General features: G+C 68.7%; 49 protein-coding genes, 1 tRNA gene and 1 pseudogene (1 of these 51 cut by a window edge). 30 read left to right on the forward strand and 21 right to left on the reverse strand.

Translation table 11 applies throughout. The features are described from left to right. The 3 genes and pseudogenes from tuf to ASD38_RS15940 all read left to right on the forward strand — a co-directional run. Positions 1-136, forward strand: a pseudogene (gene tuf, locus ASD38_RS23440) (elongation factor Tu); the annotation flags it as partial. A gap of 152 nt (positions 137-288) precedes the next feature. Further along, on the forward strand, positions 289-474 hold the full coding sequence (locus ASD38_RS15935; RefSeq protein WP_056461509.1) for a hypothetical protein: 186 nt from the start codon (positions 289-291) through the stop codon (positions 472-474). 195 nt (positions 475-669) lie between these two features. Continuing rightward, positions 670-1,155 (forward strand): hypothetical protein, encoded by a 486-nt coding sequence (locus ASD38_RS15940; RefSeq protein ID WP_056461512.1) that lies wholly within the window; start codon positions 670-672, stop codon positions 1,153-1,155. A gap of 99 nt (positions 1,156-1,254) precedes the next feature. On the opposite strand, the gene ASD38_RS15945 is transcribed toward ASD38_RS15940, so the two are convergent. The 5 genes from ASD38_RS15945 to ASD38_RS15965 all read right to left on the reverse strand — a co-directional run bounded on the left by ASD38_RS15945 (position 1,255) and on the right by ASD38_RS15965 (position 8,044). Beyond that, a complete protein-coding gene (locus ASD38_RS15945; RefSeq protein ID WP_235523861.1) occupies positions 1,255-1,755 on the reverse strand; it encodes a GNAT family N-acetyltransferase in 501 nt (166 codons plus the stop codon). Positions 1,756-1,765: 10 nt separating this feature from the next. Next, positions 1,766-4,888 (reverse strand): efflux RND transporter permease subunit, encoded by a 3,123-nt coding sequence (locus ASD38_RS15950; RefSeq protein WP_056461518.1) that lies wholly within the window; start codon positions 4,886-4,888, stop codon positions 1,766-1,768. Further along, the gene (locus ASD38_RS15955) at positions 4,888-5,967 is read right to left on the reverse strand and encodes an efflux RND transporter periplasmic adaptor subunit (RefSeq protein ID WP_082560771.1); all 1,080 of its coding nucleotides are present in this window, start codon (positions 5,965-5,967) and stop codon (positions 4,888-4,890) included. Before ASD38_RS15955 ends, ASD38_RS15950 begins: the two co-directional genes overlap by 1 nt. After that, positions 5,964-7,469, reverse strand: a complete 1,506-nt coding sequence (locus ASD38_RS15960; protein ID WP_056461524.1) for a TolC family protein — start codon at positions 7,467-7,469, stop codon at positions 5,964-5,966. Before ASD38_RS15960 ends, ASD38_RS15955 begins: the two co-directional genes overlap by 4 nt. A gap of 62 nt (positions 7,470-7,531) precedes the next feature. Further along, positions 7,532-8,044 (reverse strand): MarR family winged helix-turn-helix transcriptional regulator, encoded by a 513-nt coding sequence (locus ASD38_RS15965; protein WP_056461527.1) that lies wholly within the window; start codon positions 8,042-8,044, stop codon positions 7,532-7,534. A gap of 673 nt (positions 8,045-8,717) precedes the next feature. Here ASD38_RS15965 and ASD38_RS15970 point away from each other — a divergent pair. Then, entirely contained in the window at positions 8,718-11,723 is a 3,006-nt protein-coding gene (locus ASD38_RS15970; RefSeq protein WP_056461528.1) for a TonB-dependent receptor, read from the forward strand. A 93-nt stretch (positions 11,724-11,816) separates the two neighbouring features. Here ASD38_RS15970 and ASD38_RS15975 read toward each other — a convergent pair whose 3' ends face one another. Beyond that, a complete protein-coding gene (locus ASD38_RS15975) occupies positions 11,817-13,055 on the reverse strand; it encodes a TetR/AcrR family transcriptional regulator (protein ID WP_056438943.1) in 1,239 nt (412 codons plus the stop codon). Positions 13,056-13,403: 348 nt separating this feature from the next. Between ASD38_RS15975 and ASD38_RS15980 the strand changes: the two genes are divergently transcribed. Next, on the forward strand, positions 13,404-14,630 hold the full coding sequence (locus tag ASD38_RS15980; protein WP_056438945.1) for a serine hydrolase domain-containing protein: 1,227 nt from the start codon (positions 13,404-13,406) through the stop codon (positions 14,628-14,630). On the opposite strand, the gene ASD38_RS15985 is transcribed toward ASD38_RS15980, so the two are convergent. Next, positions 14,627-15,280 carry a hypothetical protein gene (locus tag ASD38_RS15985; protein ID WP_056438948.1) on the reverse strand — a complete coding sequence of 218 codons (654 nt, stop codon included), beginning with the start codon at positions 15,278-15,280 and terminating at the stop codon, positions 14,627-14,629. The genes ASD38_RS15980 and ASD38_RS15985 overlap by 4 nt on opposite strands. A gap of 490 nt (positions 15,281-15,770) precedes the next feature. On the opposite strand from ASD38_RS15985, the gene ASD38_RS15990 reads away from it, so the two are divergent. The 3 genes from ASD38_RS15990 (at position 15,771) to ASD38_RS16000 (ending at position 20,669) form a co-directional block, all read left to right on the forward strand. Beyond that, positions 15,771-17,849, forward strand: a complete 2,079-nt coding sequence (locus tag ASD38_RS15990) for a 3-hydroxyacyl-CoA dehydrogenase NAD-binding domain-containing protein (protein WP_056461531.1) — start codon at positions 15,771-15,773, stop codon at positions 17,847-17,849. A gap of 151 nt (positions 17,850-18,000) precedes the next feature. Then, a complete protein-coding gene (locus ASD38_RS15995) occupies positions 18,001-19,551 on the forward strand; it encodes a class I adenylate-forming enzyme family protein (protein ID WP_056461534.1) in 1,551 nt (516 codons plus the stop codon). Positions 19,552-19,682: 131 nt separating this feature from the next. Then, the gene (locus tag ASD38_RS16000) at positions 19,683-20,669 is read left to right on the forward strand and encodes a DegT/DnrJ/EryC1/StrS family aminotransferase (RefSeq protein ID WP_056438957.1); all 987 of its coding nucleotides are present in this window, start codon (positions 19,683-19,685) and stop codon (positions 20,667-20,669) included. Between the two features lie 144 nt (positions 20,670-20,813). Here ASD38_RS16000 and ASD38_RS16005 read toward each other — a convergent pair whose 3' ends face one another. Further along, on the reverse strand, positions 20,814-21,833 hold the full coding sequence (locus ASD38_RS16005) for an adenosine deaminase (RefSeq protein WP_056438960.1): 1,020 nt from the start codon (positions 21,831-21,833) through the stop codon (positions 20,814-20,816). A 112-nt stretch (positions 21,834-21,945) separates the two neighbouring features. On the opposite strand from ASD38_RS16005, the gene ASD38_RS16010 reads away from it, so the two are divergent. Next, a complete protein-coding gene (locus tag ASD38_RS16010; RefSeq protein ID WP_056461535.1) occupies positions 21,946-22,332 on the forward strand; it encodes a hypothetical protein in 387 nt (128 codons plus the stop codon). Between the two features lie 96 nt (positions 22,333-22,428). Here the strand turns inward: ASD38_RS16010 and ASD38_RS16015 are convergent, their stop codons facing one another. From ASD38_RS16015 to ASD38_RS16035, 5 genes are all read right to left on the reverse strand, one after another. Beyond that, positions 22,429-23,319, reverse strand: coding sequence for a pirin family protein (locus ASD38_RS16015; RefSeq protein ID WP_056461536.1), 891 nt, complete (start codon positions 23,317-23,319; stop codon positions 22,429-22,431). Between the two features lie 92 nt (positions 23,320-23,411). After that, the gene (locus ASD38_RS16020; protein WP_056438969.1) at positions 23,412-23,825 is read right to left on the reverse strand and encodes a GFA family protein; all 414 of its coding nucleotides are present in this window, start codon (positions 23,823-23,825) and stop codon (positions 23,412-23,414) included. Positions 23,826-23,918: 93 nt separating this feature from the next. Continuing rightward, positions 23,919-24,419 (reverse strand): SRPBCC family protein, encoded by a 501-nt coding sequence (locus tag ASD38_RS16025; protein ID WP_056438972.1) that lies wholly within the window; start codon positions 24,417-24,419, stop codon positions 23,919-23,921. Continuing rightward, the gene (locus ASD38_RS16030; RefSeq protein WP_056461537.1) at positions 24,416-24,745 is read right to left on the reverse strand and encodes an ArsR/SmtB family transcription factor; all 330 of its coding nucleotides are present in this window, start codon (positions 24,743-24,745) and stop codon (positions 24,416-24,418) included. Before ASD38_RS16030 ends, ASD38_RS16025 begins: the two co-directional genes overlap by 4 nt. A 252-nt stretch (positions 24,746-24,997) precedes the next feature. Beyond that, positions 24,998-25,495, reverse strand: coding sequence for an Lrp/AsnC family transcriptional regulator (locus ASD38_RS16035; protein ID WP_029914476.1), 498 nt, complete (start codon positions 25,493-25,495; stop codon positions 24,998-25,000). Between the two features lie 142 nt (positions 25,496-25,637). On the opposite strand from ASD38_RS16035, the gene ASD38_RS16040 reads away from it, so the two are divergent. After that, a complete protein-coding gene (locus tag ASD38_RS16040) occupies positions 25,638-29,069 on the forward strand; it encodes an indolepyruvate ferredoxin oxidoreductase family protein (RefSeq protein ID WP_056461540.1) in 3,432 nt (1,143 codons plus the stop codon). A gap of 189 nt (positions 29,070-29,258) precedes the next feature. On the opposite strand, the gene ASD38_RS16045 is transcribed toward ASD38_RS16040, so the two are convergent. Then, entirely contained in the window at positions 29,259-30,374 is a 1,116-nt protein-coding gene (locus ASD38_RS16045; RefSeq protein WP_056461543.1) for a hypothetical protein, read from the reverse strand. 160 nt (positions 30,375-30,534) lie between these two features. Here ASD38_RS16045 and ASD38_RS16050 point away from each other — a divergent pair, with 160 nt between their 5' ends. Genes ASD38_RS16050 through ASD38_RS16060 form a run of 3 tightly spaced genes read left to right on the forward strand, consistent with a single transcriptional unit; the run spans position 30,535 to position 32,400 of the window. Continuing rightward, positions 30,535-30,834 (forward strand): hypothetical protein, encoded by a 300-nt coding sequence (locus ASD38_RS16050; RefSeq protein ID WP_056438983.1) that lies wholly within the window; start codon positions 30,535-30,537, stop codon positions 30,832-30,834. Positions 30,835-30,856: 22 nt separating this feature from the next. Then, entirely contained in the window at positions 30,857-31,972 is a 1,116-nt protein-coding gene (locus tag ASD38_RS16055; RefSeq protein WP_056461546.1) for an NAD(P)/FAD-dependent oxidoreductase, read from the forward strand. Between the two features lie 56 nt (positions 31,973-32,028). After that, entirely contained in the window at positions 32,029-32,400 is a 372-nt protein-coding gene (locus ASD38_RS16060; protein WP_056438991.1) for a hypothetical protein, read from the forward strand. Positions 32,401-32,544: 144 nt separating this feature from the next. On the opposite strand, the gene ASD38_RS16065 is transcribed toward ASD38_RS16060, so the two are convergent. Continuing rightward, positions 32,545-33,762 (reverse strand): PQQ-dependent sugar dehydrogenase, encoded by a 1,218-nt coding sequence (locus tag ASD38_RS16065; RefSeq protein ID WP_056461549.1) that lies wholly within the window; start codon positions 33,760-33,762, stop codon positions 32,545-32,547. Between the two features lie 268 nt (positions 33,763-34,030). On the opposite strand from ASD38_RS16065, the gene ASD38_RS16070 reads away from it, so the two are divergent. The 7 genes from ASD38_RS16070 (at position 34,031) to ASD38_RS16100 (ending at position 38,589) form a co-directional block, all read left to right on the forward strand. Continuing rightward, entirely contained in the window at positions 34,031-35,083 is a 1,053-nt protein-coding gene (locus tag ASD38_RS16070; RefSeq protein WP_056461552.1) for a glycosyltransferase, read from the forward strand. Positions 35,084-35,127: 44 nt separating this feature from the next. After that, a tRNA-Met gene (locus ASD38_RS16075) sits at positions 35,128-35,204 on the forward strand. 129 nt (positions 35,205-35,333) lie between these two features. After that, positions 35,334-35,744 carry a YciI family protein gene (locus tag ASD38_RS16080; protein WP_056439705.1) on the forward strand — a complete coding sequence of 137 codons (411 nt, stop codon included), beginning with the start codon at positions 35,334-35,336 and terminating at the stop codon, positions 35,742-35,744. Then, a complete protein-coding gene (locus ASD38_RS16085; RefSeq protein WP_056461555.1) occupies positions 35,741-37,006 on the forward strand; it encodes an RNA polymerase sigma factor in 1,266 nt (421 codons plus the stop codon). Before ASD38_RS16080 ends, ASD38_RS16085 begins: the two co-directional genes overlap by 4 nt. Before the next feature lie 82 nt (positions 37,007-37,088). Then, positions 37,089-37,523 carry a YybH family protein gene (locus ASD38_RS16090; protein WP_056461558.1) on the forward strand — a complete coding sequence of 145 codons (435 nt, stop codon included), beginning with the start codon at positions 37,089-37,091 and terminating at the stop codon, positions 37,521-37,523. Between the two features lie 28 nt (positions 37,524-37,551). After that, a complete protein-coding gene (locus tag ASD38_RS16095; protein WP_056461560.1) occupies positions 37,552-37,974 on the forward strand; it encodes a VOC family protein in 423 nt (140 codons plus the stop codon). A gap of 87 nt (positions 37,975-38,061) precedes the next feature. Next, positions 38,062-38,589 carry an SRPBCC family protein gene (locus tag ASD38_RS16100; protein WP_056461563.1) on the forward strand — a complete coding sequence of 176 codons (528 nt, stop codon included), beginning with the start codon at positions 38,062-38,064 and terminating at the stop codon, positions 38,587-38,589. A 46-nt stretch (positions 38,590-38,635) separates the two neighbouring features. Here ASD38_RS16100 and ASD38_RS16105 read toward each other — a convergent pair whose 3' ends face one another. Next, positions 38,636-39,628, reverse strand: a complete 993-nt coding sequence (locus ASD38_RS16105; protein ID WP_056461566.1) for a glucokinase — start codon at positions 39,626-39,628, stop codon at positions 38,636-38,638. A gap of 221 nt (positions 39,629-39,849) precedes the next feature. Here ASD38_RS16105 and ASD38_RS16110 point away from each other — a divergent pair, with 221 nt between their 5' ends. Continuing rightward, the gene (locus tag ASD38_RS16110; protein WP_082554671.1) at positions 39,850-40,203 is read left to right on the forward strand and encodes a PilZ domain-containing protein; all 354 of its coding nucleotides are present in this window, start codon (positions 39,850-39,852) and stop codon (positions 40,201-40,203) included. 230 nt (positions 40,204-40,433) lie between these two features. Continuing rightward, the gene (locus ASD38_RS16115; protein ID WP_200941406.1) at positions 40,434-42,752 is read left to right on the forward strand and encodes an alkaline phosphatase family protein; all 2,319 of its coding nucleotides are present in this window, start codon (positions 40,434-40,436) and stop codon (positions 42,750-42,752) included. A gap of 108 nt (positions 42,753-42,860) precedes the next feature. Here the strand turns inward: ASD38_RS16115 and ASD38_RS16120 are convergent, their stop codons facing one another. Together ASD38_RS16120 and ASD38_RS16125 are read right to left on the reverse strand one after the other, a co-directional pair. After that, positions 42,861-43,301 carry a helix-turn-helix domain-containing protein gene (locus ASD38_RS16120; RefSeq protein ID WP_056439019.1) on the reverse strand — a complete coding sequence of 147 codons (441 nt, stop codon included), beginning with the start codon at positions 43,299-43,301 and terminating at the stop codon, positions 42,861-42,863. A 187-nt stretch (positions 43,302-43,488) separates the two neighbouring features. Next, the gene (locus ASD38_RS16125; protein ID WP_056461569.1) at positions 43,489-44,313 is read right to left on the reverse strand and encodes an acyl-homoserine-lactone synthase; all 825 of its coding nucleotides are present in this window, start codon (positions 44,311-44,313) and stop codon (positions 43,489-43,491) included. Positions 44,314-44,453: 140 nt separating this feature from the next. Between ASD38_RS16125 and ASD38_RS16130 the strand changes: the two genes are divergently transcribed. Further along, a complete protein-coding gene (locus tag ASD38_RS16130) occupies positions 44,454-44,783 on the forward strand; it encodes an Mpo1-like protein (RefSeq protein ID WP_056439024.1) in 330 nt (109 codons plus the stop codon). Between the two features lie 107 nt (positions 44,784-44,890). Next, positions 44,891-46,879 (forward strand): protein meaA, encoded by a 1,989-nt coding sequence (locus tag ASD38_RS16135; protein ID WP_056439027.1) that lies wholly within the window; start codon positions 44,891-44,893, stop codon positions 46,877-46,879. A 142-nt stretch (positions 46,880-47,021) separates the two neighbouring features. Here the strand turns inward: ASD38_RS16135 and ASD38_RS16140 are convergent, their stop codons facing one another. Further along, complete coding sequence (locus tag ASD38_RS16140; protein WP_056439029.1) at positions 47,022-48,104, reverse strand: glycoside hydrolase family 88/105 protein; 1,083 nt, start codon at positions 48,102-48,104, stop codon at positions 47,022-47,024. Between the two features lie 31 nt (positions 48,105-48,135). Here ASD38_RS16140 and ASD38_RS16145 point away from each other — a divergent pair, with 31 nt between their 5' ends. Next, entirely contained in the window at positions 48,136-48,426 is a 291-nt protein-coding gene (locus tag ASD38_RS16145) for a nucleotidyltransferase family protein (RefSeq protein ID WP_056439032.1), read from the forward strand. A gap of 178 nt (positions 48,427-48,604) precedes the next feature. Here the strand turns inward: ASD38_RS16145 and ASD38_RS16150 are convergent, their stop codons facing one another. Next, complete coding sequence (locus tag ASD38_RS16150) at positions 48,605-49,981, reverse strand: MFS transporter (protein WP_056461572.1); 1,377 nt, start codon at positions 49,979-49,981, stop codon at positions 48,605-48,607. 93 nt (positions 49,982-50,074) lie between these two features. Between ASD38_RS16150 and ASD38_RS16155 the strand changes: the two genes are divergently transcribed. After that, the gene (locus ASD38_RS16155) at positions 50,075-50,800 is read left to right on the forward strand and encodes an extensin-like domain-containing protein (RefSeq protein ID WP_235523862.1); all 726 of its coding nucleotides are present in this window, start codon (positions 50,075-50,077) and stop codon (positions 50,798-50,800) included. 87 nt (positions 50,801-50,887) lie between these two features. Next, entirely contained in the window at positions 50,888-51,640 is a 753-nt protein-coding gene (locus tag ASD38_RS16160) for an extensin-like domain-containing protein (RefSeq protein WP_056439037.1), read from the forward strand. A gap of 76 nt (positions 51,641-51,716) precedes the next feature. Here the strand turns inward: ASD38_RS16160 and ASD38_RS16165 are convergent, their stop codons facing one another. Then, complete coding sequence (locus ASD38_RS16165; protein WP_156390742.1) at positions 51,717-52,199, reverse strand: SRPBCC family protein; 483 nt, start codon at positions 52,197-52,199, stop codon at positions 51,717-51,719. A gap of 205 nt (positions 52,200-52,404) precedes the next feature. On the opposite strand from ASD38_RS16165, the gene ASD38_RS16170 reads away from it, so the two are divergent. The 3 genes from ASD38_RS16170 to ASD38_RS16180 all read left to right on the forward strand — a co-directional run. Further along, complete coding sequence (locus tag ASD38_RS16170; protein ID WP_082560772.1) at positions 52,405-53,139, forward strand: outer membrane protein; 735 nt, start codon at positions 52,405-52,407, stop codon at positions 53,137-53,139. A gap of 102 nt (positions 53,140-53,241) precedes the next feature. Then, positions 53,242-54,009, forward strand: coding sequence for an SDR family oxidoreductase (locus ASD38_RS16175; RefSeq protein WP_056461928.1), 768 nt, complete (start codon positions 53,242-53,244; stop codon positions 54,007-54,009). A gap of 153 nt (positions 54,010-54,162) precedes the next feature. Further along, positions 54,163-56,626, forward strand: the 5' portion of a protein-coding gene (locus ASD38_RS16180) for a response regulator (protein WP_082554672.1). The gene runs 101 nt beyond the window's last position; 2,464 of the gene's 2,565 nt are visible here — the first part of the coding sequence; it begins with the start codon at positions 54,163-54,165; its stop codon lies off the right edge, out of view.

Genomic DNA, 56,626 nt, shown 5'->3' on the forward strand with positions numbered 1-56,626 from the left:
GATCATGCCGGGCGACAACGCCGAGCTGGACGTCGAGCTGATCACCCCGATCGCCATGGACCAAGGCCTGCGCTTCGCCATCCGCGAAGGCGGCCGCACCGTCGGCGCCGGCGTCGTGGCCAAGATCGTCGAGTAACCTCGGCTTTCTCAGCTCACAGCTGATCCAAGCGAAGGCCCCGGAGGAAACTCCGGGGCCTTTTGCTTTTGGGGGGCTCGATCATCGGACCGGAAGATCCGATAGTGCTTGTCATGGGGTTCGTCCCGATCGAGCCGGGCGGAGGATGTAAGATGACGCGCAACAGATCGCCGATCGACCAGTTCAGGGGCCTGCCCCTGCACAATCTCATCGGAGGTCCTCTGAACGCCACGCCCGCCGCTCAGGAAGCCCTGGCCAGGGCCGAGGCTGAGTTCATGGCCATGATCGCGGCCTCCGAGGCGCCCACCGAGGCCGAGGATCAGGATCCCGACGCCTAGGCTCTGATCGGCCCGGAAAAGCGCACCTGATCTGGATTGTCAGGGGCCCACGGCATGACGACCTGATCTCGCCCGCCTGCACGCGTGGCTCCGCATCCGGTGGGCCGCCCGACCTGCGCCGCGGGCCGGCGAACGGGCGCCGGTTCCCGTTTCCGAGAGGACGCGGTATCCTGACGGTGAAATCGGGGTGATCTCTTGATCCGCACCTACCTTCCTGTCCTGGCGCTCGCGCTCGTCCTGGCCGCCTGCCAGAAGACGCCCGACCCGCCGTCGTCCATCCCCCTGCCGCCGCCTGGCCTGGGCGACCGCGTGCGGGTGCTGAGCGCCGACGCCATGGTGGTCGACGGCCAGCACCTGCGCCTGGCCAACGCCTATGGGCCGCAGGGCGTGCCCGACGCCCGGTGCTGGGCCGAGGCCACGGCGGCCCAGACCACGCTGGCCTGGGTGCGGGCGAAGATGAGAGACGCCCGCGAGATCGCCGTCGAGCCGGCCGCGGGCTTCGACGAATTCCATCGCCGGTTGGCGATCGTGAAACTGGACGGCGTCGACCTGGGCCAGGAGATGTACGAGAACGGCCTGGCGGCGCGGCGCGCCGACGGGCTGAACGGACGCTTCGCCTGGTGCGAGCCGATCAGCGGCAAGGCCGTCGGCGCCCCGGCGGTCAGCTCGCTGCTCGACTAGAGCATTTTCAAGCGAAGTGGATTCCGGTTCGCGTGAAGAAAATGCATCAAAACAAAAGATCTAGAGCCCCGGCCTGATGCAATCAGGTCGGGAAAGGCTCTAGAGCGTCAGACGATAGAAGACGCTGTCCACGGCCATGCGCGGAAAGGCCGGGGGCAGGGCTTCGGGCGCGATGCGGGCGAAGCCGTGCTTCTCGTAGAACCGGTGCGCGGCCAGGAACCGGTCGGTCGTCCCCAGATAGATCTCGGCCACGTCGCGGGCCCGGGCATGACCGATCGCCGTCGCCAGCAGCGGCCCCGCGACGCCCAGGGCGCCGCGCGCCTCCGGGCCGACGAACATCTTGCGCAAGGCCACGGCTGGCCGCCCGTTCGCTTGGGCGCCGATGTCCCTGAGCCCGATCGTGCCGACGACCGCGCCCTCGCGCTCGGCCACCCAGAACTGACCCGCGCCGGTCTGATAGAAGCCGGGCACGTCGGCCAGGTCCGGCTGGTCGTCGGCGGTGACGGCCAGGCCGAACTCGCCGCGCTGGATCGACAGGATCAGCGCCAGCACGGCCGCGGCGTCGCCCGCCGCGAACGGACGGACGACGCCCCCGTTCACAGGTGGACGCTCACAGCCGGTCGACCGGCGACAGGGCCGTCCCATCGGCCTCGCGCGGCGTGGTCATCCGCGAGAGCTTGGGGGTCAGCCAGCGCTCGATGTCGTCGACGATCTCGTAGACCACCGGCACCAGCACCAGGGACAGCACGGTCGAGGTGATCAGTCCGCCGATCACCGCCACGGCCATCGGCTGGCGGAATTCCGAGCCGGTGCCGATGCCCAGGGCCGTGGGCGCCATGCCGGCCATCATCGCCAGGGTGGTCATGATGATCGGTCGGGCCCGCTCGTGGCAGGCGTCGAGGATCGCCTCCCGCTGGCTCATGCCGGACCGCTCCTGCTCGATCGCGTACTCGACCAGCAGGATCGAGTTCTTGGCCGCCAGGCCCATCAGCATCAGGAAGCCGATCAGGGACGGCATCGACAGCGACTGGCCGGTGACCAGCAGGGCCAGGAACGCCCCGCCGATCGCCAGGGGCAGGGCCGACAGGATGGTGATCGGCTTGAAGAAGCTGCGGAACAGCAGCACCAGCACGCCGAACACCAGGCCGACCGCCGAGAGCAGGGCGACGGCGAAGCCGGTGAACAGCTCCACGAACGCTTCCTGGTCGCCGGCCGTGGCCGGTCCGACGCTGGGCGGCAGGTTCTTCATGGTCGGCAGATTGCCGACGTCGCTCATCGCCTGACCCAGCTGGGCGCCGTTGTTGAGGTCGGCCTCGATGGTCACCTGCCGCTTGCGGGCGAAGCGGTCGATCTTGGCCGGGCCGGCCTGAAACGACAGGTCGGCGACGGTGTCGAGCCGGGTCGTGCCGCCGTTGGCCGTTGGAATGCGCAGGGCGCCCAGGGCCTCGAGGTCGGCGCGGGTCTCGGCCGGCAGGCGCACCCGGATCGGAATCCGCCGCTCGCCCTGGGTCATCTTGGCGACATTGGCGTCGATGTCGCCGACCGTGGCCACGCGGGCGATGGCGGCGATGTCGGCGGCGTTGACGCCGAGGCGGGCGGCCTCGTCGGCCTTGGGCCGGATGACGATTTCGGGGCCGCTGGGCGGCGACGACGGACGCGGATCGGCCACCGTGCTCAGCTTTTGCATCTCGCGCTCGATCTGGGCGGCGGTGCGTTCCAGCAGCGGGCCGTCGTCGGAGATCAGGATGGTCTGAACCTCGGACGTGCCCCAGTCGCCCAGCAGGTTGACCCGGGCGTCGGGGATGTCGTGCAGGCCGTCGCGGACCACTTGCTTGATCTCCGTCACGCGCAGGTCGCGCTTGCCGTTCAGCACGATGGTGACCGTGGCGTCGCGGATGTCGGCGGCGCTCTGGCCGCCCCAGCCGCTGCCGATGTTCGAACCGACCTGGGCGAAGACGTGGGCCGTCTCGGGGCGCTTGCGGAACATGGCGGTCACGGCCTGGACGGTGCGCTCCATGTCGGCCGTGGTCGCTCCGGGCGGGCCCTGGACCTTGAGATAGTAGTAATTGGCGTTGCCGGCCGGCTGAAAGGCGGTGGGAATGAACTTCACCAGGGCGAACGAGCCGATCAGGATCACCGTGCCGATGATCAGGCTGAGGATCCGGTGGTCCAGCGACCAGTCCAGCACGCCGCGATAGAAGCCCGTGAAGTCGCGGCGCGGATGCGGGTTCTTGGCCGGCTTCAGGAAGTAGGCCGCCAGCAGCGGGGTCAGCAGGCGGGCCACGACCAGCGAGAACAGCACCGCCATGGCGACGGTCAGGCCGAACTCCTTGAAGAACTGGCCGGGCGTGCCGGGCATGTAGGACACCGGCACGAACACCGCCACGATGGTGAAGGTGGTGGCCACGACGGCCAGGCCGATGGAGTCCGCGCCCTCCATCGCCGCCTGGAACGGCCTCTGCCCGCGCGAGACGCGCTTTTCGATGTTCTCGATCTCGACCACGGCGTCGTCGACCAGGATGCCGATGACCAGGGTCAGGGCCAGCAGGGTCACGACGTTGAGCGAGAAGCCCATGACCGACATGAAGGCGAAGGTGGGGATCAGCGACACCGGCATGGCGATGGCGGTGATCAGGGTGGCCCGCCATTCGCGCAGGAACAGGAACACCACCAGCGAGGCCAGCAGCATGCCTTCCAGCAGGGTGTGTTCGGTCGCCGTGAAGCTGGCGCGGGTCTCGTCGACGGTCGAAAAGATCTTCACGAAGGTGACGCCCGGCTGCTTGGCCTCCAGCTTGTCGACGGCCGCCTTGACGCGGTCCTCGACGGCGACGTCGCTGGAGTCGCGGGTCTTCATCACCTGGAACGCGACCACGGACTTGCCGTCGAGGCGGGCGAAGCCGCGCTCCTCTTCCGAGCCCTGACCGACCTGGGCCACGTCGGTCAGCCGCACATAGCGACCGCCGGCGATCGGGATGGTGATGTTGCGAAGCTGCTCGACCGTGGTGGCCGCGCCCAGCACGCGCAGGGTCTGCTCGCGGCCGCCGATCCTGGCGCGGCCGCCGGGGGCGTCGACGCTGAAGCTGGCCAGGGCCTGGTTCAGCTGGGGCGCGGTGACGCCGAAGCTGGCCATGCGGTCGGGATCGATGATCACGTTGATCTCGCGATCCACGCCGCCGACCCGGGCGACCTGGGCCACGCCCTTTTCGCCCTGCAGGGCGCGGGTGACGGTGTCGTCGATGAACCACGACAGCTCGGTCGCGCTCATGTTCGGGGCCGAGACGGCGTAGGTGATGATCGGGGCGCTGGTGATCTCCAGGCGCTGGACGATCGGCTCGTCGACCTCGCGGGGCAGCAGCGAGCGGGTCTGGTCGACCTTGGAGCGCACCTCGTCGGTGACCTTCTGCAGGTCCTCGCCGAGGTTGAACTCGATCGTGGTGGTCGAGGCGCCCTGGACCACCGACGAGCGGATGGTCTTGACGTTGGAGATGCTGGCCACCGCGTCCTCGATGGGGCGGGTGACCTGGGTCTCCATCTCGCCGGGCGCGGCGCCGCTCTGGGTGACCGTGACGGTCACGGCGGGGAATTCGACGTTGGGGAACTGCTTGATGGGCAGGCCCATGTAGCAGCCGATCCCGGCGATGATCAGGGCGATGAACAGGACCGCGACGGGGATCGGATTCTTGATCGCCCAGGCGGAGATGCGCAGCTCGCCCGTCTTTTGCTCGCCGGCCATCAGCGCACCGCCTGTTGGGTCGTGGTCGCCGGACGGATCACGTCGCCGTCGGCGACGAACGACGCGCCGCCCAGCACCACGCGGGTCCCGGCCGGCGGACCCTGGACCAGCTGAGCCCAGCCCCCGCCCTTCTGGCCGACCTTCACGGCCACCTGGTGGGCGCGGTTATTGCTGTCGACGGTCATGACGAACAGGCCGTCGGCCTCATAGCGGATCGCCGCCTCCGGAATGGCGGTCACCGCCGCGCCCGAGGCGCCGAAGGTGGCGCGGCCGAAGCCGCCGGGGCGCAGGTCGGGACGGACGGGCAGGCGCACGCGCACCTTCCCCAGCCGGGTGGCGCTGTCGACCCGGGGACTGACCAGGCGCACGACGCCCGACACCGACTGGCCGCCTGGCAGGCTGACCTGGGCCGGCTGGCCGGCGCGAACGCCCGCCAGGTCGGCCTCGTTGACCTCGGCGTCCAGCTCGACCAGGCCGTCGCGGGCGATGGTGAACCACGGCGTGGTCCCGCCGCCGGCGATCTGGCCCGGCTGAACGCCGCGCTGCAGGACCAGGCCGCTGACCGGCGCGGTGATGGTCATCCGCGAGACCCGGGTGCGCAGCTCCTTCAAGGCCGCTTCCTGGGCCTTGGCCTGATAGCGGCGGGTCTCGATCTGCTCCTGGCTGATCACGCCCTGGCCGTCCAGGCCGGCGACGCGGCGGGCCTCGGCGTCGGCCTGGGCGGTGACGGCCGCCTGCTGTTCGACCTGGGCCCGCAGCAGGGTGTCGTCCAGCTGGGCCAGGGGCTGGCCGGCCCTCACCCAGTCGCCCTCGTCGGCGTAGAGGCGGGCGACACGGTAGCCGCTGAGCTCCGAGCCGACCGCGGCCTCCTCGCGCGAGACCAGCAGGCCCGAGGCCTCGACCCCGCCGCCCAGCGGCCGGGTCTCGACGGAGCCGACGCTGACGGTGCGGGCCAGGGCGGCGGCCGGGGCCTTGGCGGCGGGTTTGTCCTTCTTCTCGCCGCAGGCGGTCAGGCCCGTCGCGGCGATCAGGATCATGGCGGCGAGCGCGGTGCGGGTCGTCATGGGAGAGGGTCTCATTTCGAGGAAACTTGGGTCGGGGCCGCGCCTTGCGCGACGACGGAGTCTGGCGACCAGCCGCCGCCGAGCGCCTTGTAGGTCTGGACGGCGTGCAGCAGGGCGTCGGTGCGGGCGCTGGTCAGGACGGCGCGCGACAGCCGCCAGGACTGCTCGGCCTGCAGGGTGGTGGTCAGGTCGATCAGGCCCAGGCCGTAGCCCTTGCGGTTGGCCTGGTAGGCGCGTTCGGCCCGGGCGACGCCGGCGGTCAGCAGGGCGACGCGGCGCTGGTCGGCGGCCAGTTGCAGCATGGCGTTCTCGGCCTCGCCATAGGCGGTCTGCACGGCCTTCTCGTAGGCGATGGCCGCCTGCTGGGTGCGGGCGTCCTGGGCGTCGATGTCGGCCAGCAGGGCGGGAATGTTCAGCACCGGGATCGAGACATTGGCGCCGATGGTCCAGGCCGAGCTGGTGGTCGAGGTCTGACCGCCGCCGCCGCCCGCGAACGGGAACGACGGCTGGACGCTCTTGGTCAGGCCGGCGCCGGGCGTGATGTTGAAGGTCGGCAACAGCGCCAGTTCATTGAGCTTCAGATTGCCGGAGGCGGAAGCTAGGCGCGCCTGCGCCTCGCGCACGTCCGGGCGACGGCCCAGCAGCTCGCCGGGGATCGTGGCGGGCGCGGCCGGCGCCAGGTCGAGCTGGGCTTCGACCGGCAGGCTGGCCAGGGGATCGACGCCGCGCCCGACCAGGATCAGCAGGCTGCGGCGCGCCGCGCCCAGCTGGGCTTCCAGGTTGGCGACCCGGGCCTGGGTGTCGGCCAGGTCGGCCTCGGCGCGGTCGGCTTCGGAGGTGGCGATCAGGCCGGCGTCGGCCTTCCTGGTCGCGAAGTCACGCAGCGAGGCGTTGATGCGCTCGGTCTGGCGGGCGTCGTCCAGCTGGACGGCCAGGCCGCGCGCCTCGAAATACGACTGGGCGACATTGGCGGCCAGCGAGGCGCGGGCGCCTTCGTAGGCGAAGCGGGCGGCGGCGAAGTCGTTGTCGACCACGCTCATGCCGGCGCGCTTGCGGCCGAACAGGTCCAGCTCCCACGACACATCGAAATTGGCCGCGTAGTTCTCGCTGTCGCCGCCCTGGGTGAAGCCGGCGGCGCCGCTGCTGTCGAGGATTTCGGTGTGGGTCTTGCTGGCGCTGCCGGTCAGCGGCGTGCCGGGGATCCAGATCTGGCGCACCAGGCCCTTGCGGACGGCCCTGGCCTCTTCCAGCCGCGCGGCGGCGGTGCGGGCGTCGGGCGCCTTATCCAGCGCCGTTTCGATCAGGTCGGTCAGCCGCGGATCGTTGAAGCTGGTCCACCAGTGGTCCAGGTCCGCCTGGGCCGATCCGGCGGGCGCCTCGTAGGCGGCCGGCAGGCGGGTGTCGGGCGTCGGACGCGGGGTGTTCACGCAGCCGGCCAGGGCCAGGCCCGCCAGACCCAGGGCCAGAAGGGAGGCCCCGGATCGGAACGGCCGAGGGCGCCCGCGCTCTCCGGTCATGATTTCACTCATCTATAATCACCTGCAGGCGCGACCGAAGGGGGAGGACGGACGTGGCTATTTCAACAATGGGGTTCGGAGCCCGACGACGGCGGAAGGCCGGCGACCGTGCCGTAGACGTCGACCACCTGATCCAGAAAGCGCTCGATGACTTGGCGTTCGGCCGGGTCCAGGCCGGCGATGACGCCGTCCAGTCCGTCGATCATCGGCGCCAGCCGCTCGAAGGCCCGTTCGACCGAGGCCTCCACGGGCACGACGCAGATCTTGCGCCGGTCGTGGGCCCGCCTCTGGCGCGCGACATGGCCGGCCCGCTCCAGGCGGTCGACGATCTGGGTGGCGGCGGCCGTCGTCACCTTCAGATGCTCGGCCAGCTGGCCGGGCGTCATCGGGCCGTTGTTCAGAAGCTGCTCCAGCGCGGCCATGTCGGTGACGTTCACGCCCAGGCTCTCGCCGATCTTGCGGCCGATCTGGCGCGTCAGCATCGAGATGGTCTTCAGGCGCTGGCCGATCGGATCGCGGGGCGCGTGCGACGCGCGCCATCCCCCCTGCGCTGAACTGGGATCGCTGGTTTCCATGGCGGCGATCGATATCGCTAAGCAACTTAATAGTCAAATTACTTAGCGATATGGTTGAGCGCCTCGGAGCGCTCGCCGCGCGCCTGGCTGACAGCACACTCATCGCCAGAACCCCAAGAGGGCGGCCGCCCGACTAACGCCGCCGATCATCGTTCGTTCAATTGGGGATGAGGACGGCGGGATGAAAGGGCGGGACGGCAACGCTTTTTCTCCTGCCGGCGATTGATGACGCGCGTTGCGTTGCTGGCGCTCGCGCATGGGCCTCGAGGGAATGACGAGCGAAGCTTCGGCTTTGCGACACCGGCGCGGCGATTATTTCGCCGGCGCGGATTCGAAGCGGTGTCGGGCGGCGTTCGAGGCCCCGGCGCGATGCGCGGTTGACGTGGCGTCAAAACATACCGCATCATCGAAACAGATGTTCGACTCCCAAGGTCTGGCATTCGCTCGCGCGGAATGGCGGGCTTCAGTCAAGCGTTTCCAGTACCTGGCCTAGGGGGATCCCACGGTTGTCGGCTCGCGAACACGCATCTTCAGTTTTCGAAACGTGCGCATCGGGCGGCGCGGCGGCTAAGGCCGCCCCGCGGATCGATCCACGAGCGAGGCGCGCCGCCGACTGAGTTTCCCGAAGCCCAAAAGACCTGCGTTCAAAAAAAGCAGCACGGGAGGGAAGACCATGAACAAAGCGATGTTCCTGCGCGGGGCCTCGGTCCTGACGCTCACCTTTTGCGGGGCGGTCGGCGCCGCCCACGCCCAGACGCGGCCACCGGCCGACCAGGGGCCGACCACGGTGGAAGAAGTCATCGTCACCGGATCGTTCATCCGGGGCACGCCCGAGGACGCCTCGCTGCCCGTCGACGTGATCGGCGTCGAGGACCTGCAGAAGCAGGGCTCGCCCTCGACGGTGGAAATGCTCAAGGCCTTGCCGGTCTCGAACGGCGTGCTGGGCGACACCAACCAGTTCGACAGCCGCGCCCAGGGCTCGGAGGGCTCGGGCTCGGTCAACCTGCGCGGCCTCGGCTCGCAGCGCACCCTGGTGCTGATGAACGGCCGGCGCCTGGCGATCAACCCCCTGGCCGCGGCCGGCGCGGGCATCGTCGACACCAACATCATTCCCACCGCCGCCATCGGCCGGATCGAGGTGCTGAAGGACGGCGCGGCGGCGACCTACGGTTCGGACGCCATCGCCGGCGTCGTCAACTTCATCACCAAGAAGAACTTCAACGGCCTGGAGGCCGGGGCCGACTACCGGTTCATCGACGGCTCGAAGGGCGACTACGGCCTGAACGTCACCTACGGCAAGGTCTGGGACAAGGCCAACATCCTGGCCGCCATCGGCTGGCAGCATCGCTCGAAGCTCGGCGTGGCTGACCGTGACTGGGCCAACAAGCCGTATCTCGACAACCCCGAGGCGGGCTGGTCGGCGGCGGGCAATCCCTCGACCTTCATCCCGGCCGCGGCCTCGACCACCGGCTTCCGCGACCCCAGTTGCTCGTCGCTGGGCGGCTTCGCCGGCTTCAGCGGCCTGACCCCGGTCTGCTACTGGCACTACACGCCGTTCGACAACCTGGTCGAGAAGCAGGACGCCATCCAGGCCTATGGCGAGGTCAACGCCGAGCTGTCGGAAAAGACCAAGTTCCACATGGAGGCCCTGTACAGCCACACCGACGTTCCCGACTGGAACACCTCGCCGTCCTACGCCGCCCTGGCGGTGCCGACCGCCGAGGTGGCCGCCGCGCCCAGTCTTACGGGCCGCTACTACGTGCCGGCCAACAACCCGGGCCTGATCGCCTTCATGGCCGCCAACCCGACCATCGTCACCACCAGCCTGGTGACCGGCGCCCAGACCACCGTGCCCTCGGCGATCCTGGCGGGCGGGGCGATCAACGCCGCCAACCGGCCCTATGGCCTGGGCGGCAATCCCGCCTTCGGTTACGGCCCCTCGATCGGCGCGCGCGCCTATGACGCCTACCGGGTGTCGGGCGACCTTTCCGGTGAATTCGACAACGGCGTCGGCTGGGACCTGGCCCTGACCTATTCGCAGGAGGTCGGGATCCGCACCGGCTACGACACCCTGGTCAACCGGTTCGAACTGGCCCTGCGCGGGCTGGGCGGCCCGCGTTGCGACACCGACGCCGCCACCCCGGGCATCCAGGGCGTGCCCGGCGTCAACGGCTGCCTGTTCTACAATCCGTTCGCCAACGCCATCCCCGGCAACGCCACCACCGGCGTGGCCAATGCGGGCTACAACCCGGCCCTGGCCAACAGCGAGGAAGTCACCCGCTGGTTCTTCCAGAAGCTGACCACCAAGCAGGCCTCGCGCCTGTTCGTCGGCGAGGCGATCCTCAACGGCAAGACCAACATCACCCTGCCGGGCGGCGACGTCGCCTGGGCCGCCGGGGTGCAGTACCGCCGCACCTACTTCAAGTCCGACTACAACGACATCTCCAACGCCCTGATCAATCCGTGCGTCAACACGCCCGACTACGGCGTCACCACCTGCACCGGCTCGGTCCGCAACGGCCCGTTCATGTTCCTGGGCGTCAACACCCCGGCCGACAAGCAGAGCGACATCATGGCCGGCTTCGGCGAGCTGTCGGTGCCGATCACCGAGGACCTGCAGATGCAGCTGGCCGCCCGCTACGAGGACTATGGCGGCGCCACCGGCTCGACCTTCAACCCGAAGGTCGCGCTCCGCTGGCAGGCCACCTCGTGGATGGCGCTGCGCGGCTCGGCGGGCTCGACCTTCCGCGGTCCGCCCGACCCGCAGTTGGTCACCTCATCGATCACCTCGCTGCAGAGCATCCTGGGCGTGTTCCGCGCCGTCGATATCTACGGCAATCCCAACCTGCAGCCGGAAGAGGCCAACACCTATAACGCCGGCGTCCTGTTCAGCAGCGGCAACTTCAAGGCCAGCATCGACTACTTCCAGTTCGACTTCGACAAGCCGATCGTCGCCGAACCGGTGGCGGGGATGGTCAACGCCCTCTATCCGAACGGCGCGACCGGGGCCAACAACTGCGGAAACCCGGCCTACGCCGCCCTGCAGGCGCGGTTCACCTACACCACCAGCTGCAGCACGATCTCGTCGCTGGCCCGCCTGAAGACCTATTATGTCAACGGACCGTCGATCAAGAATTCGGGCATCGACTTCTCGGCCGACTACATCTTCGAGGATGTGGGCGGCGGCGACCTGCGGCTGGGCGCCAACGCCACCTACATCTCCGAATACAAGATCGACGCCCAGACCGTCGAAGGCGTGGTGGTCACCCCGGCGTTCGACGCGGTGGGCCTGCTGAACTACCAGACCATCGCCGTGCCGGTCCCGCAGTGGAAGGGCGACGTGTTCGGCGAATGGACCCGGGGACCGCACAACGTCCGCCTGACGGTCCACTATATCGACAGCTACACCGACCAGCGCACCGCGCCGTTCGCGGCCGGGGCCTACAAGGACTCCTCCGGCGCGCCGGTGCAGGTGGCCAACGGCAAGACGATCGACACCCAGATCCTGACCGACCTGGCCTATCGGGTGTTCCTGCCCTGGGACACCACCCTGACGGCGGCGATCACCAACGTCTTCGACCAGGATCCGTCCTACGCCCGTCTGGACCTCGGCTACGATCCGTTCACCGGCGATCCGCTGGGCCGCACCTACAAGCTGGGCGTCCGGAAGAAGTTCTAGGACGAGGACGGGGACACACACTCACGCCACGGGCGGCGTCCAGCTGGATGCAGAACTTGGAATGAGTGTGTGTCCCCAACTCTTGGAGCCGGCCTAGCGCGAAAACAGCCCCGTCAGCAGCGGCCGGGCGAACAGCCGGGCGGCTTCCTCGCGCTCCAGTCCGGGGACCCAGATCCCCAGCGAGGCGGCGGCGTTGAGCATCGAATTGATCATGTGGGCCGCGATCATCGGGTCCACGGCCCGGACCGAGCCCTCGGCCACGCCGTCGGAGATGATCGCCGCGAAGCGTTCGGAGCCTCGGTTGTAGCCCTGGGTCATCTCGGTGCGGATCTCGATCGGCAGGGCGCCCATCGACGAGGCGCGCAGAAGCGGACCGTGCTCCGACAGCTGGTAGGCGACCAGGGCCGCCGTCGCCGACGACAGCTGCTCCCAGCTGTCCTCGGCCAGGTCGCGGGCGTCGACCTGGGCCTTGCGGGTGACGGCGAAGGTGCGCTCGAAGCACTCGACCACCAGGGCGTCCTTGTCCTCGTGGTGGTGATAGAACGAGCCCTTGGTGACGTTCAGTTGGGCCGAGATGTCCTCGACCGAGGCACCGCGATAGCCGCGCTGGTTGATCAGCCGGGTGGCGGCGACCAGGAAGGTCTCGCGCCATTCCTGGCCCTCGGGCGCCTCCGGCGTCGGATCGGGCAGGACCAGCGGCTTCCAGGCGTTGTCTCCCGCGCCTTTCGGCGCCAAGCCGTTGACCAGGATGTCGTACATCTTGTCGCGCACCCGGCCGTAGTCGTCGACGTCGTAGCGCCGCAGCCACGAGCCCGACCAGAACACCTGCTCGAGCAGCAGGTGGGTGCGGGCGTTGCGGTCGCGCTTGTCCAGGTGATCGAACTCGGGGCCTTCGAAGAAGCCGCGCACCCGGCGGAACAGGTCGTTGAACGCGCCCTGCACCGAGCCGCGCAGGGGCTCCTTCAGGGCCCGCATCTCGGTGAAGCTGGTCAGAGGCGCGGCCTCGCCCAGGCGCACCCGGCGGTTCAGGTCGAGATAGAGGTCCAGGAAGGCCAGCAGGCGCGTGGGCGCGTCCGGCGCCTTGGCCGCCTCGCCGACCAGGGCGCCGAAACGCTCCAGGCCGCGCATGAAGCAGGCGGCCGCCAGGTCGTCCTTCTTGCGATAATAGTAGGTGACGCTGGTGGTGATCAGGCCGACCTTGGCGGCGACATCGGCCAGGGTCATGCCCTTGACGCCCTGGCGGTTCAGGATGGCGGTCGCGGCGGCGAGGATCGCTTCCTTCTTCTTCGCGTACCGCTCGGTGGCGGGGCTCGCGATCCGGCCGTCGTCCATGTGTCGCCCCCTCGCTCGCGGCCGAAGCCCGCGTCCCTTGGACCCGTTGGTCCAATTTAGGAAGCCCTGTCTTCACAGCAAGGCGCGCGGCTCGTTTCGCATCGCTTTCGTGAGCCCGGAATCTTGCGGCCGTGTTGCGCGATTGAAGCGGCGGCGTGGTTCGAAGGCCGGGGACGCGCGAACGGCCCGTCGCGCGAGGACTTGCCCATCCCCGCTCCCTAGTTTTCAATCGATATGCGCATGACGGGGCGAGGGCGGGTTTCGACGCGCCGCCTCTTCGATCGCGCCAAGAACAGTAGGCCCGCCCCTGTGATCCTTCAGGCGGCCGGCCGCAGGAGGGATATCGTCTTGAGCACGCCTGAAGCCGTGGGTTTGTCATCGGATCGACTGAAGCGCATCGACGCCTTCATCCAGGAGCGCTACATCGCGCCCGGAAAGCTGCCCTGCGCCTTGGTGCAGGTCTGGCGTCGCGGCCAGTTGGCCCACACGACGATCCTGGGCTCGGCGGACAAGGAGCGCGGGCGGCCGCTGAAGGCCGACAGCCTGTTCCGCATCTATTCGATGACCAAGCCGATCACCTCGATCGCCTTCATGATGCTGGTCGAGGAGGGCAAGGTCGCGCTGGACGATCCGGTGCACCGGTTCATCCCGTCGTGGAAGAAACTCGGCGTGTTCCAGGCCGGGGTGACGGGCGCCTTCATGACCACGCCGGTCGATCAGCCGATGCGGATCATCGACCTGCTGCGCCACACCTCCGGCCTGACCTACGGCTTCCAGCAGCGCTCCAACGTCGACGCCGCCTATCGCAAGCTGAAGCTGGACGGGGTCGACAGCGAGGGCGGTCTCGAAGCGTTCGTCGAGACCCTGGGGAGCGTGCCGCTGGAGTTCTCGCCGGGCGAGGCCTGGAACTATTCGGTGGCCACCGACGTGCTGGGCTACCTGGTCGAGGCGATCTCCGGCCAGCCGTTCGACGCGTTCCTGAAGGAACGGATCTTCGATCCGCTGAAGATGGTCGACACCGGCTTCTTCGTGCCCGACGACCAGCGCGATCGCTTCACCGCCTGCTACACCCTCAACCCCAAGGGCGAGGTGGTGCTGCAGGACGATCCGACCACCAGCCGCTACCTGTCCGAGCCGGCGGTGAAGTCGGGCGGCGGCGGCCTGGTCTCGACAGCCGACGACTACATGCGGTTCTGCCGCATGCTGCTGAACGGCGGCGAGCTGGACGGCGCGCGGATCGTCAGCCCCAAGACCCTCAAGCTGATGACCATGAACCACCTGCCGGGCGGCAAGGAGCTGACCCAGATGTCGCAGTCGCTGTTCAGCGAGGCGGTGTTCGAAGGCCTGGGCTTCGGCCTCGGCTTCGCCATGACCATCGACCAGGCCCGGACCAAGAACCTGGGCTCGCTGGGCGAGTACTTCTGGGGCGGCATGGCCTCGACGGCGTTCTGGATCGATCCGGTCGAGGATCTGGCGGTGGTGTTCATGACCCAGCTGATCCCGTCCTCGGCCTATCCGATCCGCCGCGAATTGCGGACGCTGGTCTATGCGGCGCTGACGGAGAGTAACGCCTAGCCCCTAGGTGGCGGCACGTTGGAAATGATCACAGGCGGCCCGCAGGGCTTGAGATCGGCCAGGGCAGCCCGGCGCGTGGACGCAAACAGCGCATCGACCATCGCCTGCGGTGGGTAGCGCAGTGTTCCCGACCCCAGTTCATGGCCGTCGAGGTCCAGCCGTTTGAGCGCGATGTTCACGCCAGCGGGCAGGGCGGTCAGCCGGTCCGGATGGATAGGATAGCGTGGGCCGCGAGCGATCCGGTGGTCCACGGACCCTCGGATCTTGGCCGGGTCGCCCCAGTCTCGCTGGGGTTCGCCGGAATATTCCGACACGGTCCAAGGGCCGCCATCGAAGCTCCAGGCGATGTTTTCGCGAACCGCCGCCTTGGGGTCGGGCAGCGGCATGTAGGCGGTGAAGAAGAGGCCCACGGGCGATCCGAGGACGTCGCCGACGGGCTCGTAATGGGTCCCGGCGGCGAAGGTCTTGTCAGCGCTGGCGACGTCGAGATGGACATAGGTCACTTGCGGAGGGGCGGCGCCAAACTGCCTGACGGTCACGAACATCTCGGCCGCGCCAGAGGTTATCCGGCCCCCGCCGCACCTGTCTTCGGCCAGCGCGCCTAACGGCAGGCTCAGCGCCGCCAGAACGGCGATCCATCCCAATTTCATGTCATCGGTCCCCCTCGAACGATCGAGGGGTAGCTTAACCGCGGCATATGCAAAATCGAAACGTCGCTCCAGCCACAAGAAAGCGGCGCGGGACGGGGGTCCCGCGCCGAGTGCGCTTCACCTAAGTCGGCACGCCGAAACGGCGCGCCACGTGCGCGCGAGACGGCCGGCTTCGAAGATGTGGGACGTGTGCAAGTCGCGCCCCCGACACCGGCCCCTTACGCGTACGCCCTCGACAGTCGAAGCCCGCATCGGCGTATCCGCGAGGTTCGCGGGCGCTTGGCTCGGCGGCTCCCCCCGCCCCGCACGGATCGGCTCCGGCTGAAATTCTCATTTTCGAATTTCGAGTACGAATGGAGCGGCGTCAATGGCAGGCGCCTAATTTCCCGGCGCCCCTACGGACCTCTGGACTTCGGCGACAGGTCGTGCAGGGTTCGCTTCAAACAACCGTTCAAAAGAACGCAACCACAGACTTGAGGGTGGAAAAGCCATGGCCGCGATCAACAACGTCACGGATCTGACCGTCGAAGGCGACATCGGGGTGGTGACGCTCAACTCGCCGCCGGTCAACGCGCTGTCGGCCGCCGTGCGCGAGGGGCTGTCCAAGGCCTTCGACGCCGCCATCGCCGACCCGGCGGTCAAGGCCATCGTGCTGATCTGCGAGGGCAAGACCTTCATCGCCGGCGCCGACATCACCGAGTTCGGCAAGGCCATGACCGGCCCGTCGCTGCAGGACGTCCAGAACACCATCGAGAACTCGCCCAAGCCCGTGATCGCCGCGATCCATGGCACGGTGCTGGGCGGCGGGCTGGAAGTGGCGCTGGTGGCGCACTATCGCGTCGCCGTGCCCTCGGCCAAGGCCGGCCTGCCGGAAGTGAACATCGGCCTGCTTCCGGGAGCCGGCGGAACCCAGCGCCTGCCGCGCGTCGTGGGCGTCGAGAAGGCGTTGGAGATGGTCACCACCGGCCAGCACGTGCCGGCCAAGGCGGCTCTCGCCATGGGCCTGTTCGACAGCCTGGTCGAGGAGGGCGCCCTGCGCGACGGGGCCATCGCCTTCGCCCGCGTGGTGCTGGCCGAGGACAAGCCGCTGACCCGCATCCGCGACCAGAACGCCAAGGTCGAGGCCGCGCGCGGCAAGCCCGAGATCTTCAGCGAATTTCGCAAGGCCAACGCCCGCAAGTTCCGCGGCTTCATGGCCCCCGAGAACAACATCAAGTGCATCGAGGCGGCGGTGAACCTGCCCTTCGACGAAGGGCTGAAGGAAGAGCGCCGGCTGTTCATGGAGCTGATGACCGGCAGCCAGTCGGCCGCCCAGCGCTATGTGTTCTTCGCCGAACGCCAGGCCGCCAAGATCCCGGACGTGCCGGACGACACCCCGATCATCCCGATCAAGAAGGTGGGCGTGATCGGGGCCGGCACCATGGGCGGCGGCATCTCGATGAACTTCCTCAACGCCGGGATCCCGGTGACGATCATCGAGGCCAAGCAGGAGAACCTCGACCGCGGCGTCGGGGTGATCCGCAAGAACTACGAGAACACCGCCAAGAAGGGCCGCCTGACCCAGGACGACGTCGAAAAGCGCATGGGCCTGCTGACGCCCTCGATGAACCTGGAAGACCTGGCCGACTGCGACCTGATCATCGAGGCCGTGTTCGAGCTGATGGAGATCAAGAAGGAAGTGTTCGGCAAGCTGGACAAGATCGCCAAGCCCGGCGCGATCCTGGCCTCCAACACCTCCTACCTCGACATCGACGTGATCGCCGCTTCGACCTCGCGGCCCGAGAGCGTGATCGGCCTGCACTTCTTCTCGCCGGCCAATGTCATGAAGCTGTTGGAGATCGTGCGCGGGGCCAAGACCGACAAGTCGGTGATCGCCACCTCGATGCAGATCGGCAAGAAGATCGGCAAGGTCGCGGTGCTGGTCGGCAACTGCCACGGCTTCGTGGGCAACCGCATGCTGGCCCAGCGCCAGCGCGAGGCCCAGAAGCTGATCCTGGAAGGCGCCATGCCCTGGGACGTCGATCGCGTGCTCTACGACTTCGGCCTGCCGATGGGGCCGTTCGCGATGAGCGACCTGGCCGGCCTCGACATCGGCTGGGACCCGGCCAAGACCTCGTCGTCCACCGTGCGTGAAGTGCTGTGCGAGATGGACCGTCGCGGCCAGAAGAACGGCAAGGGCTTCTACGACTACGACGAGAACCGCGTCGCCAAGCCCTCGAAGGACGTCGAGCAGGTGATCCTCGACTTCGCCGAGAAGCGCCAGATCCAGCGCCGCGCGATCAGCGACCAGGAGATCCTGGAGCGCTGCCTGTATCCGATGGTCAACGAGGGGGCCAAGATCCTGGAAGAGGGCAAGGCCATCCGGGCGTCCGACATCGATACGGTCTGGATCAACGGCTACGGCTGGCCGGTCTATACCGGCGGCCCGATGTTCTGGGGCGAGCTGACCGGGCTGGATAAGATCCTGGCCAAGATGAAGGAATTCCAGGCCAGCCTCGGCGACGACTTCAAGCCGTCGGCCCTGCTGGAACGGCTGGTCGCCGAGGGCAAGGGGTTCAAGGACGCCTGAACGCGTCCAGAGCTTTTCCCGTTGTCATCCCGGGCGAAGCGCAGCGAAGACCCGGGACCCAGGGGCCGTGCGCACCGCCCCTGGGTCCCGGACAGCCTCTGCGAGGCTTCCGGGATGACAACTGTTTTTGCGTGATGCGGATGTGCTCGCCATGACCTCGATCCAATCCATGATGACCGCCGACTACGGCGTGATGGGCGACATCCTCCGCCTCCGCGCGGCCGAGGCTCCCGACCATCCCGCCGTGATCATGGAGACCGGCGAGACGGTCACCTACGGCCAGCTCGACGCCCTGGCCGACCGGGTCGCCGCCGCCCTGCAGCGCGACGGAATCCGGCAGGGCGAGGCCGTCGCCGTCTGCGCCCTGTCGTCCATTCCGTATGCGGCCTTGTTCCTCGGCGCCCTGCGGGCCGGCGTGGCGGTGGCGCCCCTGGCCCCGTCCTCGACGCCCGAGGCCATCGCCGGCATGGTCGCCGACTGCGGCGCGCGGCTGTTCTTCATGGACGCCGGGGTGGCCGAGGCCCAGAAGGCCGTCCCGATCGCCGTACGCTACATCGCCCTGGACGGTTCGGACTTCGGCGAGGCATTCGACGCCTGGCTGGCGCCCGAGGGCGCGATCCCGACCGCCGTGGCGATCGCGCCGGAGGACCCGTTCAACATCATCTATTCCAGCGGCACGACCGGCGCGCCCAAGGGCATCGTCCAGTCGCACGGCATGCGCTGGAAGCACGTGTTCCGCGGCGACGCGGTGGGCTATGGCCAAGACGCCGTCGCCCTGCTGTCGACCCCGCTTTATTCCAACACCACCCTGGTCTGCTTCTTCCCGGCCCTGGCGGGCGGCGGCACGGTGGTGCTGATGAGGAAGTTCGACGCCGGCCGCTATCTGCAGCTGGCGCAGGCCCATCGCATGACCCACACCATGCTGGTGCCGGTGCAGTATCGCCGCCTGATGGACCGGCCCGACTTCGACGACTTCGACCTGTCGTCGACCCACCTGAAGTTCTGCACCAGCGCGCCGTTCTCGGCCGAGCTGAAGGCCCAGGTGCTGGCCCGCTGGCCCGGCGGGCTGGTCGAGTACTTCGGCATGACCGAGGGCGGGGGCACCTGCATCCTGATGGCCCACGAGCATCCGGACAAGCTGCACACGGTGGGTCGTCCCGCCCCCGGCCACGACATCCGGCTGATCGACGAGGACGGCGTCCAGGTCGGCCCCGGCGTGGTCGGCGAGATCGTCGGCCGCTCGGCCGGCATGATGAACGGCTATCACGGCCAGCCGGGCAAGACCGCCGAGGCGACCTGGGTCTCGCCCGAGGGCTGGAGCTTCATCCGCACCGGCGACGTCGGCCGCTTCGACGAGGACGGCTTCCTGACGCTGATGGACCGCAAGAAGGACATGATCATCAGTGGCGGCTTCAACATCTATCCCAGCGACATCGAGGCCGAGATCGTCAAGCATCCCGACGTGGTCGAGGCGGCGGTGGTCGGCGTGCCGTCCGACGCCTGGGGCGAATCACCGGTGGCTTTCGTGGCCGTTAAGCCGAATGCGCGAATTGACGCGGACGGGTTGAGGACCTGGGTCAATGCTCGCCTCGGCAAGACCCAGCGGCTGGTCGACCTCAAGCTCTTGGAATCCTTGCCCCGCAGCCATATCGGCAAGGTTCTGAAGCGCGAGTTGCGCGACAGCTGGACGTCTCTTGCCTAGGTCGAAGATTCCGGCCACCTTTTTGCCGCGACGGCGCGCCGCATCTGGGCTCGCCGAGTCAGTCGATACGTTTGCTTAACCATAAAGGCGCTGTCGTGTGACAGAGCCGGATTGTTCGGAAGCGACGTCTGATGCAAGCCCAGCCCAAAGCCTCATTGTCGCCGGAAGCCCGCAAGCAGGCCAAGGCCGAAGCGGCGCTCGCGGCGGCCGGCGTTCCCCTGGATTTCGCGGCCGTGGAGAAGGTGCTCCGCCAGGGTCTGACCCCCGGCCTCGACGCCAAGCTGGCCGACCGCTTCGACCGTCCCACCGCCGTCCGCGCCGTCGCCACCCGCGTGGCCGCCCTGACCGCCGCCCTCGTCGCCTCGGGCGTACGTCGCGGCGGCGTCTGCATCGTTCCGGCCCTAGCCTCGGCCGCCACGCTGGAGGCGGTCGCCGCCGCCGGCCTGCGGGCCTGGCTGGTCGACGTGGATCCCTACAGCTGGATGTTCGATCCGGCCCACCTGCGCGAGCGTCTCGGCGAGGCCCCGCCGCCGATCGAGGCCATCGTCCCCACCTGCGCCTTCGGCCGCGCCCCCGACATGACCGCCTGGGCCGCCTTCCAGCGCGAGACCGGCCTGCCGATCGTGGTCGACGCCACCGACGGCTTCGACGTGATCATGGACGCCCCGGTCCCCGTGGTCGTCGGCCTGCCCAGCGGGCGCGGCGTGTTCGTGGCCAGCCAGGACGCCGACTTCATCGCCCGCCTTGACGCGCCGGCCTTCGTCGGCGAGGCCGGGCTCGACAACTGGTCCAGCCAGCGCCTGCGCCTGGCCACCGCCGCCCAACGCCTGCGCATGCTGCTGATGGGCGCCTCGATCGGCTTCCAGCCGGGTTGGGGCATGAGCTGGGTGTCCGACGCCTGGGTCGTCAGCGTCCCCGAAGGCGCGGCTCCGGTCGTGGCCGAGAAGCTGGCCGAGATGGGCTACGCCACCAACCCGGTCGGCCCCGGCATCGTCGTCCGCGACCAGACGCCGGTGGCGGATCGCCTAGCCAAGTCGGTGCTGAGCCTGCCGTTCCATGCGGACCTGGGCATCGCGGAGCTGGACGAGCTGGCCGAGGCGGTTCGTAAGGCGCTCTAGCGGCGAACACCTGCCCCCTACGGATCGCTTCGCGATCGTCTTCCCCCATAGGGGGAAGAGGAGCCTTGCGCGTGTCCTCCGCCCCCTATGGGGGCGGACAGACCGCGAAGCGGTCAGGTGGGGGCAAGTCAGTGAGCCGCTGCCCTACTGCGCCGCCACGTAGGCGTCGATTCCCGCCACTCGCCGCGCCTTCTCCGCCTCATCCAGAAACGACCCCGTGAAGCTGTTCTTGGCCAGGGTCACCAGCTCGTCCCGCGTCAGGCCGACGGCTTCCGCCGTCTGCACGTAGTTCTCCAGCAGGTAGCCGCCGAAATAGGCCGGGTCGTCGGAATTGACCGTGGCCTTCAGGCCCAGCTTCAGCATGCGCTTCAGCGGGTGTTCCTTCAGGTCCGACACCCCGCACAGCTTCAGGTTCGACAGCGGGCAGACGGTCAGGGTCGTGGCGTCCTGCACCAGGCGGGCGGTCAGGCAGTCGTCCTCCAGGGCGCGGTTGCCGTGGTCGATGCGGTCGACGTCGAGGATGTCCACCGCTTCCCAGACGTAGGCCGGCGGGCCTTCCTCGCCGGCGTGGGCCACGACCTTGAGGCCCAGGTCGCGGGCCGCCTGCATCACGCGGGCGAACTTGGCGGGCGGGTGGCCGACCTCCGAGGAGTCCAGGCCCACCCCGGCGATCTTGGAAAGATACGGTTTGGCCTGCTCCAGGGTGGCGAAGGCGGCGGCCTCGTCCAGGTGGCGCAGGAAGCAGAGGATCAGCTTGGAGGTGACGCCCAGGGTTCGCTCGGCCTCTTCCATGCCGGCGGTCAGCCCCTCGATCACCGTGCCGAAGGCCACGCCGCGGTCGGTGTGGGTCTGAGGGTCGAAGAAGATCTCGGCGTGGGTCCCGCCGTCGGCCTTCAGCCGGCGGAAATAGGCCAGGGCCAGGTCCTTGAAGTCGGCTTGCGTCAGCAGCACGCCCGCGCCCTGGTAATAGATGTCCAGGAAGTCCTGCAGGTTGGAGAAGGCGTAGGCGGCGCGGATCTCGTCCACCGTCTTGAACGGCAGGGTCACGCCGTTGCGCTCGGCCAGCTCGAACATCAGCTCGGGCTCGAGGCTGCCCTCGATGTGCATGTGCAGCTCGGCCTTGGGCAGGCCGCGGACGAAGGTTTCGAGGGCGAGATCGGTCATGGGGGAATTATGGGCGCTGAGGGCGGGGCGGTTCAACCGGGATCGTGACGACGCGGGACGGGGACATGCACTTGTGCGTGTCCCCGTCCCGGGCACGGGCTAAAAGGCGCTCGTGACCACGAATTCTTCCCTTCCCGAGCCCGTCGAGGACGCGGGCCCCGACATCGGCTTGGCCGAGGCGGAGGCCGCCGCCCTCTACGGCCGCGACTACCGCAAGACCCTGGCCAGCGACGACGGCTTCCAGCGGTTGGACGCGGTGGAGCGGCTGGCGGGCGCCCGCGCGGCGCTGTCGGCCCAGGAGGTGGCGGTGATGGACATGGCCGCCGGCCGGGGCCACGCTCTGGCCGAGATCGTCCGGCTCACGGGTCGCGAGGCAGCCTTCATCGAGGCCCTGTTCCTGGACGCCTGCGCCAGGCTCGTGGCGCATTACCAGGCCGTGGGCGAGGCCGACGACGAGGTCGGGCCGGGGCCGCCGAGGCTGCCCGGGCCGTTCTTGTAGCGAGCGAACCTCGGGTCATCCCATTCTCAAAATCGCCGCCATCCCGGGCCTTGTGCGCGGGATGACGGTTGAAGGGAATGGCGTGCGCCCCGTCCCCTACGACATCGGCGGCGGGGGCGGCGGCGGTTCGGGCAGGGGGGTGAACTCCTGGTCGTCCAGGTCCGGCAGCTTCATGCGCTGGGCCCGCCAGTCGGCCTTGGCCTGCTCGATCCGCTCCTTGGACGAGGAGACGAAGTTCCACTCGATGAAGCGCGGCCCCACCGGCTCGCCGCCCAGCAGCATGACGGTCGAGGGCTCGATCGCCTCGAAGGTGATCGTCTCGCCCGGCTTGAACACCGCCATCTGGCCGGCGTGCAGCACCTGGCCGGCGGCCTCGACCTTGCCGGTGGCGACATAGGCGGCGCGCTCGGAATATTCGGCCGGCAGACCGGCCTTGGCCCCGGCCGTCATCTCCCAGTGCACGTAGAACAGCGGCGAGAACACCGGCACCTTGGCCTCGGCCCCGAACGCCTTACCGGCCACCAACGCCGCCTTCAGGCCATTGGCCTCGTAGATCGGCATCTCGTCGCGGGCGTGGTGCGAGAAGGCCGGGGCGACCTCCTCCTGGCCGTCGGGCAGGGCCACCCAGGCCTGGATGCCGTGCATCGTCCCGCCGTGTTCGCGCAGTCCCTCGAAGCGCTCGGAATGGGTGATGCCGCTGCCGGCCGTCATCCAGTTGACCTCGCCCGGACGAATGACCAGCTCGGAGCCCAGGCTGTCGCGATGGGTGATCTCGCCTTCGAACAGGTAGGTCAGGGTCGACAAGCCGATGTGCGGGTGGGGCCGCACGTCGACATTGCGCGGGAAGCCGGGCTCGAAGCTGGCCGGGCCCATATGGTCGAAGAAGGTGAAGGGACCCACCATCCGCCGGCTGTGGAACGGCAGCACCCGCCCCACCTCGAAGCCGCCGAGATCCTTGCGTCGCTGGTCGATGACGAGGTCGATCATGGGAGGGCTCCGGGAGGCTGGAGCCCTCACTGTGACGGGTGCGGCAAGGCGATTCTAGAAGAATTTGGCCATGAAGCGGGGCCAGCCGGCGATCAGCCCGTCGGCATCCCCGCGAACGTCCGCTGGCCCGGCGCGACCGGGTCCCAGGCGTGGCCGCGCGCGGTGAACAGCGTCATCGAGGGCGCGTAGCGTTCCGGCGCGTCGAGGCTGGCGGCGTGGACGGTGAACAGGTCGGGCATGGCGGGGAAGGCCAGATAGACCGGCGCCCCGCAGGTCGGGCAGAAGGCGTGCGCCTTCACCGTGCCCAGGTCGCCGACGACCTCCCACCGCCGCGCCTCGCCGCTCAGCGTCACCGCCGCGTCCTTGAAGGTCAGGTACGAGCCGTGGCCCGTGCCGCTGAGGTGCTGGCAGTGGCGGCATTGGCAGTCGGCCATCACCAGCGGCTCGCCGACGATGGAATAGCGCACGGCGCCGCACGCGCAGCCGCCCGTGAAGGGGTCGCTCATCGAAATCTCCTGGTTTTGAAGAGGGAGGTCCAAGAGCGTGACAGCCGAAAGCGGATGCCGGTTTCGGCGTCCGTCACGCTCTAAAGGTTTGAACTAGTGCTGGGTCTCGTCCTGCTCGGCCGTGCAGGTCTCGAGCCGCTGCATGACGGTCTTCCAGCCCTTGCCCATGCCCTCGAAGGCGGTCGCGTTGCGCGGCAGGACGAAGCCGGAATGGACCATGCGCACGCGGGTGCCGGCCTCGCTGGCCGTCAGGGTCCAGGTGACCACCGTTTCCAGCGGCGCGCCGTAGCCGACATTGGCCTCGTGGCCGCCGCTCCAGGCATAGGCGAAGCGCTCGTTCTCGGCCACTTCCAGCACCTGGCAGCGGATCACCCCGTCCCACTGGCCGCCCGGCGTGGTCTGGAAGGTGAAGCGATGGCCCTCGACCGGCGCGAAGTCGGTCGGCGCCATCAGCCAGCGGCCCATCAGGGCGCCGTTGGTCAGGGCCTTCCACACGGTCTGGGGCGCATGCGGGAAGACCTCGTCGACGACGATCTGGCCCCCATCTGATTCGGAGGTGTCGGGCTCGGCGAGCGAGCGGGCCGGGTTGGTCATGGGTCGATCTCCTGAAGAAGGGCGCGCAGGTCGGCGAACCGTTCGCGCCAGAACACGCCGTAATGGGTCATCCAGTCGACCAGCGGCGTCAGGCCGTCGGGCTGGGCGCGGTAATAGACGTTGCGGCCCTCGGGGCGCTCGACCACCAGACCGGCGGTCCTCAGCGACTTCAGGTGCTGGGAGACCGCGCCCTGGCTGACGCCGGCCCCGCGGGTCAGTTCGCCCACGGTGATTTCCTCGGATCGCACGATCCGCTCGTAGACGGCCCGTCGCGTGGGGTCGGCCAGGGCGCGCATGACGGCGTCGATGGGGGCGGCTTCGATCATGGCGGATCAATTAGCAACGGCTAATGCATTAGTCAATGCTAATTCGTTATCCTTCTCCCCTTGCGGGAGAAGGTGGCTCGCGAAGCGAGACGGATGAGGGGTCGCTCAAACGAAAACCGCCGCGACCGGCCTTTCGGCTGATCGCGGCGGAAATGGCTTTCGACCCCTCATCCGTCGGCGGCGTTTATCCTCGGGCCGGCTTTCAGCCGGACCCGGGGGCCGACACCTTCTCCCGCAAGGGGAGAAGGGCGATCAGCTCAGCGGGCTGACGTACGGGCTGACCAGACCCAGCGGCACGGCCGTGGAGTTCTTGACGCCGCGGATGACGATCCGGCTCTCGATATTGCTGACCAGGCCCAGCGACAGCAGCTTGTCGCGCAGGAACTCGTCGAAGGCGCGCATGTCGCGGGTGACGATGCGCAGTTCGTAGTCGGCGGCGCCGGTCACGGTGGCGCACTGCACGACCTCGGCCCACTTGCCCACGGCCTGCTCGAAGACCTCGAGGTTTTCCTTGGTCGGCAGCGACAGCTTGGCGGTGCAATAGACCTCGAAGCCGAGGCCCAGTTTTTCGCGATCGAGGATGGTCACGCGGCGCTGAATGACGCCCGCGTCCTCCAGCCTTTTGATCCGTCGCCAGCACGGGCTGGACGACAGCCCGACTCGCTCCGCGATCTCCGCGACGGACAGTCCGGCGTCGTGTTGGATGAGATCCAGGATCTTGGCATCCACGGCGTCGAGTTGTTCGGACAAGATTTCCTCCCCCCAGAGGGTGATTGGCGCGCTGATCTTGCGCAAAGCGGCCTTGAGTCGGGCACACCTTGGGCAAACAATTTCCCCGTTTCTATAAGATATTGCTGAGCGGGCAGGAAGACCCGGGAGGAATTTTTTTGCTATGCGGCACTCGGAAGTCACGCTCGACGACAAATATCTGCTCGAAGATGGTCGCGCGTTCATCACCGGCGTGCAGGCGCTGATCAGAGTCCTCCTCGACAGAAAGCGCCTGGACACCCGGGCCGGGCTCAATACGGCGGGCTTCCTTTCCGGCTATCGGGGCTCGCCCCTGGGGGGATTGGATCAGCAGGCCGCCCGCCTCTCGAAGCTGCTCACCGCCCACGACGTGGTCTTCAAGGAAGGCCTGAACGAGGATCTGGCCGCCACCGCCGTCTGGGGCAGCCAGCAGGCGAACCTGTTCCCGGGCGCGACTCACGACGGCGTGTTCGGCATGTGGTACGGCAAGGCGCCGGGCGTGGACCGCACCGGCGACGTCTTCAAGCACGCCAATTTCGCCGGCGCCTTCCCGACCGGCGGCGTGCTGGCCGTGGCTGGCGACGACCACGCCTGCAAGAGCTCGACCCTGCCGTCGCAGTCTGAATTCGCGTTCCAGGACTTCGAGATGCCGGTGCTGTCGCCGGCCGACGTGCAGGAGGTGCTCGACTACGGCCTGCTGGGCATTTCGATGTCGCGCTTCTCCGGCCTGTGGACCGGCATGATCGCCCTGGCCGACACCATGGACAGCGGCGTGACCATCGACGTCTCGCTGGACCGCCACAAGCTGGTCGTGCCCGAGAACTTCCCGATGCCGCCGGGCGGCCTGGGCATCCGGCTGAAGGACCAGCCGATGGAGAAGGAGCGCCGCCTCCGTCTTCACAAGATCCCCGCCGCCCTGGCCTTCGCCCGCGCCAACGGGATCGACCGGGTCGTGCTGGGCGCGCATCACGTTCGCGTCGGCAAGGCGCGCCTGGGCATCGTCTGCCAGGGCCAGGCCTACAAGGACGTGCTGGAAGCCTTCACCGCCATGGGCATGAGCCTGGAGGAGGCGTCGGACCTGGGCGTCTCGATCTACAAGGTCGGCATGCCCTGGCCGCTGGAGCCCCTGGGCATTCGCGCCTTCGCCGCCGGCCTCGAGACCCTGATGGTCATCGAGCATAAGCGCGGCCTGATCGAGCCCCAGGCCCGGGCCGCCCTCTACGACCTGCCGGCCCACGCCCGTCCGCGGATCATCGGCAAGCTGGACGAACACGGCCATCCGCTGCTGTCGGAGCTGGGCTCGCTGTCGGTGGCCGAAATCGCCCTGGCGATCTATGACCGCCTGCCGGACGGCCCGCACATGGAGCGGGCCCAGGCCTATCTGAACCGCGTCTCGGCCGCCGGCGTCGCCGCCGTCAGCCTGGCCGCCGACCAGGCCCGCAAGCCGTTCTTCTGCTCGGGCTGCCCGCACAACACCTCGACCAAGCTGCCCGAGGGCAGCAGGGCCCTGGCCGGCATCGGCTGCCACTACATGGCCAGCTTCAACGACCCGTCGACCGACCTGAACACCCACATGGGCGGCGAAGGCCTGACCTGGGTGGGCGCCGCGCCGTTCACCACCGAAAAGCACGTCTTCCAGAACCTGGGCGACGGCACCTACAACCACTCCGGCTCGCTGGCGATCCGCGCCGCGATCGCGGCCGGGGCCAACATCACCTACAAGCTGCTGTTCAACGACGCCGTCGCCATGACCGGCGGCCAGCGCGCCGAAAGCGGCTTCACCCCGGCCCAGATCACCCGCCAGCTGGCCGCCGAAGGCGTGGCCAAGACGGTGATCGTGGTCGACGAGCTGGAGCGCTATCAAAGCGTCAACGACCTGGCCCCCGGCGTCGAGGTCTTCCCGCGCGCCGAACTGATGAGCGTGCAGAAGATGCTGCGCGACACGCCTGGCACAACGGTGCTGCTCTACGACCAGACCTGCGCCACCGAAAAGCGCCGCCGCCGCAAGCGCGGGACCATGGCCAAGGCCACCAAGCGGGTGTTCATCAACCCGCTGGTCTGCGAGGGCTGCGGCGACTGCTCGATCAAGTCCAACTGCGTGTCGGTCGAGCCGCTGAACACCGAGTTCGGCCGCAAGCGCAAGATCAACCAGTCGACCTGCAACCAGGACTACAGCTGCGTCGACGGCTTCTGCCCGTCGTTCATCACCCTGGAAGGGGCCGAGAGCACGAACGCCAAGAAGGTCCCGGCCCTGACCGCCGACTCCACGCCCCTGCCGGTGTTCGACGACTTCCATGGCGTGCGCCGGATCATCTTCACCGGCGTCGGCGGCACCGGTGTGACGACCGTAGCCTCGATCCTGGCCATGGCCGCCCACGTGGACGGCCGCGCCGGCAGCGTGGTCGACATGACCGGCCTGGCCCAGAAGGGCGGCTCGGTGTTCAGCCACGTCAAGATCGGCGAGACCGAGGAGACCGTGGTCGGCGGCCGCGTGCCCGCCGCCAGCGCCGACGTGCTGATCGCCTGCGACATGCTGGTGGCCGCTTCGCCGGAAGGCCTGTCGCTGTACGCCAAGGACCGCACCAGCGCCTTCGGCAACAGCGACTTCGCCCCCACCGCCGACTTCGTCACCAGCCGCGACATCCGCTTCGACAGCGGGGCCATGGCCCGCCGCATCAAGGGCGCGGTGAAGAGCTTCGATTCCTGCCCGGCCCAGCACCTGGCCGAGACCCAGTTCGGCGACGCCATCTTCGCCAACATGATCATAGTCGGCTTCGCCTGGCAGCGCGGGGTGATCCCGCTGTCCAGCCGCGCGGTCTATCGGGCGATCAAGCTGAACGGCGTCGACTACGAGTCCAACCTGGCGGCCTTCGAACTGGGCCGCCGCGTGGCGCACGATCCGGCCTCGATGGGGCCGCGCGACGCCGACGTGCCGACGCCGGAGACCATGCCGCTGGACGCGCTGATCGCCAAGCGGGCCGCCGACCTGACGGCCTACCAGAACGAGGCCTACGCCAAGCGCTACCTGGCTCGGATCGAGAAGGTCGCGGCGGCCGAGGCGGCCAACGGCGGCGGTGAGGCCCTGACCCGCGCGGCGGCCGTCAACCTCTACAAGCTGATGGCCTACAAGGACGAGTACGAGGTCGCCCGGCTCTATACCGACGGTCGCTTCGCGGCCGAGCTGGCCGGGACCTTCAAGGGCGGCAAGGCCAAGGTCTGGCTGGCCCCGCCGATCATCGGCGCCAAGGACAAGGACGGCATGCCGCGCAAGATGGCCTTCGGCGGCTGGATGCTCGACTACGCCTTCCCGATCATGGCGAAGATGAAGGGCCTGCGCGGCGGGCCGCTGGACGTGTTCGGCAAGACCGAGGAGCGCCGCATGGAGCGCGGCCTGATCGCCGACTACGAGGTCACGCTCGACCGCCTCGTCGGCGGCCTGACCCCCGAGCGCCTGCCGCTGGCGGCCCGCATCGCCTCGGTCCCGCAGGACATCCGCGGCTACGGCCACGTCAAGGACGCCTCGGTGGTCAAGGCCAAGGCCGAGGCCAAGACGTTGTGGAGCCAGTGGGAGGGGTAGGCGCGATAGCCCCGCACCTCCCTTTCAACCGTCATCCCGGGCCTTGTGCCCGGGACCCCTCTATCCGCCGCACGTGCTGTAGGGGCGGTTAGCCGGCGAACCGCTTGCACTTCACGTGCGGGCTGAACCAGGGGTCCCGGGCACAAGGCCCGGGATGACGACCGAAAGAGGGGGCGAAATTCGACCCGCCTACTTCTGCGTCGTCCCGTCCGCCCGGTCGGGCTTGGCGCCGCTGGCGCGGATGTTGGTCACCGACTGCAGGGTCCCGAACCAGAACGGCGAGCCCAACGAGACGGCCAGGCCGGTGATCGCCAGGCCCAGCAGGGTCAGGAAGATCTTCACCGTCGCGCTCCAGCCGCTGCGATAGGGCGTCTTGCAGACCGAGGCGGGCCGCTTGCTGGGGGGCAGGGACTTGAGCGGCTGATGGACCAGGGCGCAAAGGTTCTCCTGATTCCAGCCGATCGGCAGGGGCAGGTCCTGGGCCAGGTTGGCGGCGCTCTCGCCGGTGTCGCAGGCGGCCTCGGACGCGGCGCCGTCGACGTCGGCGGCGGCCTGGTCGCCATCCGTCACGGCCGGGCGCGGCCCGGCCAACTGGGCCTGGGCGCCGCGCGCGTCGTCAGCGCCCCTGGCCGTCGTCGAGGCCTGGGCCACCAGGCCGGCCCGGGCCACCGGGTCGCGCCACAGGTTGTCGATCAACTGCAGCGAATTGACGTTGAAGGCTAAGGCGACCGCGAAGCCGGCCCAGAAGGTCAGCCGGTGGATCCAACGCTTATAGGCCCCGCCGGTGCGGTCCATGGCGCTGTCGAACCAGGTGGCGACCTTGGTCTGGAACACGTCGAGCTTGCCCTCGGCGTCGTCGAGCATCGGCAGCAGGGCGTTCTTCAGGGCGTCGTTATTCTGGATGCCGGCCACCGCGGTCTTCAGTTGGGCGAAGCTGAGATGGGCGGTTTCGGACGGCTTCAGCGTCTCGGTCAGGGCCACGGCGAAGGTCTTGCCGGGAATATAGGACGGCGCGTTCTTGAGCAGCGCGCCCCGCTTGGTGCAGTGGTCCTCGGCCGTCTGGTGGGACTTCAGGGCGCTGATCAGCGGGTGATTCCACACCGCGCACATCTCGGGCGACCATTCGCCGGAGGTCTTCTCCGAGCCGTCGCCGCCCAGCAGGCTCTGCACCCGCGACAGCAGATATTCGCTGCGCTTGTTGAGGAAGCTGGAGATGTATTCGTTGAGCGCGGTGACGAACAGGCTGACCAGCAGGTAGACGAAGATCAGTCCGATCGCGACGTCGAGCGCGGCGCCGAAGTTCATGATGCCCTTCCCTGGGGGCTGGTTCCCGCGACCAGCGCTTCCTCAACCTTGTCGGGCAAGGTTTCACAGCTCTCCGAAAAGGGCAACGAAGGTCGGCGAACCTCGGTCTCGGCCATGACCAGCGTCTGGCGCGTTCGCGGAGCCGTGCTAGGCTGGCCGCATGGATAAGCCGGTTCAGCCAAGGCCCGTCGTGGTGACCCTTCGGCCCGAGGACGCGTTCGATCTCGGAGAGCGCGTGGCGCGTGGTGAATTCTCGTCGCTGGACGAGGCGGTGGCCGCCGAACTGGCGGACCTGAACTATCGCCGCGCCGTCGAGATCATGGGCGGCGGCGACAAGCTGGAGGCCTTGCTGGAAAGGCTGGAGGCCGAGGATGACCCCGCGGCGAACGTCGAGGCCGAGGGCTTTTTCGCGGAGCTTCGCGCGGGCTTGAAGCAGCGCCTGGATGCATCGCGCGGGTGAAGCGGCGGCTGGTGATCCCCCAATGACCCAAGCCTTCGATTTCGACGCCGTCGTGGTGGGCGCCGGCGCGGTCGGCCTGGCCTGCGGCTACGCCCTGTCCCGGCGGGGGCTGGTCGTCGCGGTGCTGGAGGGCGAAGGCCATATCGGCCAGGGCGTGTCGTCGCGCAATTCCGAGGTGATCCACGGCGGGCTCTACTATCCGACCGGCTCGCTGAAGGCGCGGTTCTGCGTCCAGGGACGGCGGCTGCTCTACGCGTTCCTCGACAAGCATCACCTCGACTACAAGAAGTGCGGCAAGCTGGTGGTGGCCACCAGCGAAAGCGAGATCCCGCAGCTGGAGGCGATCTTCCAGCAGGCCCTGGCCAACGACGTCGAGGGCATGGAGCATCTGACGGGCGCCCAGGCCCGGGCCCTGGAGCCCGGCCTCAACGCCCACACCGCCCTGCTGTCGCCCGAGAGCGGCGTGTTCGCCAGCCACGACTACATGCTGGCCCTGCAGGGCGAGATCGAGGCGGCCGGCGGGGCGGTGGTGGTGAGCACCCCGTTCGAGGGCGCCACGCCCCTGGCCGAAGGCGGCTTCACCGTGCGGATCGGCGGGGCCGAGCCGGCCAGCCTGACCTGCCGCCTGCTGGTCACCGCCCCCGGCCTTTCGGCGCAGGCCGTGGCCGGGACGATCGAAGGCTTCCCGGCCGACCAGATTCCCAAGGGCTGGTACGGCAAGGGCGTCTATTTCCGGCTGGCGGCCAAGGCGCCGTTCCAGCGGCTGATCTATCCGCCGCCGATCCACGGAGCCCTGGGCACCCACTATCGCAACGACCTGGGCGGCCAGGCGGTGTTCGGGCCCGACCTGGAGTACGTCCCGGCCCCTGACTATTCGGTCGATCCGGCCAAGGCGGCCGCCTTCGCCGCCTATGTCCGCAAGTTCTGGCCGGACGTGCCCGAGGCGCTGCTGGTTCCCGACTATGCCGGGGTGCGGCCCAAGATCCACGGTCCGGACGAGCCGCAGCCGGACTTCCAGCTGAGCGGCGCCGACACGCACGGGTTGGAAGGCCTGATGGCGCTGTTCGGCATCGAGAGCCCCGGTCTGACCAGCTCGCTGGCGATCGGCGAAGAGGTCGCGCTTCGCCTGACGGCGTAGCTTTGCCACCAACCGCCGCTTCGCGCGTTGCAATCTTGGCTTTTCAGGAGGGCGCGATGCTGGACGACTTCATCGACAGACTGATTTCGCGGTTGATGGCCGGGGCCGGCCTGATCATGGCCGCGGCGATCGCGGCGGTGGCGGGGGCGATGGCGGTGTTCGCCTTCCTGTCCCAGTGGGTCGGCTCGGCCTGGGCCTACACCATCGTCGCGGTGGTGGCGGCCGTGGTCGTCGCCGTCTGGTCGCTGCTGCACAAGCAGCACCTGGCCCGCACCCGCCAGCCGCCGCTGGACAAGCGCGTGCTGGCCATGATGCAGGAGCATCCCACGGCCTCGTTCCTGGCCGGCATGGCCGCCGCGACCCTGCTGAAGGGCAAGCCCTCGCTGGCCGCGAGCCTGTGGGAGGCTCGGAAGGGGAAACCGAAGTAGGGCGGTGGCTCACGCACTTGCCCCACCTGACCGCTTCGCGGTCTGTCCGCCCCCATAGGGGGCGGAGGACGCGCGCACGGCTCCTCTTCCCCCTCTGGGGGAAGACGGTCGCGAAGCGATCCGTAGGGGGCAAGTGTTCGCCGCTTAGCCCTTCGGAGCGACCCGCAGCACCCGCCCGTCGTCCTCATCCGTCACCAGGTACAGCGCCCCGTCCGGGCCGACCTTCACGTCGCGGATGCGGAAGTTCAGCTCCGACAGCAGGCGCTCCTCGCCGACCACCTGGTGGTCCTTCAGCGTCAGCCGCACCAGGTAGCCCTTGAGCCCGCCGACGAACAGGCTGCCCTTCCAGGCCGGGAACAGGTCGGCGTTGTAGAAGGCCAGGCCCGAGGGGGCGATCACCGGATCCCAGTAGTAGAGCGGCTGCTCCATGCCCTCGTGCTGGGTGACGCCGTCGCCGATCGGCTTGCCCGAATAGTCCTCGCCATAGGTGATGGTCGGCCAGCCGTAGTCCTTGCCGGCCTTGGGGGTGTTGAGCTCGTCGCCGCCCTTGGCGCCGTGCTCGACGGTCCACAGCTCGCCGGTCCAAGGATTGATCGTCGCCCCCTGCAGGTTGCGGTGGCCCCTGGACCAGATCTCCGGCTTGGCCTGCGGATTGCCGACATAGGGATTGTCGGCCGGGGTCGCGCCATCCGGCCGGATGCGGATGACCTTGCCCAGGGCCGCGTCCAGCTTCTGGGCCTGCATCCGGCCGGGGATGATCGACCGCTCGCCGGTGGTCACGAACAGCGCCCCGTCGCGGGCAAAGGCCAGGCGGCCGCCGAAGTGCAGGGCCGAGTCCATGGTCGGCATCTGCCGCCAGATCACCTGGACGTTCTCCAGCTTCGGCGCGGCGCCGGGCACGAGCTTGCCGCGCGCCGCCGTCGTGCCGTTGCCGCCTTCGCGCGGCTCGGCATAGGTCCAGTAGATCAGGCCGGTCTTGGCGTAGTCGGGGTCCAGCGCCACGTCCAGCAAGCCGCCCTGGCCCTCGGCATAGACCGCCGGCAGGCCGGCGACGGCGGGCGACAGCTTGCCGTCGGCGCCCAGGATCCGCAGGCGGCCGGCCCGCTCGGTGACCAGCTTGGAGCCGTCGGGCAGGAAGGCCAGGCTCCAGGGATGGTCCAGGCCCGTGGCCAGGGTCTCGACCTGATAGGCGACGCCCAGCTTCTCCTCGGGCGCGCGGGTCTGCCCTGGGAAGGCCGGCTTCTGGTCGGGCGCGTTGGGCGGACCGGTCTCGACCGGTGGGTTCGGCACGGCCTGGGCCGTGTTGGCGGGGCCGCACGCCGACAGGACCAGCGCGGCGAGGGCGAGATGGCGAAGACGCATGGGAACTGTCCGGTTGGGATGGGGGCGACGGGGCTGTTGACGACGTTGTCATTTCAATCCGCGCTTGTCATCCGCCCCTAGCTGTCATCCCGGACGAGCGCGCAGCGCGAAGATCCGGGACCGACGCCTGAGCGCCGCGCTTCCGGCGGTCCCGGATCTTCACCCGGCTTCGCCGGGCTCGTCCGGGATGACAGGCAGGAGGGAGCGTTGACTTGAACCACGCCGCCGACGAAGGTCCGGCCTCGCCGAGCCAGAAACGGAGCCCGCCTTGACCGCCATCCTGCACGCCATGTTGGGCAAGGGCCTGGGCGGGTTGGAGCAGGTGTTCCTCGACTACCAGCCGATCCTGGAGGCCTACGCGGCCCGGGACGGCGGCGCGGCCACGGGCCTGGTCCGGGCCGGCGGCAAGGTCGCCGCCCAACAGAGCGGCCGCGTGCCGCCGCTGACGGCCATGCCGGCCTATACCGACTGGGACCCGGTCACCGTCGGCGCCGCCCGCAAGATCGTCAAGGCCACGGCCCCGGACCTGATCCTCAGCCACGGCCAGCGGCCCGCCCGCCTGCTGGCCAGGGTCGCGCCGGCCAAGGCCGTGCTGGCGATCTGCGTGCACAAGCCTGCCTTCGACGTCGAGACCACGCGCACCCACTATGTCTGCGTCGGCCGGCACCTGGCCGACCTGGCGATCGAGCGCGGCGTGCCGGCCCAGCGCGTGCACTTCGTGCCCAACGCCGTGAAGCCGCCGACAACGCTGGCGACGCCGTTTCGCGACGGAATCTGCGCGCCGCGCGTCGTCGCCGCCGGCCGCCTGCATCCCAAGAAGGGCTTCGACGTGCTGATCGCGGCCCTGGCGCTGCTGCGCGATCAGGGCCAGGGCTTCGAGTGCGAGATCGCCGGCGAGGGCGACGAGCGCGGCAAGCTGGAGGGACTGATCGCCCAGCACGGCCTGGGCGGTCGCGTGCGCCTGGTCGGTTGGCGCGGCGACGTCTCGGCCTTCCTGGCGACCGGCGACGTCTTCGCCTTCCCGTCCCACCAGGAGGGCTTTCCGCTGGTGCTGCTCGAGGCCATGGCCGTCGGCCTGCCGGCCGTGTCGGCCGCGATTCCCGGGCCGGTGGAGATGATCGACGGCGGCGTCGACGGCGTCCTGGTCCCGCCGGGCGACCCGGCCGCCCTGGCGAAGGCCCTGGCCGGCGTGATCGCCACCCCGCAAAAGGCCCGCGCCCTGGGCGTGGCGGCCCGCGCCAAGGTGTTGGCCGACTATGGTCCGCAAAGCCTGAAGCGGCGTCTCGACGCGGTGCTCGATCTGATGCTCGGACGGGCTTGAAGCCGCCCCCGCTTTGCGCTTATAAGCCCGCCTCCGCTTCGTGCGGCTGGGTAGCTCAGATGGTTAGAGCGGTGGATTCATAACCCACAGGTCGGCGGTTCGATCCCGCCCCCAGCCACCACCCCCGGGTCCTGGCGGCCCTGGATGTCGGCGGTTCCCAAAATCAAAACCCCGCGACCCAATATTTCGCGTCGCCGTGTCGGATCGCGCCGTGCCTGATCGTCCTGGCTACGACAAGGTGCGCGGTCCGATGCTCTATGCCATTCTCTGCTACAATTCCGAGGACGCGGTCGGCGCCTGGACGCCGGCGGAGGACGCCGTGGTCATGGCCCGGCTCGCGATGGTCGAGGCCGTGCTGGCCGGCGCCGATCGACTGGGCGCGGTGGCCCGCCTGCTGCCGACGACGGCCGCCGTCACCCTACGCAAGGGGCGCCCGGAGGGGGGCCGCGAGTCGGTGGTGATCGACGGGCCGTTCGCCGAGACCAAGGAGCAGCTCCTGGGGTTCTATGTCGTCGATTGCGGGAACCTGGACGGGGCGATCGACGTGGCGCGCGACCTGGCCGCGGCCAATCCCGACCGGGGCGCCTATGAAATCCGTCCGCTGGCCGTCTATCGTCCCGGCGGCTTGACCCAAGGACGCGCGAGGAAGGTTCGGGCATGACCATCGCCAATATCGACGCGGCCTGGATCGACGCCGCCCTGACCGCGGCCCGGCCCCAGGCGGTGGCGGCGCTGCTGCGCTATTTCCGCGACCTGGACACCGCCGAGGAGGCCTTCCAGGACGCCTGCCTGCGAGCCTTGAAGGCCTGGCCCAAGAATGGTCCGCCGCGCGACCCGACCGCCTGGCTGATCCTGGTCGGCCGCAACGCCGCCCTGGACGGTGTGCGCAAGCAGAGCAAGTCGTCGCCGCTGCCGCCGGAAGAGCTGATCTCCGACCTGGAGGACGCCGAGGCCGCCCTGGTCGACCGGCTGGACGGCGAGCACTATCGCGACGACGTGCTGCGGCTGCTGTTCATCTGCTGCCATCCGGACCTGCCGGCGACCCAGCAGGTCGCCGTGGCCCTGCGCATCGTCTCGGGCCTGTCGGTCAGACAGATCGCTCGCGCCTTCCTGGTCGGCGAGTCGGCGATGGAGCAGCGGATCACCCGCGCCAAGGCCCGGATCGGAGCGGCCGACGTGCCGTTCGGCGCGCCCGACCCCGAGGAACGGGATAAGCGCCTGACCGCCGTGGCGGCCATGGTCTATCTGATCTTCAACGAGGGCTATTCGGCCGGCGGCAAGGAACTGCTGACCCGCGGCTCGCTGTGCGACGAGGCCATCCGGCTGGCGCGCCTGCTGCTGCGCCTATTCCCCAGCGAGCCGGAGATCATGGGCCTGACCGCCCTGCTGCTGCTGCAGCACGCCCGCGCGCCGGCGCGGTTCGACGCCGACGGGGCGGCGGTGCTGCTGGAGGACCAGGACCGCTCGCTGTGGAACCCGCGGATGATCGCCGAGGGGCTGGCCCTGATCGACAAGGCGGTGCGCCATCGCCGGCCCGGGCCCTATCTGGTGCAGGCCGCCATCGCCGCCGAGCACGACCGCGCCGAACGGGCGGATCTGACCAACTGGACTCGGATCGACTTGCTGTACGGCGACCTGGAGCAACTGGCGCCGTCGCCGGTGGTCACGCTGAACCGGGCCGTGGCGGTGTCGAAGGTGGCCGGGCCCGAGGCGGCGCTGACGATGATCGAGCCGCTGGCGCCCAAGCTGTCGGGCTATTTCCACTTCTTCGGCGTGAAGGGCGGACTGCTGCTGCAATTGGATCGGCGGGACGAGGCGCGCGTCGCCTTCGACCAGGCCATCGCCCTGGCCAACACCGCCGCCGAGGCCGCCCACATCCGCCTGCACCTGGACAGGCTGATGAAGGAAGGGACGGGCGGCTAGGGGATCTCGAAAAAAGTTTCCGGCGCGTGTCGGGTCGGCGGGGCGGCGTCCGTCCTTTGGTCGAACCCAACGGGAGACCGCCATGCCTGACGCCGCCGCCGAGGAGGTCGCGATCCGTCGCGTGATCGACGCCTGGACCAAGGCGCTGCACGACAAGGACGCCCAGGGCGCGACCGCCGACCTGACCGCCGACTTCGCGCTCTATTCGCTGGCCCCGCCGCTGGGCTCCACGGGGCCCGATCCCGCCGGCTTGCAGGCCTGGTTCGACACCTGGTCCAGCCCCATCGGCTATGACTTGCCCGATCTCGAGATCGCCGCCGCCGGCGACGTGGCCTTCGCCCACGGCCTGGCCCACATGACCGGGACCAAGACCGACGGCGAGATCGCCGACCTGTGGTTCCGCTGCACCCTGGGCCTGCGCAAGCGCGGCGGCGCCTGGAAGATCGTCCACGCCCACGAGTCCGTGCCGTTCCTGATGGACGGCAGCTTCAAGGCCGCCCTTGACCTGAAGCCCTGACCAACCCCTCGCCCGGAGAGAAACGTCCATGACCGACACCCAACCGAAAATGCCCGACCTGCCGCCCGTTTCCGGCGGCATCGTGCCCTACCTGTCGCCGAGCAACGCCGGCCAGGCGGCCGACTTCTACGCCAAGGCCTTCGGGGCCCAGGACCTCTACCGCATGCCGCCGGACGAGAAGGGCCGGACCATGCACATCCACCTGCTGATCAACGGCAATTCGCTGATGCTCAGCGATTTCTATCCCGAGCATGGCTACCCCGAGGAAAAGCCCGCCGCCTTCACCCTGCACCTGCAGGTCGACGACGTGGACAAGTGGTTCGAGCGCGCGGTGGCGGCCGGTTGCGAGGTGACCTTGCCGGTGCAGCTGATGTTCTGGGGCGACCGCTACGGCCAGTTGAAGGATCCCTACGGCTTCTCGTGGTCGATCGCCACGACGCCCAAGGCCTGAAGCCGACCCGAGTGAAGCCAACAAGGACGGGGCCGGCCATCTCGCGGATTTGGCCGGTTCCGTTCGTCGCAAGAGGAGGGGACAGCCGTGCTCAAGATCATCGCCATCGTCGTCGCCGTCGCGATCGTCGCCCTGCTGGGCTACGCGGCGACCAAGCCCAACCACTTCCGCGTCGCCCGCTCGACCGTGATCAAGGCGCCGCCGGAAAAGATCTACGCCCTGATCGACGACTTCCATAAGTGGGGCGCCTGGTCGCCCTACGAGAAGCTGGATCCGGCCATGACCCGCACCTACGGCGGCCCGGCCAGCGGGCTGGGCTCGTCCTATGCCTGGAGCGGCAACGGCAAGGCCGGGGCCGGGCGCATGGAGATCATCGAGGCCGCCGCGCCGTCGAAGCTGGTCACCAGCCTGGACTTCACCAAGCCTTTCGAGGTCCACAACAAGGCGATCTTCACCCTGGTCCCCGAGGGCGAGGCCACCCGCGTCACCTGGGCCATGGAGGGACCGTCGCCCTTCCTGTTCAAGGTGATGGACGTGATCTTCAACATGGACCGGATGGCCGGCAAGGACTTCGAGACCGGTCTGGCCAGCCTGAAGGCGGAAGCCGAAAAGTAGACCCGTCTGGGACATGCGCTTGCGCGTGTCCCCAGACACGAACCGCTCAGCAGTCGAGGAACTTCACGTCCGAGGCGGCGTAGTGCATGTCGCTGGGGGTGAACAGACTGGACAGGCCCAGCAGGGTCGGGCGGCCTGGCATTCTGAACACCGGCACCTCGGCCAGATAATAGCTCATCCGCCCCTTGGTCCGGTAGCGGCGCGCGAAGGCTTGCAGGTCCAGCAGGCCGTCGATCGCCTCCAGCAGCGGGCTGTTGAGGAACACCCCGCCCCGGGCGGCGAACAGCAGGGCCATGTCCCCGGCGAAACCGCCCAGCAGGGCGCTGAAGATCGAGATCGCCTCGCGGGCCTTGGTGTCTCCGGCTCGCGCCAGCTCTATGATAACGTTGTCATTTTCCGGCACGGCGAGAGGATCCCCGTCGCCGACCAGCGCGCAGTGGATGTCGCCGAGGCCTTCCTTGGACAGCAGGCGTTCGGCGGACACGTCGCCGTGGCGGGCGCGGACGGCCGAGAAGATCGGCGCCTCGCGGGCCTCGACCGGACAGAAGTCCATGTGACCGCCCTCGCTGGGCACGGCCAGCCAGCCCTCGCCCCGCAGCGGGGCCAGGCCGGCCACGCCCAGGCCGATGTCGGGACCCAGCACGGCGATGGCGCCGTTGCGGGCGGGCTTGCCGGGATGGACCACGCTCAGCTCGGCCTCGGCGACCTTGGGCGCGCCCATGGCGCAGGCGGTGAAGTCGTTGACCAGATAGACCCGGGGCGTGCGCAGGACGTGGCGCAGCCAAGTCAGGGAGACGCTCAGGCCGCCGTTGGTCACGACGATCGTCCCGTCGATCTCGGGACCGGCGACGGCGATCGCCGCGCCCACCAGCGCATCCGGACCCAGCTCGGCCAGGACCGACTTGAGGCCGGCTTCCAGCTCCAGCGGCGTGGAGCCGGGCAGCACCCGGTGCTCGCCGGGCGTGTCGCCGGGCCGGGCCAGGGCGACGATCAGATCGCGGCCGTTCACGTCGGCCAACAGCGCCACGCCGTGGGTCATCGGGCGGTCCTTTTCATTTCCTCGTGGGCCGGTCTTCGCCGGCCTGGGCGCATCATAACCGCAACCGGGTTATCCGCTAAATAACCGCGGCCGCTCGCGGTTCCCCATTGGCGCTCAAGAGGCGATTTTTTGCGGGGATAACCGGGGCCCGCGGCGTGGTCAGCGGCAAATAAACCTTTCCGCTGCACCGCCGATTAACGCCGCCGCGCGTTGGTAGGGGTATGTCGAAGTTTGGTTCTGACGGGGCTCTCGACCGGCGCGCCGGTCCCCGCACGTCTATGCAGCATCCCGGGAAGGTGCTTTGCGGCGCCTTCGCGTGGGACTGCGTCGTGCGCGACCAGTCGGACACGGGCCTGCGCATCCAGATGCTGTCCAGCGCGACGCCGCCGGACAGCGTCCAACTGGTCGACCTGGTCACCGGCTATGCCCACGAAGCCAAGGTGGTCTGGCAGAAGGACCGCGAATTCGGCCTGAAGATCCTTCGCAGCCACGACCTGCGGGGTCTGGCGCCGGCCTCGCTGCAGACGGCCAAGCGCATCTGGCAGGCCGGCCAGCGTCGGGTTTCGGCCAGCTAGGCGATCCAAAGCCGCGAGGTCGATCCACCGCTGTCGGCCGCCGACCCCGCGCGACGCCGCGTCATGTCAAGACTGATTTCGCTTCATAAGTGCATCTATAATTCTTCCCCCATGCGTTGACTCAATCCTTTGGGATGAGCAACTTCTCCCGCGATCATAGGTGGTCTTCAGTTGATCGCTCGCCGCGCGCGAGGGCGACGCCGAATTCCGAGGGGCCGGGAGGACGAGACATGTCTACGCCGCAGACCGCGCAGGTCTACATCACCAACACCACTGACGGAAACGCGGCGATCACGCTGTGGCACACCAATTCCGACTACCCCACCGAGTCCGGCTCATGGACAGCAGGGCCCAACCAGACGGTCGGCCCACTCACCGTGCATTTCAAGACCGGCATCGGATCGTGGACGGTCTGGGACTACTGGGCCTGCGAGATCAACGTGACCAGCGGCTCGACGCCCGGTCTCTACGAGAGCAGCGGCACCCTGGAATACAGCGACTGGAAGGAATGCCAGCTGCAGGGGCCGGACGCCGGCCAGAACCTGACCTTCACGGTCAATTCCGAGACCTTCGTCATCAATCTGGATTCCGGCGGCACCTCGACGGACATGAACCCGGTCGATCAGGTGACGGCCGAGGCCTATGTGACCAACAACACCGACGGCAACGCCATCATCACGCTGTGGCACAACAACAGCACCGACGGGACCCAGTGCGGAACCTGGACGGCGACGCCGGGCCAGCAGGTGGGGCCGCTGACCGTCACCTTCCGCCTGGGCCTGGATGTGGCCCTGGTGCTGGACTACTGGGCCCTGAAGCTGGTCGTGCAGGACGGTTCGACGCCGGGCGTCTACCAGAGCGGGGGCTCGTTGATCGACTCCCTTTGGAAGGAGTGCCAGCTGCAGTCGGCCGACGCCGGGCAGAACCTGGGACTGACGGTCGACACCGGCACGTTCTCGATCAACCTGCCCTCGGGCGGGACCACGACGGCGATGAGCAAGACCGGTCCCTACGCCCTGGTCGACAACGTCTTCGTCCTGATGCTGGAGAACCATTCGTTCGACAACATCTTCGCCCTCTCGGGCATTCCCGGGATCACGGCGGCCACCGCCTCGGACAGCAACAGCTATAACGGAACGCCCTATTTCGTCGGTTCTCCGGCCCCGCCGTCCATGCCGACCGATCCCGGCCACGAGTTCGCCGACGTCGTCGAGCAGCTGTGCGGCCAGGGCGCGACCCACACGCCGTGGCAGGCCTACAACACGCCGATCAACAACAGCGGCTTCGTCGCCAACTACGCCACCACGACCACCGAGATCACGTCGAACAATCCCGGCCTGCCGACCTCGGGCGAGTATGGCGACGTTATGCTGTGCTTCGATACGCCGACCCAGTTGCCGGTGATCTACCAGCTGGCCACCACCTTCGCCCTCTGCGACCAGTGGCATTCCTCCATTCCCGGCCCGACCTGGCCCAACCGGTTCTTCGTCCACGGCGCCTCGTCGGCGGGCTGGGCGGATTCCCCCAGCTCCGCCCAGATCGGCCTGTGGGAGGCGCCGCTGGGGGGCGGCTTCGTGTATCCCAGCGGCAGTTCGATCTACGGCAAGCTGACGGCGAACGGCCAGCAGTGGCGCCTCTATGCCGACGAGAGCGGCCCGGTGCTGGGCGGCGTGCCCCAGGTGTCGGCGCTGAAGGGCATCGTCTGGAAGCTCGACACCAACGACGTCTCTTCGCTAGCCTCGGACCTCCAGGGTCCGTATCCTTACGCCTACACCTTCATCGAGCCCAACTACGGCGATGTGTTGGGCGGCTCGTATGTCGGCGGTTCGTCGCAGCACCCGATGGATTCGGTGACGGGCGGCGAGGCCCTGATCAAGACGACCTACGAGGCGATCCGCAATTCGCCGCTCTGGGACCGCAGCCTGCTGATCATCACCTATGACGAGCACGGCGGCTTCTACGACTCCGTCGCGCCCGTCGCGGCCACGCCGCCGAACGACGGCAGCCCGCAGGACCTGTCGATCAATTCCGGCGGCTTCCTGTTCGACGTGTACGGCGTGCGCGTGCCGGCGGTGATCGTTTCGCCTCTGATCCCGGCGGGCGTGGTCGACCACACGCTCTACGATCACGCCTCGGTCTCGGCCACGCTGCAGGGGTTGTTCGGCCTGACCCCGATGACCCAGCGCGACACCGGCGCCAACAACGTCCTGTCGCTGCTGTCGCTGTCGACCCCGCGCACCGACTGCCCGACCGTCCTGAACAATCCCGCGACGGCGGCGGTCGCGCGGGCGGCGGTCGCGGCGCCCCCGCCCGACACCCCCTTTCCCGAGAGCGGCAACGCCCAGGGCTTCCTGCAGATCCTGGCCAAGACCGATGCGGCGCTGACGCGCGGCGATCCGGCCGAGACCGCGGCGATCCAGGCGCGCCTTGCCGCCATCAAGACCGTGGGCGAGGCGCAAGCCTATGGGGACGAGGTGGCGGCGAAGGTCAGCCTGGCCCGGGCGGCCCGCAAGGCCCCGCCCGCTCCGCCGTCGCGCCCGTCCCGCTGAGGGCGTCGCGTGGCCGGGATTCGCGGCCGCAAAAACGATCGGGCCCCGGCGATGTCTCGCCGGGGCCCGAACGGACTAGCTGTGATTTTCGCGAGACCCGGGGCCGGATCAGGCGGCGGCGTTTTCGGCCCGAGCGGCTTCTTCGGCCATGGCGCGAACCAGGTCGAGAACCTGACGGCGCACGCGGCCGCGGCCGATCTTCGGGAACACTTCGGCCAGTTCCAGACCCTCGGGGGTGGTCAGGAATTCCTGCACGATGCGTTCGGCCTGTTGACCGACTTCGTCGCCGTCGGAACCGTCCATCGGGTCGGCCAGGCCGTCGAAGAAGAACGACACCGGGACCTGGAGGGTCTTGGCGATTTCATACAGCTTCGAAGCGCTGACGCGGTTGGCGCCACGCTCGTACTTCTGCACCTGCTGGAAGGTCAGGCCCAGCGAGTCGGCCAGCTGTTCCTGGCTGACGCCCAAAAGCTTGCGACGCATCCGGACACGGCCACCGACGTGCAGATCGACGGGATTCGGGCGTCGGCCCTCGGTTTCTTCGCTCAAGTTTCGCCTCCAAAGGTTGTCAATTCACCATGCCACGTCCGGGGCGTTCATGGAACGCGGCAGAGGCAGGGCGCGGCGTTAGGTCGCTGTGGTTTAGCTGACAAGCCCCAAGCTTTCCCTAACGTAGGGACGTACACGCCCAGATCGAGGCGATTTCCGGGCAAAATTGTTTCGCTGTACGACAGCTCTAGGTGTTGAACGCCTGACGGAAGGGTTGTGATCCGCGGTCCGCCCAGATTCGGCGAGCCTGTCCGAACACGTCGTTAAGCCGATACAGGGTCTCGGCGGCCAGGGTCTCGTCGCGGGCGGTCCCCGGGGCGAACTGCGGGATCTGGGCGCGAACCACCTGGCGCTGCACGGCGGCCAGATTGCCGAAGGCCCGCAGATCGAACTCGTCGACATGATAGCCGACCGGCCCGTCCATGCCGATCGCCTCGCGCACCCGTTCCAGCAGGTCGGGCGACAGCGCGATCTCGGAGCCGGCGACCACGCCATAGGCATAGGGCCGGGGCAGGCCGACCAGGCGTGTGTCGATCGGCGAATTCAGGATCCCGGGATAGAGCGACATGTCGATCATGCCGACGAAGCGCGAGACCTTGTTGACCAGGGCCAGCTCCATCGCCGCGGCCCAGACCTCGAACACCCGGGCGCCGCGGCCCGGACCCTTCTTGGCGCGATAGATCTCGGTGGTGAACAGGCGGGTCGCCTCCCAGACGTCGAAGCCTTTCTTGGGCGTCTCGCCGGGCGCGATCAGGTGGGGGAACTTGTCGGCCAGCATGCAGCGCTCGTCGGTGGGATGCAGGCGCAAGCCGACCTCGAGCAGCATGTCGTCATCGAAACCCAGCAGGTAGATGGCGCGGAAGTCGTCGTAGTCGTCGACCTCGCCGCCATCGAGCACGACCAGGTCGACCCAGCCGTTCTTCTCGACGCACTGCTCGCGCCGCTGTTCGTGCATGGCCCACAACTGCGGCCCGTAAAGGTGTCGGTTCTCGGACGTGACGATGTGGATCATGGTTCCATCCCCCGCGGCGGATGGCGTTCATAGATCACAGGTTCTTCGCGCGCCGGGATAGGCCGAACGGCCTATAGCTGACCCTGGATTGTGCGCCCTGGCGGGCTTGCTTCCGGCCGCCGACAGACGGAACATGGGGCATGACCAGCCATGACGACGGACAAGCCGGAACCGAGCGCTACCGCACCTTCGCGGCGTTCTATCCCTTCTATCTGACCGAACACGTCAACCGCGTCAGCCGGCGGCTGCACGTGATCGGCACGACCCTGGTCATCGCCGTCCTGGCCTGCGGTTTCCTGGTCGACTGGCGGTTCTTCGTGGCCGCGCCCCTGGTCGGCTACGGCTTCGCCTGGGTCGGGCACTTCGTGTTCGAGAAGAACCGGCCGGCCACGTTCAAGCACCCGTTCTACAGCCTGGCGGGCGATTTTCGGCTGTGGTTCGAGGTGGTGACGGGCAAGCGACCCTTCTAGGTCTCTTCGCTTTTGCGATATTGCATCGCAGCAAAACCCGGTTCATGATCGTTGCCATACCCATAATGAAAGATGGGCAAGAACGATAAGACGATCGGGAGCGCAGGATGTCAGGCAAGCCGTATCAGCACGCGCCGGATGCGCCGTGGATTTTCCGGACCTATGCGGGGCATTCCACGGCCGAGAAATCCAACGCGCTGTACCGGGCCAACCTGGCCAAGGGCCAGACCGGCCTCTCCGTCGCCTTCGACCTGCCCACCCAGACCGGCTACGACGCCGACCACATCCTGGCGCGCGGCGAGGTCGGCAAGGTGGGGGTGCCGATCAGCCATATCGGCGACATGCGCCAGCTGTTCGACCAGATCCCGCTGGAACAGTCCAACACCTCCATGACCATCAACGCCCCGGCCGCTTGGCTGCTGGCGATGTACGTGGCGTTGGCCGACGAGCAGGGGGCCGATCGCGCGCTCCTGCAGGGCACCACCCAGAATGACCTGATCAAGGAGTATCTGAGCCGGGGCACCTACATCTTCCCGCCGGGCCCGAGCCTGCGGCTGATCGGCGACATGATCGCCTGGTGCTACCGGGAGGTTCCCAAGTGGAACCCGATGAACGTCTGCAGCTACCACCTGCAGGAGGCGGGCGCGACGCCGGAGCAGGAGCTGGCCTTCGCCCTGGCCACGGCGATCAGCGTGCTCGACACCGTCAAGGCCGGCGGCCAGGTGCCCGAGGAAGACTTCGAGATCGTCGCCTCGCGGATCAGCTTCTTCGTCAACGCCGGGGTGCGGTTCGTCACCGAGCTTTGCAAGATGCGGTCGTTCACGCGCCTGTGGGACCAGATCCTGCTGGAGCGCTACGGCGTGCGGGACCAGAAGGCCCGGCGCTTCCGCTACGGGGTGCAGGTCAACAGCCTGGGCCTGACCGAGCAGCAGCCCGAGAACAACGTCTACCGCATCCTGATCGAGGCCCTGGCGGTGACGCTCAGCAAGGACGCCCGCTGCCGGGCCCTGCAGCTGCCGGCCTGGAACGAGGCGCTGGGCCTGCCGCGTCCGTTCGACCAGCAGTGGTCGCTGCGGCTGCAGCAGGTGCTGGCCTACGAGACCGACCTGCTGGAATACGAGGACCTGTTCGACGGCAGCCACGTGGTCGAGGCCAAGGTCGCCGAGCTGTCGAAGGGGGCGCTGGAGCAGCTGGCCCTGATCGACGCCATGGGCGGGGCGCCCAACGCCATCGACTACATGAAGACCGAGCTGGTCGGTTCGAACGCCCGGCGCGTGCGCTCGGTCGAGACGGGCGACATGACCGTGGTCGGGGTCAACCGCTGGACCGACAGCGAGGACTCGCCCCTGTCGGCCGGCGAGAGCAGCATCGAGACCGTCGATCCGCGCCTGGAGGCCGGCGTCGTCGAGCGGTTGAAGGCCTGGCGCGCGGCCCGCGACCCAGTGGCCGCCGAAGCCGCCATGGCCGACCTGAAGGCCGCGGCCGCCGACGGCCGCAACATCATGGAGCCCTCGATCGTCGCCGCCAAGGCCGGGATCACCACCGGCGAGTGGGCCGGGGCCCTGCGCGAGGTGTTCGGCGAATATCGCGGCCCGACCGGCGTGGCCGTCGTGGTCTCGACCGGCGAGGCCGAGGACGTCGAGGCGGTCAAGCGCGAGGTCGAGCGGGTCTCGCGGGTGCTGGGCCGCACCCTGACCTACCTGGTCGGCAAGCCGGGCCTGGACGGCCACTCCAACGGCGCCGAGCAGATCGCCACCCGGGCCCGGGCTTGCGGCATGGAGGTGATCTATGACGGCATCCGCTCGACCCCGGAAGAGATCGTCCGCCGCGCCAAGGAAGGCCGCGCCCACGTGGTGGGCCTGTCCATCCTGTCGGGCTCGCACCTGGACCTGGTGCAGGAGGTCATCCGCGTGATGCGCGCCGAAGGCCTGGGCCACATCCCGGTCGTGGCCGGCGGCATCATCCCCGAGGGCGACGCCCTGATCCTCAAACAGATGGGCGTGGCGCGGATCTACACGCCGAAGGACTTCAAGATCACCGAGATCATGGGCGACGTGGTGCGGCTGGTGGAGGAGGCGGCGCTGGCGGAAGCTTGAGTTCGGGGAATCAGATGCACTGTCACCGTACCGGGGTAGGGGGACTAGGCGGGCTGATCGAGCAGGGCGCGCGGCTCGCCATCAAGGATTTAAGGCGCGGCCTCGCCGCTGCGGGCTTTCCGCGCCCCCGGAGAGAGGGCGCTCAAGTCCGCTTCCCTCCCCACGCCCCCGCCCGCGCCGCCGCGAACCACATGACCGGCGCCTGGCCGTGCAGGTCTCCGGTCGTCCGGGGACGGTTTAGATAGTAGGCGGCGTCTTGCGACTGGCCGGTGCCGATGCAGACGTCCGACACCTGACCGTCCGCGCCGACATAGGCGGCCAGGGCTTTCCAGGCCCGGTCGCCGGCGGTGCGATAGGCCTTCTCGCGCAGCAGGCCTCGGCCGACGCCGACGGTCATGGCGAAGCCGAACATCGCCGTGGACGAGGTCTCCTTCCAGGCGTCGGGATAGTCGATCAACTGCCGCCACATGCCGTCGTCGGCCTGATAGCGCAGAAGCGCGGCCATCATCTTCCGATAGCCGGCGTGCACGGCCGCGAACCGCGCGTGGGTCGGCGGCAGTTCGGACAGCACCTCGGCCAGTCCCGCGGCCACCCAGCCGTTGCCGCGTCCCCAGAAGAACGGCGCGTCCGGGCCGTGGTGGATCAGGCCGTTGGGCTGCTGCAGGCGCTCCACATAGGCCTGGGCCGTATGGGCCGCGCGGTCCAGGTAGCGGGTCTCGCCGGTGGCGCGCCAGGCCTGCAGCTGCAGGGCGCCGATCATCCAGATGTCGTCGATCCAGAACCGCGACTGGGCGCTGAGGCCGTCGGGGCGCGGATCGCGCCACTGGCCGTCGGCCAGGGCCAGGCCGCGCTCGAGGTCCGCCTGGTCACGGGTCCGCCGATAGAGCTCCAGCGGCCAGACGCCGTAGACATTGACGTCGACATGGTTGGCGGTGTTGACGATGTGGGCGGCCAGCAGGCGCTGGTGGCGCTCGGCCAGGCGGGCGAACAGCGCCGTGTCGCCGGTGGCGGCGGCCAGCCGGGCCACGCCATAGGCGGCGGCCACCTCGGCGTAGTGCACGCCCGTGACCTCGCCGGCCTTGTTGTACATCATGAAGTCGGGCCGCCCGAGATAGGCGTTGGCCGCCCGCGCGCCGATGTCGTCCGAGGCGCGCGCCGACGCCGCGCCGGACGCCAGCAGCCCCGCGCCCGCCGCCAGTCCGCCGATCACCGTCCGCCTGTCCATCCCGGCCTCGCTTTCGTGTTACACTGCCTTCATGACCCTTGACGAAGCCCTCGCCAAGCTGCGCGCGGCCAAGCCGCTGCTGGACCGGTACGGCGTCCAGCGCGTCGGCGTGTTCGGCTCGACGGCGCGAGGCGAGGCGGGACCGGACAGCGACGTGGACGTGCTGGTGGAGTTCCTGCCCGCCACGCTTCCGGGATTTGGCTTCTTCCGGCTGGAGCGGGATCTGGCGGCGCTGTTTGGAAAGCCGGTTGATCTCGTCACGCCGGACGGACTGCACGACCTGATCCAGGAGAAAGTACTGGGCGAGGCGGTCTTTGCGTGATCCCGTCGACCGCCTCTACCTGTCGCGAATGCTCGACGCGATAGGACGCATTCGGCTCTACACGCGGGGCATGGATCAAGCGGCTTTTCTGGCTGACCCCATGGCGTGCGACGCGGTCGCCGGTGGTGGAACTCGATCCGCTGGCGACGGCGGTTGAGCACATCGTCGCCTTGGAAGCCTAGTCCCGTCCCAACCGCCAGGCCGCCGCCAGTCCCACCAGCGCCAGCGGCACGAACGCCGCGAACAGCCACGGGCCGTGCGTCAGGCCGCTCGCCGGGGTGACACCCTGGGCGAAACCCAGGGCGTTGGCCAGGGCGCCGGCGGCGGCCGCGCCGGTGGCGCCGCCGATCAGCTGGGTGGTGGGCACGGCGGCCGAGGCCAGGGGCTGCTCCTCCAGCGGCGCGCCGCCGATCACCCGCTTGGCCAGGAACGCCCAGCAGATGCCGAAGCCGCCGCCCAGGGTGATCATCGACAGGGTGATCCCGACCAGGCCGCCGTGCACGATCTCGACCGCGCCCCAGGCGACTCCGGCCGCGATGACCACGGCCCCCAGGCGGATCGCCCGGCCCTCGTGCCTGGGCTTCAGCCCCGCGACGACGAACGACAAGGCCGTCCAGCCAGCGGCGATGCCGCCGATCACATAGCCGCTCAGCAGCGGCTCGGCGCCGTGCAGCACCTGGATGAAGGTCGGACCGTAGACCGAGAAGCCGACGGTCGCCGCCTCGCAGAAGAAGATCACCGCCAGACCAAGGCCGGTCGCGGTGGCCAGGTCGGACGCCGAGCGCGGCAACAGGCGGTCGGGCGAGCGGTCGTTGACCACCATCATGGCCGCCATGGCCAGGGTTCCGAACACCGCGCACAACGCCGCCGTCAGTCCGCCCGGCACGACGCCCGCCGCGGCGATCAGGGTCACGCCCAGGGTCAGCAGGGCCAGCTGCCGCCGGGGGATGCGTCCGCCTTGGGGAGCCTTGGGGGCGGACGGCACCATGACCAGCACCGCGCCCACGAAGATCACCGCCTGGACCACGAAGAACCAGAACGCCCCGCGCCAGAAGCCGGCCTGGGCGAACAGTCCGCCGCACAGCGGACCCAGCAGGGTCGCCGCGCCCCACACCCCGGCGATCGCGCCATAGACCCGCGGCCACAGGCTTTCGGGGAACATGGCGTTGATGGCGACGTAGCACAGCGAGACGATCGCCCCCGCGCCCAGGCCCTGGACCAGACGGCCGGCCACGAAGGTCAGGAACTCCGGCGCGCACGCGCCCATGGCGCAGCCGACGGCGTAGACCACGCCCGCCAGGGCGGTGGCGCGGCGCAGGCCGAACCGGATCGACAACTTGCCCGCGCAGGCCCCCGCCAGGATCGAGCCCAGAAGGAAGGCGGCGATCGACCAGCCGAAATATTGCCAACCGCCGATCTCCTTGGCGATGCTGGGCATGATCGTCACCGTCACCAGGGTGTCGGCGGCGTTCAGCCAGATGCCCAGGCACAGCAGGGCGAAGCGTGGGGCCAGTTCGGCGTTCACCAGGCCGCGCCAGCTGTTCGAGGGGGTCATGAGCGTCTCCAGGGACGCGGTAAATGCTCCTTCGGACCGGCCAAGCCAAGCCTTGGGGCTGAACTTCACGACGGCCGCGCCGTTGGATGAAGCGTGAAGCTGGTCCTGCGCGAAACCTCTCCCGAAGCCCGGTCGCTGGCGAGCGCGGCCGGCTTCCTGCTGGACCTGCTGCTGGCGGGGCTCCTGGTGTTCGCCCTGGTCGATCGCCTGGCGCCGCCGCAGGACCTGCCTTGGAAGCCGTTCTCGCTGAACCAGCCGATCGGCCTGGCCACGGCCGGCAAGCTGGCGCGGATCGGCGCGGATCCGGCCGCCTGCCGCGCCGCCCTGCGCGAAGGCGGGGTGCGGTTCGCGGAAGGCGAGACGCGGGAGACCGGCTACTGCTCGACGCGCGACACGGTGCGGGCCGCCGGCCGCCTGGCGCCCGCTGCGCCGGTCATGACCTGCCCGCTGGCGCTGGGTTACGCGCTGTGGGAGCATCAGGTCCTGGTCCCGGCGTCGCGCGAGATCATGGGCAGCCGGCTGGTCCGGGTGGAGCACTACGGAACCTACGCCTGCCGCACGATCTACGGCCGGCCCGGCGAGCGGCCCAGCGCCCATGCCCACGCCGCCGCCCTGGACGTGGCCGGCTTCCGCTTCGCCGACGGACGCCGGGGCACGGTGGCGGCCGACTTCCGGTCAGGCAGCGACGAGGGCCATTTCGTTCAGGCGGCGCGCAACGGCGCCTGCCGGGTGTTCGGGACCGTCCTGAGCCCGGACTACAACGCCGCCCACCGCGATCACCTGCATCTGGAGGGCGGCGGCTACAGGCTGTGCCGTTGATCCGGGTTAGAGGTTGACCCGCCGCTCCGCTAAGGCAAGGCTTGAGCATCAACCCTTTTCAAGCGCCTTCCCCAAATCCCCCCGCCCATGGCCTATCGCGTCCCGCGACATCAGAGCGTCGAGCATCGCACGCGCCGCCAGAACCGCCTGGCGGGGCTGACGGCGCTGTTCCTGCTGTGGGCGCTGGTGCTGGTCATGGCGTTGGTGGCCGAGCGCGGCATAGCCCGCCAGCACCTGCCCTGGAAGCCGCTCAGCATCGTCGATCCGGTCGGCATGGCCACGCGGATCAAGGCGGCGCGGGCCGGCGATGATCCGGCCACCTGTCGGGCGATCCTGCGCAAGGCGGGGCTGTCGTACGAAGAGGTTCCGGAGAAGACCGACGGCGGGTTCTGCACGGTGCGCGACGCCCTGAAGATCGACGGCGGCATGGCCGGCCTGTCGCCGATCGACGCGCCGATGGTCTGCAAGGAGGCTCTGGCCCTGTCGATCTGGGAGCGCCAGGTGGTGCAGCCGGCCGCCTACGAGGTGCTGGGCCAGGGGGTGGTCGGGCTGGAGCACTACGGCACCTATTCCTGCCGGCGGATGTACGGCAAGACGGCCGGACCGGTCAGCGAGCACGCCAGCGCCGACGCCATCGACTTGGCCGGCTTCAAGCTGGCCGACGGCCAGACGGTTTATGTCGCCCGCGACTGGAGCGATCCGGGCCCCAAGGGCCAGTTCCTGCGCCGGGTGCGCGACGGGGCCTGCCGGGTGTTCATCACCACGCTCAGCCCCGACTTCAACGCCGAGCACCACGACCACTTCCACCTGGACATGCACGGGTGGAGCAAGTGCGCGTGAGGCAGGATTGCGCGAGAACCTCAAATAGAGCCGCTCATCCCGGCATTCGCCGGGATGAGCGGAATTAAAATTTAGTTCAGAACGTCTTGGCCACTTCGGCCAATTGATCGGCGACGATGCCCCAGCCTTCGTGGAAGCCCATCCGCTCGTGGGCCTCGCGGTCCTCGACCGTCCAGTGGCGGGCGGTGGCGGTGTAGCGGGTCGTGCCGTCGCCCAGGTCCTCGAACTCGACGATCGCGACCATGAACGGCTTGCCCGACGGGACCCAGGCCGAGCTGAAGGCGTCGGTGAAGACCAGGCGCTTGTTCGGAACGACCTCGAGATAGACGCCGGTATTGGGCACCTCCTCGCCGTTGGGGCCTTGCATGACGACCAGGCTGGAGCCGCCGGGGCGGATGTCCATCTCGGCGTGCGAGACGGTCCAGGGCTTGGGGCAGAACCACTCGTGCATCCGCTCGGGCGTCGTCCAGCACTTGAACAGCTTGTCGGCGGGCACGTCGATGATGCGGGTCAGCACCAGTTCGCGGTCGGCGATGGGGGAGGGGGCGGGGGCGGTCACGGCGTTTCTCCTAAGGGGGGCGTTGTTGTGCCCGAAGGACGACCACGCGGGCGGCGATCCGACATCGCCGGCGAACTTTTGTCGATGCCTGTCCGTCAATGCCCGGCGCCGATAGCGGCAAGCCGAGGGCCGCCTAGGGTGTTCACCTGATTTACCCCTCGCCTGGACAGTTCAGGCTCTGGCTGGGTCGCCAGGGAGCTGTCTGATGAAGGTTGCGGTGGTTCTGGGTTGCGCGGTGGCGCTGGCGGCGACAGCCGTACAGGCGAGGGCCGACGATTTGACGTTCCGCATGGGCACCTATGTCTGGCTGCCCAGCGTCGAGGGGCCTCTGGGGCTGGAGTCCGACCGGCCGACGCCTGTCGTCGGCGACGGCAACATACTGGATAACCTGCAGTTTTTCGGTTTCGGGGTCGCCGAGCTCAGCGGCGACCGGTTCGGTGCGCTGGTGGATTTCGCCTATGTCGACATCGGCTTTGGCCATGACGTCGAACTGCCGCCGCAGATCCCCCTGGAGCCGGACCTCAGCACCAAGGCGATGGTCGGCACGGTGAGCGCCTACTATCGGGTGGTGGACGGCGAAAATTGGGATGTGGACCTGACAGGCGGGATCAGGGGGTTCTGGCTCGAGACCGACTTCACGCTCAGCGCGCCCAACACCACGCTGATCGACGCCGGCGGCGACACCAACTGGATCGACGGGGTGATCGGCGCGAGGGCCCGAGGCCAGTACGGCCGGTGGGGTCTGACCGGCCAGATCGACAGCGGTTGGGGAAGCGACACCTCCAGCTGGCAGGGCCAGGCTCTGGTCGAATACGACCTCTCCAACCGCTGGCGGCTGATGGGCGGCTACCGCTACCTGCACCTGGAGAACGACAAGCGCCGGGTCGACGTCGACCTCGACCTCAAGGGGCCGCTGTTCGGGTTCACCTATCGGTTCTGAGCCGACGCTTGACCTGGACGGGCCCGCGTCCCAATCTGCCCGAAATTCAAACGATCGTTTTGAAACCTTCCGGGAACCGCCGCCATGATCCCTCTCGCCGCCATGACGTCCCTCTTCGACCTCACCGGCAAGGTGGCGATCATCACCGGCAGTTCGCGCGGCATCGGCAGGGCCATCGCCGAGCGCATGGCCGAGCACGGGGCCAAGGTGGTGATCTCCTCGCGCAAGGCCGGGCCCTGCGACGAGGTCGCCGCGGCGATCAACTTCAAATGCGGGGCCGGAACGGCGCTCGCGGTCCCGGCCAACATCGCCTCCAAGGAAGATCTCCAGCACCTGGTCGACGAAACCCGGGCGGTGTTCGGCAAGGTCGACATCTGCGTGTGCAACGCCGCGTCCAACCCCTATTACGGCCCGCTGTCCGGCATCGCCGACGACCAGTTCCGCAAAATCCTCGACAACAACATCATCAGCAATCACTGGCTGATCTCGATGGTCGCCCCGGAGATGCGCGACCGGAAGGACGGGTCGATCATCATCGTCAGTTCGATCGGCGGCCTGCGCGGCAACGCGGTCATCGGCGCCTACAACATTTCCAAGGCCGCCGACTTCCAGCTGGCCCGCAACCTGGCCCACGAGTTCGGCCCCGACAACGTGCGGGTCAACTGCATCGCGCCGGGCCTGATCAAGACCGACTTCGCCAAGGCGCTGTGGGACAATCCCGAGACCCTGGAGCGCTCGACCAAGGGCGTGCCGCTGCGCCGGATCGGCGAGCCCGACGAACTGGCCGGGGCGGCCATCTACCTGGCGTCGAAGGCGGGCAGTTTCATGACCGGACAAGCTCTGGTGGTGGACGGCGGCGCCACCATCTGAGCGTCGCCATAAAACCGAGCGCGCGACGTGAACGGGGGGATTTTTTGCCCCATTTTCCGCTATTTCTCGATAGAATATCGCATTCCGTGGATCTTTAACTTTGGATACAGGTCGTTTTTGTATCTTGCCGCGGTTCACCAGGAAAACCACGGCTTGCGGCGTTACGTTCTGTTCCTCGCGGCGATCGCAACCCTGTTGGCCGGACCCGGCGGCGCGGCCCTAGCCCGGTCGCCGCAGTCGGCCAAGCTGGACGCCCTGTATCGCGAAATCAGCCGCGACGAGATCAAGCCGCCCACGCGCGAGAACGACGACATCGAGCGGGTCGGACGCCGGGCGCTGAAGCAGCATGGCGACAAGCGCCTGTATGGCCTGTGGTCGGTGCTCTACGCCTACAAGAGCAACCAGGTGCAGCCCCAGTTCGACGACTGGAGCCGCCGCGTGCGTCGCCTGGCCGTGGCCGAGGACGACGCCGAGCTGTTGAACCTGGTCGACCTGCTGACCACGGCCTATCGCCACGAGTCGGGCGGCTTCCGCACTTTCAACGAGGCCGACTGGGTCCGCTATCTCGAGCGCTCGGGTCCGAACATCCGGATGATGGCGGCCATCGAGCGAATCCGCACCCTGGGCCGTTCGGGCCAGTGGGCCGACGCCTCGCGACTGGCGGCCGAGGCGATGGGCCAGATGGAACGCAAGGGTTCGATCGCCCGGCCGCTGCTGGCCGAGGCCCATCAGGTGCACTCCTACACCCTGTCCTACATCGGCGATAAGGAGGGCTCGCTCGACCATATGAGCACGGCCGCGCGCCTGGACGAGGGCAACGCCTTCTACATGCGCAAGGTCGAGCGCATCTACGACATCGCCTACACCGCCGCCGAGGTGGGCGAGCTGGACGCCGCCGAGCACTTCGCCGGCGTGCACCACCATATGACCCAGGCGGCCGGCGACCCGGACCTGAAGACCTGGGATCGTTATCTCTGCGCCCGCATCGCCAACGAGCGGCGCGCGCCGGGGCGGATCCTGGACTGCCTGGACTCGGGCGCGTTCGAGATCGACCACCCGACCAACCGCCTGACCGGCCTGAGTCTGCGGCTGCGCGCCCAGGCCGAAGCCGAGCGCGGCGACGCGGCCAGGGCCAAGGCCGACCTCGACGTGATCCGCGCCATCCCCATCGAGACCCTGGAGCGCGATCCCCAGGCCGAGCGGCTGATCAGCGCCTATATCGCCCTGGCCGAACATCGCGGCGAGGACGCCTTCCGCCTGCTCGACCAATGGCGCCGGCAGGACCACGAGAAGACCCAGGCGGCCCTGTCGCGCAACGGGGCCCAGATGGCCTCGGCGCTGGAGACCGAGCTGAAGTCCAAGCGCGACGAAAGCCGCCGCCTGACCGCCGAGGTCGAACTCAACCGCCGTCTGGCCCACGCCTCGATCGTCATCGCCATGCTGCTGGGCGTGCTGGTGCTGGGCGGGATCGCCTGGGGCGTCTATCTGCGCCGGGCCTCGGAGCGGTTGAAGGAGGCGCGTGGTCGGGCCGAGGCGGCCAACGAGGCCAAGTCCGCCTTCCTGGCCGTGATGAGCCACGAGCTGCGCACGCCGCTGAACGGCATGCTGGGCATGGCCCAGGCCCTGCGCGGCGAGACCCTGAACGCCCGCCAGCGCGAGCAGGTGGAGCTGATGATCGACAGCGGCGACACGCTGTTGGTGCTGCTCAACGACATTCTGGACCTGTCGAAGATCGAGGCCGGCAAGCTGGAGATCGCCCCCACGGCCGGCGACCTCGTCGGGGTCTGCGCCCGCCTGGTGGGCGGCTATCAGCCTACGGCGCGCGAGAAGGGCGTCGATCTGACCTTCACCGTGGCCGGCGAGCCGCCGCCGATGTTGCTGTTCGACGCCGTACGGGTTCGCCAGTGCCTGGCCAACCTGCTGTCCAACGCCCTGAAGTTCACGGTGGTCGGCCGGGTCGACGTGACCCTGGCCTGGGCGCCCGATCCCCAGACGGGGCGCACGGTGGTGACCTTGACCGTCAGCGACACCGGCATCGGCATGGGCCAGGCCACCCTGTCCAAGCTGTTCGGGGCCTTCACCCAGGCCGATGCCTCGACCACCCGCACGTTCGGCGGCACGGGCCTGGGCCTGAACATCACCCGCCGGCTGGCCGAGCTGATGGACGGCGAGATCCTGGTCGACAGCCGGGAGGGCGGGGGCTCGACCTTCACGCTCGGCTTCCAGGTCGATGTCTCGAGCGCGGGAGCGACCGAGACGGCCGCCGCGGCGTTCGGCGTTCCGGACGAGGACGAGGCGCTCTCGCCCCTGCACGGCCGCCGGGTGCTGGTGGTCGACGACCATCCGGTCAACCGCCGGGTCATCAAGCTGTTCCTGGCTCCGTTCGACTGCGACCTGGTCGAGGTCGAGAACGGCCGCCAGGCCCTGGAGGCGTTGGAGGCCGAGCCCTTCGACCTGGTGCTGATGGACGTCAACATGCCGGTGATGGACGGGCTGGAGGCCACGCGCCGCCTGCGCCGCGATCCGCGCTGGGCCGCCTTGCCGGTCATCGCCCTGACCGCCGACGTCATGCGCACCCAGATCGACACCTGCATCGAGGCCGGCATGGACGCCCACA

Origin of the sequence: Caulobacter sp. Root487D2Y, from assembly GCF_001427165.1 — a bacterium.
GTDB lineage: Bacteria > Pseudomonadota > Alphaproteobacteria > Caulobacterales > Caulobacteraceae > Caulobacter.

Excerpts from the sequence above, each read along its gene's own strand:
- ASD38_RS15935 (WP_056461509.1), top strand. The coding sequence starts at position 289 with ATGACGCGCAACAGATCGCCGATCGACCAGTTCAGGGGCCTGCCCCTG.
- ASD38_RS15950 (WP_056461518.1), bottom strand. The coding sequence starts at position 4,888 with ATGGCCGGCGAGCAAAAGACGGGCGAGCTGCGCATCTCCGCCTGGGCG.
- ASD38_RS15955 (WP_082560771.1), bottom strand. The coding sequence starts at position 5,967 with ATGAGACCCTCTCCCATGACGACCCGCACCGCGCTCGCCGCCATGATC.
- ASD38_RS15960 (WP_056461524.1), bottom strand. The coding sequence starts at position 7,469 with ATGACCGGAGAGCGCGGGCGCCCTCGGCCGTTCCGATCCGGGGCCTCC.
- ASD38_RS15965 (WP_056461527.1), bottom strand. The coding sequence starts at position 8,044 with ATGGAAACCAGCGATCCCAGTTCAGCGCAGGGGGGATGGCGCGCGTCG.
- ASD38_RS15970 (WP_056461528.1), top strand. The coding sequence starts at position 8,718 with ATGAACAAAGCGATGTTCCTGCGCGGGGCCTCGGTCCTGACGCTCACC.
- ASD38_RS15975 (WP_056438943.1), bottom strand. The coding sequence starts at position 13,055 with ATGGACGACGGCCGGATCGCGAGCCCCGCCACCGAGCGGTACGCGAAG.
- ASD38_RS15985 (WP_056438948.1), bottom strand. The coding sequence starts at position 15,280 with ATGAAATTGGGATGGATCGCCGTTCTGGCGGCGCTGAGCCTGCCGTTA.
- ASD38_RS15990 (WP_056461531.1), top strand. The coding sequence starts at position 15,771 with ATGGCCGCGATCAACAACGTCACGGATCTGACCGTCGAAGGCGACATC.
- ASD38_RS15995 (WP_056461534.1), top strand. The coding sequence starts at position 18,001 with ATGACCTCGATCCAATCCATGATGACCGCCGACTACGGCGTGATGGGC.
- ASD38_RS16000 (WP_056438957.1), top strand. The coding sequence starts at position 19,683 with ATGCAAGCCCAGCCCAAAGCCTCATTGTCGCCGGAAGCCCGCAAGCAG.
- ASD38_RS16005 (WP_056438960.1), bottom strand. The coding sequence starts at position 21,833 with ATGACCGATCTCGCCCTCGAAACCTTCGTCCGCGGCCTGCCCAAGGCC.
- ASD38_RS16015 (WP_056461536.1), bottom strand. The coding sequence starts at position 23,319 with ATGATCGACCTCGTCATCGACCAGCGACGCAAGGATCTCGGCGGCTTC.
- ASD38_RS16020 (WP_056438969.1), bottom strand. The coding sequence starts at position 23,825 with ATGAGCGACCCCTTCACGGGCGGCTGCGCGTGCGGCGCCGTGCGCTAT.
- ASD38_RS16025 (WP_056438972.1), bottom strand. The coding sequence starts at position 24,419 with ATGACCAACCCGGCCCGCTCGCTCGCCGAGCCCGACACCTCCGAATCA.
- ASD38_RS16030 (WP_056461537.1), bottom strand. The coding sequence starts at position 24,745 with ATGATCGAAGCCGCCCCCATCGACGCCGTCATGCGCGCCCTGGCCGAC.
- ASD38_RS16040 (WP_056461540.1), top strand. The coding sequence starts at position 25,638 with ATGCGGCACTCGGAAGTCACGCTCGACGACAAATATCTGCTCGAAGAT.
- ASD38_RS16045 (WP_056461543.1), bottom strand. The coding sequence starts at position 30,374 with ATGAACTTCGGCGCCGCGCTCGACGTCGCGATCGGACTGATCTTCGTC.
- ASD38_RS16050 (WP_056438983.1), top strand. The coding sequence starts at position 30,535 with ATGGATAAGCCGGTTCAGCCAAGGCCCGTCGTGGTGACCCTTCGGCCC.
- ASD38_RS16055 (WP_056461546.1), top strand. The coding sequence starts at position 30,857 with ATGACCCAAGCCTTCGATTTCGACGCCGTCGTGGTGGGCGCCGGCGCG.
- ASD38_RS16060 (WP_056438991.1), top strand. The coding sequence starts at position 32,029 with ATGCTGGACGACTTCATCGACAGACTGATTTCGCGGTTGATGGCCGGG.
- ASD38_RS16065 (WP_056461549.1), bottom strand. The coding sequence starts at position 33,762 with ATGCGTCTTCGCCATCTCGCCCTCGCCGCGCTGGTCCTGTCGGCGTGC.
- ASD38_RS16080 (WP_056439705.1), top strand. The coding sequence starts at position 35,334 with ATGCTCTATGCCATTCTCTGCTACAATTCCGAGGACGCGGTCGGCGCC.
- ASD38_RS16085 (WP_056461555.1), top strand. The coding sequence starts at position 35,741 with ATGACCATCGCCAATATCGACGCGGCCTGGATCGACGCCGCCCTGACC.
- ASD38_RS16090 (WP_056461558.1), top strand. The coding sequence starts at position 37,089 with ATGCCTGACGCCGCCGCCGAGGAGGTCGCGATCCGTCGCGTGATCGAC.
- ASD38_RS16095 (WP_056461560.1), top strand. The coding sequence starts at position 37,552 with ATGACCGACACCCAACCGAAAATGCCCGACCTGCCGCCCGTTTCCGGC.
- ASD38_RS16105 (WP_056461566.1), bottom strand. The coding sequence starts at position 39,628 with ATGACCCACGGCGTGGCGCTGTTGGCCGACGTGAACGGCCGCGATCTG.
- ASD38_RS16110 (WP_082554671.1), top strand. The coding sequence starts at position 39,850 with ATGTCGAAGTTTGGTTCTGACGGGGCTCTCGACCGGCGCGCCGGTCCC.
- ASD38_RS16115 (WP_200941406.1), top strand. The coding sequence starts at position 40,434 with ATGTCTACGCCGCAGACCGCGCAGGTCTACATCACCAACACCACTGAC.
- ASD38_RS16125 (WP_056461569.1), bottom strand. The coding sequence starts at position 44,313 with ATGATCCACATCGTCACGTCCGAGAACCGACACCTTTACGGGCCGCAG.
- ASD38_RS16130 (WP_056439024.1), top strand. The coding sequence starts at position 44,454 with ATGACCAGCCATGACGACGGACAAGCCGGAACCGAGCGCTACCGCACC.
- ASD38_RS16135 (WP_056439027.1), top strand. The coding sequence starts at position 44,891 with ATGTCAGGCAAGCCGTATCAGCACGCGCCGGATGCGCCGTGGATTTTC.
- ASD38_RS16140 (WP_056439029.1), bottom strand. The coding sequence starts at position 48,104 with ATGGACAGGCGGACGGTGATCGGCGGACTGGCGGCGGGCGCGGGGCTG.
- ASD38_RS16145 (WP_056439032.1), top strand. The coding sequence starts at position 48,136 with ATGACCCTTGACGAAGCCCTCGCCAAGCTGCGCGCGGCCAAGCCGCTG.
- ASD38_RS16150 (WP_056461572.1), bottom strand. The coding sequence starts at position 49,981 with ATGACCCCCTCGAACAGCTGGCGCGGCCTGGTGAACGCCGAACTGGCC.
- ASD38_RS16160 (WP_056439037.1), top strand. The coding sequence starts at position 50,888 with ATGGCCTATCGCGTCCCGCGACATCAGAGCGTCGAGCATCGCACGCGC.
- ASD38_RS16170 (WP_082560772.1), top strand. The coding sequence starts at position 52,405 with ATGAAGGTTGCGGTGGTTCTGGGTTGCGCGGTGGCGCTGGCGGCGACA.
- ASD38_RS16175 (WP_056461928.1), top strand. The coding sequence starts at position 53,242 with ATGACGTCCCTCTTCGACCTCACCGGCAAGGTGGCGATCATCACCGGC.